At 72.9% G+C, this 44,467-nt stretch carries 32 protein-coding genes (1 of these 32 only partly in view); 21 read left to right on the top strand and 11 right to left on the bottom strand.

Annotated features, from left to right (window positions below; translation table 11 throughout):
* The coding region (locus tag AB0J53_RS39800; RefSeq protein ID WP_364182143.1) for a serine/threonine-protein kinase at window positions 1-1,191 on the bottom strand (1,191 nt) is incomplete at its 3' end.
* Window positions 1,191-2,708, bottom strand: coding sequence for a serine/threonine-protein kinase (locus AB0J53_RS39795; protein WP_364182141.1), 1,518 nt, complete (start codon window positions 2,706-2,708; stop codon window positions 1,191-1,193). The genes AB0J53_RS39795 and AB0J53_RS39800, both read right to left, overlap by 1 nt.
* 141 nt (window positions 2,709-2,849) lie before the next feature.
* On the opposite strand from AB0J53_RS39795, the gene meaB reads away from it, so the two are divergent.
* From meaB to AB0J53_RS39770, 5 genes are all read left to right on the top strand, one after another.
* Window positions 2,850-3,809 carry a methylmalonyl Co-A mutase-associated GTPase MeaB gene (gene meaB, locus AB0J53_RS39790; protein ID WP_364182138.1) on the top strand — a complete coding sequence of 320 codons (960 nt, stop codon included), beginning with the start codon at window positions 2,850-2,852 and terminating at the stop codon, window positions 3,807-3,809.
* A gap of 52 nt (window positions 3,810-3,861) precedes the next feature.
* Entirely contained in the window at window positions 3,862-4,509 is a 648-nt protein-coding gene (locus tag AB0J53_RS39785; RefSeq protein WP_219517611.1) for a TetR/AcrR family transcriptional regulator, read from the top strand.
* Window positions 4,506-4,940, top strand: a complete 435-nt coding sequence (locus AB0J53_RS39780; protein WP_364182135.1) for a thioesterase family protein — start codon at window positions 4,506-4,508, stop codon at window positions 4,938-4,940. Before AB0J53_RS39785 ends, AB0J53_RS39780 begins: the two co-directional genes overlap by 4 nt.
* A gap of 81 nt (window positions 4,941-5,021) precedes the next feature.
* Window positions 5,022-5,639 carry a helix-turn-helix domain-containing protein gene (locus AB0J53_RS39775; RefSeq protein WP_364182132.1) on the top strand — a complete coding sequence of 206 codons (618 nt, stop codon included), beginning with the start codon at window positions 5,022-5,024 and terminating at the stop codon, window positions 5,637-5,639.
* On the top strand, window positions 5,636-6,718 hold the full coding sequence (locus tag AB0J53_RS39770) for an acyltransferase family protein (RefSeq protein ID WP_364182129.1): 1,083 nt from the start codon (window positions 5,636-5,638) through the stop codon (window positions 6,716-6,718). The genes AB0J53_RS39775 and AB0J53_RS39770 overlap by 4 nt, the downstream gene beginning before the upstream one ends.
* A 7-nt stretch (window positions 6,719-6,725) precedes the next feature.
* Here the strand turns inward: AB0J53_RS39770 and AB0J53_RS39765 are convergent, their stop codons facing one another.
* On the bottom strand, window positions 6,726-8,495 hold the full coding sequence (locus AB0J53_RS39765; protein ID WP_364182127.1) for a long-chain fatty acid--CoA ligase: 1,770 nt from the start codon (window positions 8,493-8,495) through the stop codon (window positions 6,726-6,728).
* Between the two features lie 122 nt (window positions 8,496-8,617).
* Between AB0J53_RS39765 and AB0J53_RS39760 the strand changes: the two genes are divergently transcribed.
* Window positions 8,618-9,559 carry a hypothetical protein gene (locus AB0J53_RS39760; protein WP_364182125.1) on the top strand — a complete coding sequence of 314 codons (942 nt, stop codon included), beginning with the start codon at window positions 8,618-8,620 and terminating at the stop codon, window positions 9,557-9,559.
* Between the two features lie 90 nt (window positions 9,560-9,649).
* On the opposite strand, the gene AB0J53_RS39755 is transcribed toward AB0J53_RS39760, so the two are convergent.
* Both AB0J53_RS39755 and AB0J53_RS39750 read right to left on the bottom strand, forming a co-directional pair.
* The gene (locus tag AB0J53_RS39755; RefSeq protein ID WP_364182122.1) at window positions 9,650-9,928 is read right to left on the bottom strand and encodes a zf-TFIIB domain-containing protein; all 279 of its coding nucleotides are present in this window, start codon (window positions 9,926-9,928) and stop codon (window positions 9,650-9,652) included.
* 38 nt (window positions 9,929-9,966) lie between these two features.
* Window positions 9,967-10,839 (bottom strand): phosphotransferase, encoded by an 873-nt coding sequence (locus tag AB0J53_RS39750; RefSeq protein ID WP_219514112.1) that lies wholly within the window; start codon window positions 10,837-10,839, stop codon window positions 9,967-9,969.
* A gap of 152 nt (window positions 10,840-10,991) precedes the next feature.
* On the opposite strand from AB0J53_RS39750, the gene AB0J53_RS39745 reads away from it, so the two are divergent.
* A complete protein-coding gene (locus AB0J53_RS39745; protein ID WP_364182120.1) occupies window positions 10,992-11,888 on the top strand; it encodes a TIGR03619 family F420-dependent LLM class oxidoreductase in 897 nt (298 codons plus the stop codon).
* Window positions 11,889-11,915: 27 nt separating this feature from the next.
* On the opposite strand, the gene AB0J53_RS39740 is transcribed toward AB0J53_RS39745, so the two are convergent.
* From AB0J53_RS39740 to AB0J53_RS39730, 3 genes are read right to left on the bottom strand one after another with little or no spacing between them, the layout of a single operon-like run.
* The gene (locus tag AB0J53_RS39740) at window positions 11,916-12,116 is read right to left on the bottom strand and encodes a hypothetical protein (protein WP_364182118.1); all 201 of its coding nucleotides are present in this window, start codon (window positions 12,114-12,116) and stop codon (window positions 11,916-11,918) included.
* A complete protein-coding gene (locus tag AB0J53_RS39735) occupies window positions 12,113-12,340 on the bottom strand; it encodes a tetratricopeptide repeat protein (RefSeq protein WP_364182147.1) in 228 nt (75 codons plus the stop codon). The genes AB0J53_RS39740 and AB0J53_RS39735 overlap by 4 nt, the downstream gene beginning before the upstream one ends.
* Window positions 12,337-14,832, bottom strand: a complete 2,496-nt coding sequence (locus AB0J53_RS39730) for a BTAD domain-containing putative transcriptional regulator (RefSeq protein ID WP_364182115.1) — start codon at window positions 14,830-14,832, stop codon at window positions 12,337-12,339. The genes AB0J53_RS39735 and AB0J53_RS39730 overlap by 4 nt, the downstream gene beginning before the upstream one ends.
* A 175-nt stretch (window positions 14,833-15,007) precedes the next feature.
* Here AB0J53_RS39730 and AB0J53_RS39725 point away from each other — a divergent pair, with 175 nt between their 5' ends.
* Both AB0J53_RS39725 and AB0J53_RS39720 read left to right on the top strand, forming a co-directional pair.
* Window positions 15,008-15,919, top strand: coding sequence for an AfsR/SARP family transcriptional regulator (locus AB0J53_RS39725; RefSeq protein WP_364182112.1), 912 nt, complete (start codon window positions 15,008-15,010; stop codon window positions 15,917-15,919).
* Window positions 15,916-17,577 (top strand): FAD-dependent monooxygenase, encoded by a 1,662-nt coding sequence (locus AB0J53_RS39720; RefSeq protein ID WP_364182110.1) that lies wholly within the window; start codon window positions 15,916-15,918, stop codon window positions 17,575-17,577. The genes AB0J53_RS39725 and AB0J53_RS39720 overlap by 4 nt, the downstream gene beginning before the upstream one ends.
* On the opposite strand, the gene AB0J53_RS39715 is transcribed toward AB0J53_RS39720, so the two are convergent.
* Window positions 17,568-17,828 carry a phosphopantetheine-binding protein gene (locus AB0J53_RS39715; RefSeq protein ID WP_364182107.1) on the bottom strand — a complete coding sequence of 87 codons (261 nt, stop codon included), beginning with the start codon at window positions 17,826-17,828 and terminating at the stop codon, window positions 17,568-17,570. The two genes, AB0J53_RS39720 and AB0J53_RS39715, sit on opposite strands and share 10 nt — an antisense overlap.
* A gap of 154 nt (window positions 17,829-17,982) precedes the next feature.
* On the opposite strand from AB0J53_RS39715, the gene AB0J53_RS39710 reads away from it, so the two are divergent.
* The 12 genes from AB0J53_RS39710 (at window position 17,983) to AB0J53_RS39655 (ending at window position 43,714) form a co-directional block, all read left to right on the top strand.
* Window positions 17,983-19,518 carry an AMP-binding protein gene (locus tag AB0J53_RS39710; RefSeq protein ID WP_364182104.1) on the top strand — a complete coding sequence of 512 codons (1,536 nt, stop codon included), beginning with the start codon at window positions 17,983-17,985 and terminating at the stop codon, window positions 19,516-19,518.
* Window positions 19,515-20,267, top strand: coding sequence for a tryptophan 2,3-dioxygenase family protein (locus tag AB0J53_RS39705; protein ID WP_364182102.1), 753 nt, complete (start codon window positions 19,515-19,517; stop codon window positions 20,265-20,267). Before AB0J53_RS39710 ends, AB0J53_RS39705 begins: the two co-directional genes overlap by 4 nt.
* On the top strand, window positions 20,264-21,514 hold the full coding sequence (locus AB0J53_RS39700; protein ID WP_364182099.1) for an ATP-grasp domain-containing protein: 1,251 nt from the start codon (window positions 20,264-20,266) through the stop codon (window positions 21,512-21,514). The genes AB0J53_RS39705 and AB0J53_RS39700 overlap by 4 nt, the downstream gene beginning before the upstream one ends.
* 8 nt (window positions 21,515-21,522) lie before the next feature.
* On the top strand, window positions 21,523-27,228 hold the full coding sequence (locus AB0J53_RS39695) for an amino acid adenylation domain-containing protein (RefSeq protein ID WP_364182096.1): 5,706 nt from the start codon (window positions 21,523-21,525) through the stop codon (window positions 27,226-27,228).
* The gene (locus AB0J53_RS39690; protein ID WP_364182094.1) at window positions 27,225-28,481 is read left to right on the top strand and encodes an MFS transporter; all 1,257 of its coding nucleotides are present in this window, start codon (window positions 27,225-27,227) and stop codon (window positions 28,479-28,481) included. Before AB0J53_RS39695 ends, AB0J53_RS39690 begins: the two co-directional genes overlap by 4 nt.
* 79 nt (window positions 28,482-28,560) lie before the next feature.
* Window positions 28,561-35,865 carry an amino acid adenylation domain-containing protein gene (locus tag AB0J53_RS39685; RefSeq protein WP_364182091.1) on the top strand — a complete coding sequence of 2,435 codons (7,305 nt, stop codon included), beginning with the start codon at window positions 28,561-28,563 and terminating at the stop codon, window positions 35,863-35,865.
* Window positions 35,862-38,933, top strand: coding sequence for a beta-ketoacyl synthase N-terminal-like domain-containing protein (locus AB0J53_RS39680; protein ID WP_364182088.1), 3,072 nt, complete (start codon window positions 35,862-35,864; stop codon window positions 38,931-38,933). The genes AB0J53_RS39685 and AB0J53_RS39680 overlap by 4 nt, the downstream gene beginning before the upstream one ends.
* Window positions 38,934-38,973: 40 nt before the next feature.
* The gene (locus tag AB0J53_RS39675; protein ID WP_364182086.1) at window positions 38,974-39,189 is read left to right on the top strand and encodes an MbtH family NRPS accessory protein; all 216 of its coding nucleotides are present in this window, start codon (window positions 38,974-38,976) and stop codon (window positions 39,187-39,189) included.
* Window positions 39,186-39,956 carry an alpha/beta fold hydrolase gene (locus tag AB0J53_RS39670; protein ID WP_364182084.1) on the top strand — a complete coding sequence of 257 codons (771 nt, stop codon included), beginning with the start codon at window positions 39,186-39,188 and terminating at the stop codon, window positions 39,954-39,956. The genes AB0J53_RS39675 and AB0J53_RS39670 overlap by 4 nt, the downstream gene beginning before the upstream one ends.
* 6 nt (window positions 39,957-39,962) lie before the next feature.
* A complete protein-coding gene (locus tag AB0J53_RS39665) occupies window positions 39,963-41,234 on the top strand; it encodes a cytochrome P450 (protein WP_364182081.1) in 1,272 nt (423 codons plus the stop codon).
* Entirely contained in the window at window positions 41,231-42,946 is a 1,716-nt protein-coding gene (locus tag AB0J53_RS39660) for a non-ribosomal peptide synthetase (protein WP_364182078.1), read from the top strand. Before AB0J53_RS39665 ends, AB0J53_RS39660 begins: the two co-directional genes overlap by 4 nt.
* On the top strand, window positions 42,947-43,714 hold the full coding sequence (locus AB0J53_RS39655; protein ID WP_364182076.1) for an alpha/beta fold hydrolase: 768 nt from the start codon (window positions 42,947-42,949) through the stop codon (window positions 43,712-43,714).
* On the opposite strand, the gene AB0J53_RS39650 is transcribed toward AB0J53_RS39655, so the two are convergent.
* Entirely contained in the window at window positions 43,702-44,079 is a 378-nt protein-coding gene (locus AB0J53_RS39650; RefSeq protein ID WP_364182073.1) for a VOC family protein, read from the bottom strand. The two genes, AB0J53_RS39655 and AB0J53_RS39650, sit on opposite strands and share 13 nt — an antisense overlap.
* Window positions 44,080-44,195: 116 nt before the next feature.
* On the bottom strand, window positions 44,196-44,467 hold the 3' portion of the coding sequence (locus AB0J53_RS39645) for a serine hydrolase domain-containing protein (RefSeq protein WP_364182070.1). The gene runs 790 nt beyond the window's last position; only the last 272 of its 1,062 coding nucleotides appear in the window; the start codon falls outside the window, past its right edge; the stop codon is at window positions 44,196-44,198.

Genomic DNA, 44,467 nt, shown 5'->3' with positions numbered 1-44,467 from the left:
CCCGGTGGCCGCGAACACCATGGTGCCCGCCCAGCTGAACACGTCGGACGCCGGCCCGACCCGCTCCCCGGTGAACTGCTCCGGCGACATGTACGCGACCGGCCCCGGCGCCCCACCGCCCGGCCCCGACGCGCCCCCCAGAAGGCCGGGCAGCCAGAACACCGCCGCGGCCACCACCACCGCCGACCCCCCGGCGACCCCGCCCACCACCACCCGCCGACGCCGCCCCCGCCCCGCGACGCCGACAGCAGGCTCCCGCGAATCCCCGCCCGCCCCGTACGCGCCGCCGGACCCGTACGCGCCGCCGGACCCGTACGCGCCATCGGAGCCGGAGGCGCCGCCCGGTTCGGAGGCGCGGCCCCGGCCGGGCCAGGGGGCCGTGTGGCCGCTCACCGTGCCGGGCGGGGGTGGCATGGGGTGGCCGCCGATGAGGTGGAGCAGCACGTCCTGCATGGCCGGGCGCGCCGAGGGGTCCTTGGCCAGGCAGGCGCGCACGATCGAGCGCAGCGGCTCCGGCACGTCCCCCAGCCAGGGCTCGTCGTGCAGGATGCGCCGGATCACCGCCGGCACCGAGTCGTTCCCGAACGGCGGCGTCCCCGTCGCCGCGAACACGATCACCGACCCCCAGGCGAACACGTCCACCGGGGGCCCGAGCTCGGCCCCGGCGAGCTGCTCCGGCGCCATGTACGACGGCGTGCCGACGATGCCGCTGGTCACCGTGAGGGACGCGCCGGAGGCCCGCGCGATGCCGAAGTCGATCACGCGTGGCCCGTCGCGCCCCAGCAGGACGTTCGCGGGCTTGAAGTCGCGGTGCACCACTCCGGCCCGGTGGACGGCCGCCAGCGCGGTGGCCGTCGCCACCGCCAGCCGCTGCAGGTCCGCGCCCGCGTGCCGGCCCGCCTCCGACAGCGGCGGCCCCTGCACGTACTCGGTGACGATGTACGGCCGCCCGCCGAGCGAGGCGTCGAGCACCTGGGCGATGCAGAACGGCTCCACCCGCCGCGCCGCCGCGATCTCCTTGGCGAAGCCGCCGTCCCGGGGAGCGCCGTCCTGGAGCACCTTGACGGCCACCGGGGTCCCGTCGGGAGCCCGGCCCAGGTAGACGACGCCCTGGCCGCCCTCGCCCAGCCGCGCCGTCAGCCGGTACGGCCCCACCGCCGGGGGATCGCCGCGCAGCAGCGGGCCCGCCATCAGGGGGAGTCCTCCTGGCACATCTCGAACGTGACCGACTTGCGCGCCGAGACGGGGGAGGTGATGCGGAACGTCGCGTTGTGCGGGCCGGGGCCGGCGGTGAACGGGCGGGGGGCGTTGACGCGCATGGTGTCGTAGACGACCTGGCTGGTGCCGCCGCCGACGTTCCGGCCGTCGAAGTACCAGGTGTAGCGGAACGGGATGACGCCGCTGCCGGAGCGCTCGACCAGCGCGTACACGGAGACGCTGCTGCCGCCGTAGCAGCCGGGGTCGATGTGCCAGCCGCCGAGCGTCCGCACGTACAGCAGCCGGACGCCGCCGGTGGCCCGCTGCCGGGTGGCGGTGGGGCGCGAAGTGGCCGGGAGGGCCGTCGTGGGGCGGCGGGTGGTGGGGACGGCGCTCGCGCGGTCGGCCGCGGGCCGGGGGGTGCGGGTGCGCCGGGCCCGTGGCGTGCGCGACGGCTCCCCCGAGGCGGTCGCGGCCGTGTTTCCCGTGGTTCCCGTGTCTCCGGTGGCGGCCGGGGTCGTGACGGAGGCCAGGTTCCGCGCCTTCGAGGTGGGCGTGGAGGGGGTCAGCCACACGATGGCCCCGGCCAGGGCCAGCGCGGCCACCCCGGACGCCCCGGCGACGGCCAGCTTCTTGCCCGTGCGCCGCCTTGTCGCCGGCCGCGTCCCCGGTTCGTGAGCCCCGTGCGCCTGAGCCCCGTGCGCCTGCTGAGTTCCCGCAGGGTGAGGGGCGGGTCCGCCGAGCAGGCGCAGGAGCACGTCCTGCATGGCCGGGCGGCGGGCCGGGTCCTTGGCCAGGCAGTCGAGGACGACCTCGCGCAGCACCGGCGGCAGGTCGCCGGCCCGGGGCTCGTTGTGCAGGATCCGGTTGATCACCGCGGGCAGCGAGTCGTCGCCGAACGGCGGCGTCCCCGTCGCCGCGAACACGATCACCGACGCCCACGCGAACACGTCCGCCGCCGGACCCACCTGCTCCCCGGCGAGCTGTTCTGGCGCCATGTAGGCGGGCGTGCCGACGATGCTGCTCGTGGCCGTGAGGCCGGAGTCGAGCGCCCGGGCGATGCCGAAGTCGATCACGCGCGGCCCGCCCGGCCCGAGCAGCACGTTGGCGGGCTTGAAGTCGCGGTGCACGACGCCCGCCTGGTGGATGGCCGCCAGCGCGGTGGCCGTCGCGACCGCCAGCCGCTGCAGCTCGGCCCCCGTGTGCCGGCCAGCCTGCTGGAGCGAGGGCCCGTCCACGTACTCGGTGACGATGTACGGCCTGCCGCCGCCGGAGGAGGCGTCGAGCACCTGGGCGATGCAGAAGGGCTCCACGCGGCGGGCGGCGGCGATCTCGCGGGCGAAGCGGTCGTCGGCGACGCCTTCGCGGAGCACCTTGACCGCGACCGGCCCGCCGTCGCGCGCCACCCCGAGGTAGACGACCCCCTGGCCGCCCGCCCCCAGCCGCCCGGCCAGGCGGTACGGTCCCACCGCCGCCGGGTCGCCCTCGCGCAAAGGCTCTACGTTGGGCATGAGAAGAGGGACTCCAGTGACGGATGAGATCGAATCCCCAGCACCTTAGCGGCAATTGTCGGCATTCGTCGGGAGTTATGGTCAAGTGATTCGTTCGCCAGGGCCGTCAGTGGGTTCGAGGCCGGGAGACAGGAGGGCGCGGTGCGCTCGCTGGAGGACTACGTCCGGGGCGTCAAGGCGGGTTCGCGCACGTGGATCGCACGGGCGATCACGCTGGTCGAGTCCACCCGGCAGGACCACAGGGCGCTGGCCCAGCGGCTGCTGGTCGAGCTGACGCCGCTGGCGGGCCGGGCCCGCCGGGTGGGCGTGTCGGGGGTGCCGGGCGTGGGCAAGTCCACGTTCGTCGACGCGCTCGGCACGCGGCTGACCGGCGCCGGGCACCGGGTGGCGGTGCTGGCCGTGGACCCGTCCTCCACCAGGACCGGCGGCAGCATCCTGGGGGACAAGACCCGGATGGCCCGGCTGTCGGCCGATCCGGCGGCGTTCATCCGGCCCTCGCCGACCTCCGGCACGCTGGGCGGGGTCGCCAAGGCCACGCGGGAGGCGATGGTCGTGGTGGAGGCCGCCGGGTTCGACGTGGTGCTGGTGGAGACCGTGGGCGTCGGCCAGTCGGAGACGGCGGTGGCCGACATGGTCGACACGTTCCTGCTGCTGACCCTGGCCCGCACCGGCGACCAGCTCCAGGGCATCAAGAAGGGCGTGCTGGAGCTGGCCGACGTGATCGCGGTCAACAAGGCCGACGGCGAGCACGCCCTGGCGGCCCGCAAGGCGGCCCGCGAGCTGGCCGGGGCGCTGCGGATGCTGCGGTCCGGGGGCGCGCCGCCGCCGGTGCTCACGTGCAGCGGGCTCACCGGCGACGGGCTGGAGGAGCTGTGGCGGCAGGTCCTGGCCCATCAGGAGGGGCTCGACCTGGCGGCCAAGCGCCGTGAGCAGCAGGTCGGCTGGACGTGGACGCTGGTGCGCGAACGCCTGCTGGCCGAGCTGCTGGACGACCCGGACGTGACGGCGATCGCCGGGGACGTCGAGCGGGAGGTGCTGGCGGGGGAGCTGACCCCGTCGCTGGCGGCGGACCGGCTCCTGGAGGCCTTCAAACGCCGCTGACCCACTCGCCCCCAGTTACACGAACGATCGGTCGCTCATATATTGTGGGCCCATGACCGAACAGGAGACCGACGGGCGCAGGGCCCGGGGGCGGCGCAGCCGGGAGGCGATCCTGGAGCACGCCGTGTCCCTGGCCTCGGTGCACGGGCTGGGCGGGCTGAGCCTGGGGCGGCTGGCGGACGCGGCCGGCGTGAGCAAGTCTGGATTTTTCGCCCACTGGCGCGACAAGGAGGAGCTCCAGCTCGACGCCGTGGAGTGGGCGAGCCGCCAGTGGGTCGAGCGGATCGTCAAGCCCGCCCTCGAGGCCCCGCCCGGCGTCCGGCGGATCTTCGCCCTGCACGAGGCCCGGATGCGCTTCTACGCCGACGGGGTGCTGCCCGGCGGCTGCTTCTTCTTCATGGCGCAGGTCGAGTTCGACGACCAGCCCGGCCGGGTGCGCGAGCGCGTCGCCCGGGCGCTGGCCGAGTGGCTCGGCCTGATCGAACGGCTCGTGCGCGAGGCTGTGGCCCTGGGCGAGCTGCCCGGCGACGTCGACGCGGGGCAGCTCGCGTACGAGATCGAAGCGCTCGGGGAGGCCGCGGTCACGCACGCGCGGCTGCTGGACCCCGACGAGGCCCACCGGCGCAGCCGCCGTGCCGTGCTGCTGCGCCTGCGCGACCTGACCACCACCCCCGAGCTCCTTCCGGAGGACCGCACGTGAGCGTGACCCGCACCGTCCAGATCCATTTCGACGACCTCGACGCGATGGGGCTGCTGCACAACTCCCGCTACGCCCTGCTCGTCGAGCGTGCCGTCGGCGCGTTCTGGGCCGAGCAGGGATGGAACTTCGACCCCGGCGTGTCCCGGTTCCGCGACGTCTACATGGCGGTCCGCGAGTTCAAGATCACCTACAACGCGCCGATCTCGGGGGCCGGGGAGGTGGCGGTGGAGTTCTGGCTGGACCGGATGGGCCGCACCAGCGGCGTCTACGGCTTCCGGGTGCTGTCGGCCGACCGCTCGATCGTGCACGCCGAGGGCTACCGGGTCAACGTCAACCTCGACCCGGCCACGTTCCGCCCGGCCCCGTTCAGCCAGGAGCTGCGGGACGCGGCGGCGCCGCTGCTGCTGGAGGACCTGACCGCCGTGCAGTGACGCGGGGGAGGAGGGCGCCGGTCACGAGACCGGCGCCCTTTTGCGTTCCCGCGCTCTGGCCGGGTGTGTTAAATTTTGGCCATGCGGTCAGAAAATGAGCCCAGCGGCCAGAAGGGCCGGTCGTTCATCGAGGAGGCCAGGCGCGCCCAGATCATCGCCTCGGCCGTCGAGGTGATCGCCGAGCAGGGGTTCGCCCGAGCCTCCCTGGCCCGGATCGCCCAGCACGCGGGCATCAGCAAGGGCGTCATCTCCTACCACTTCGACGGCAAGGACGAGCTGATGGAGGAGGTCGTCGTCCGGGTCTACACGGCCATCAGCGAGCACGTGCTCGCCCGGATGGAGGGCCTGAGCACGGCCACCGAGCTGCTGCGCACCCAGATCCTCGGCGTCGCCGAGCACATGCGCGCCCAGCGCACCCAGCTCAGGGCCCTCGGCGAGATCTTCGCCAACCTGCGCGACGCCGACGGCAGGCTCCGCTTCGGCGTCAACGCCGGAGAGGAGATCTACCAGGCGCTGGAGCAGATCTACCGCCTCGGCCAGAAGACCGGCGAGTTCCGCGCGTTCGACGTCCGGGTGATGGCGCTCACCCAGTCCGCGGCCGTCGACGCCATGTTCGCCTACTGGATCAACAATCCCGGCCACGACCTCGACGCGCACGCCCGGGAGCTCGCCGACCTGTTCGAGAGGGCCGTCCGATGAACACCGAATTACGCGCCGCGACCCGGCTGCACGCCGTCGACAACCTGCGGGTCCTGCTGACCGTGCTGGTCGTCCTGCACCACGTCGCGCTCACGTACGGCAACATCCCGATGTGGTATTACACCGAGCCCGCCGCCGACCCCTCCGGCCTGGCCCTGGACATCCTCGTCGTGATGAACCAGGCGTTCTTCATGGGCCTGTTCTTCCTCATCTCCGGCTTCTTCACGCCCGGCTCCCATGACCGCAAGGGCGGCCGGGCGTTCGCCCGCGACCGGCTGGTCCGGCTCGGCGTGCCGCTGCTGGTGTTCCTGGTCCTGCTGCGGCCGCTCGTGACGCTGCCCGACTACCTGACCGGGGAGCCGTTCTGGCAGGTCTACCTGCGCACCTGGGACCCGGGGCCGATGTGGTTCGCCGAGGTGCTGCTCGTCCTCGGCCTGGCGTACGCGCTGTGCCGCCGCCGGGGGAGCACGGCGCAGGAGGCGCAGGCGGCGCCCACGGCGCCGAAGGCGCGCTGGATCGTGCTGTTCACCGTGGGCCTGGCGGCGGTGACCGTCCTGTGGCGGATCCCGGTCCCGGTCGGGACGTACGTGCCGGTCCTCGGGCTGCCCACGCCCTACTTCCTGCCGCAGTACGTGAGCATGTTCGCGGCCGGGCTGGTGGCGTTCCGCCGTGGCTGGTTCGAGACGCTGCCCCGCCGGGCCGGGCGGCTCGGGTTCGTCGTCGCCGGCGCGTCCACGGCCGTGTGCCTGCCGGTCATGGGCACGACCTCCGGGGCGGTGACGGACGCGATCACCGCCACCTGGGAGATCGTCTTCGCCGTCGGCATGATCCTCGGGCTGGTGGTGCTCTTCCGCGAGCGGTTCGCCGGGCAGGGGCCGCGCGGCCGGTTCCTGTCGGAGCACGCCTACACCGTCTACGTCGTCCACCCGCTGGTGGTGGTCGCCGCCGGCTACGCGCTCAGCGGGATCCAGGCGGCGGCGATCGTCAAGTTCGCGCTCGCCGCCGCCCTCTGCCTGCCGCTGTGCTGGGGCCTGGCCTACCTGGTGCGCTCGCTGCCCGGGGCCAGGAGGGTGCTGTGACCCGGGGCTACTCGGCGTAGAAGGCGTCGAGGGTGCTTCCGTGGCGCTCCTCGACGGCCTTGCGCTTGACCTTGAGGCTCGCGGTCAGCTCGCCGCCCTCGACCGTGAAGTCCTCCGCCAGGATCGCGAACTTCTTGATCGTGGCGTAGCTGGCCTGGTCGGCGTTGACCTGGTCGATGCCCTTCTGCACCTCGGCGAGCATCCGCGGGTGCCCGCGCAGCTCCTCCGGGTCCGTCGGCAGTCCCTCGGCCTCCGCCCACGGCCTGGTCACGTCCATGTCCAGGGTCACCAGGGCCGTGCAGTAATTGCGCCGGTCGCCGTGCACGAACACATGCGACAGATACGGGCAGGCCGCCTTGATCCGGCCCTCCAGGTGGGTCGGCGCGACGTACTTGCCGCCGGAGGTCTTGATCAGCTCCTTCTTGCGGTCGGTGATGCGCAGCCGGCCCGCCTCGTCCAGCTCGCCGATGTCGCCGGTGCGCAGCCAGCCGTCGTCCAGCGCCTCGGCCGTCTCCTCCGGCAGGCCGTGGTAGCCGCGCATGATGCCGCGCCCGCCGATCAGCACCTCGCCGTCGTCGGCGATGCGCACCTCGGTGCCCGGCAGCGGCAGCCCCACCGTGCCGAACCTGACGCTGTCGGGCCGGTTGAGGAAGCTGCCCGCCGACGACTCGGTCAGGCCGTAGCCCTCCAGGATCGTCAGCCCGGCCGCGTCGAAGAACTCGGCGATGTCCTGCGACAGCGGCGCCGCCCCCGAGATGAAGAAGCGGATCCGGCCGCCGAACCTGGCCCGCAGCTTGCCGAACACCAGCCGGTCGGCCAGCGCGTACTCCAGCCGGGTCGTCAGCGGGATGGACGCGCCGCGCTGGCGGGCCCGCACCACGCGGACGCCCGTCGCCTTCGCCCAGTTGAAGATCTTGAGCTTGACGCCGCCCTCGCGCTGCTGCGTCGCGGCGACCGTGTTGTGGATCTTCTCGAAGATGCGCGGGGCCGCCGCCATGAACGTCGGCCGCAGCGCGCCCAGGTTGTCGGCGATCCGGTCGAGGCGGCCGTCGATCGCGGTCGGCACGCCCTCGCCGAGCATCACCACCTCCAGCAGCTTGCCGAACGAGTGCGACAGCGGCAGCCACAGGAAGTGCAGGTCCGCGCCCGACAGCAGGTCGATCTCGCGGACCGCGCCCGCCGCGTACAGCCAGTTGTCGTGGGTGAGCACCACGCCCTTGGGCCGGCCGGTGGTGCCGGAGGTGTAGATGAGCGTGGCCACGTCCTCGGCGCCGATCGCCGCCACCATCGCGGCATAGTCGCCGTCACTTTCGCTGCCGGCGGCGCGTACGGAGTCGAGCGTGACCACCCAGCCGTCGTCGCCGGCCTCGCCGTCGATCACCACCACGTGGGTGACGTCCGGCAGCTTCTTGCGCACCGACCGGAGCTTGGCCACCTGCTCGTCGTTCTCCGCGATGACGATCGTGCTGCCGGAGTCGGTGATGACGAACGCCGACTCCGCCGCTGTGTTGGACGGGTAGATCGTCGTCGTCGCCGCGCCCGTCGACAGCACCGCCAGGTCGCACAGGATCCACTCCACCCGGGTCGAGCAGAGGATCGAGACCCGGGCGCCCGGCCCCGCGCCCAGCTTCGCCAGGCCGAGCGCCAGCTCCCGCACCCGGTCACCGGTCTGTCGCCAGGTCATCGACGTCCAGCCGTCACCCGAGGGGTAACGGTACGCCTCGGCGTCGGGGGTGGCCGCGATCCGGTCGAGCAGCAGGGCGGGGATGCTGGACATTGCCTGGACCTCCTGTGGGGGATGTGAGGCAGACTCTAGGCCGGTTGCCCCGTTCCAGTCGATAACGCAATTGACGTCCCGGGAGGAAGCGGGCGATAGTGTGGCAGGTGGCTGCCCCCCGGATGATCACGTGCGTTCTCGCGCTGGCGACCCTCACGCTCGGCGCGTGCACCTCCGCGCCCTCCCTGAGCGGCGGCTCGCCGCGGTTGAGCGGCACCGCGGGCGGCCCCGGCGGCGCCGGCTCGCCCAGCCCCAGCCTCGCCGCGCTCACCGCCGACGCCTACAAGGGCGAGCTCGGCACCCGGCACGACGCGCTGAGCGACGCGATCAAGTCCGTGGCCTCCGCGCGCGGCCTCAAGAGCCTGCGCGAGCGGGTGGGCAAGGCGGAGGAGAAGATGCTCGGCGCCGCCGAGGAGCTCGCCGCCCTCCAGCCGCCCGCCGAGGTCCGCGCCCAGCACGACGCGTACGTGACCAGCATGCGCGACCTGGCCGCCGGGCTCGGCGGCGCGACCGGGAAGGTCGGCTCCGGCCTGTGCACCTCCTCGGCCGTGCTCACCGACGTCCGCGGCGCGCTCGGCGCCCTCGACGAGGCCGGCGAGACCCTGCAGGAGGCCGGCGGCTACCCGGCGGACGTGGTGCCGGTCAAGGCCGCCGGGAAGAAGACCAGGCGGCTCGGCAACGGCCACTACCTGCGCAAGAGCGGCCTCGGCGGGCGCAGCTCGCTGCAGATCCACAACGGCACCCGGCGCGACGCCGTCGTCAACGTGCTGCGCGGCAAGTCCAAGGTCATCAGCGTCTACGTGCGCAAGAAGTCCAAGTTCAAGATCCCCGGCATGCGCGACGGCACGTACCGGATCTACTTCACGCACGGCGTCGACTGGGACGGCAAGAGCCGGGCCTTCACCCGCGACTGCAGCTTCTCGCGCTTCCAGAAGTCGGTGAAGTTCAAGACCACCTACACCTCGACGCAGATCCTCTGGCACGACTGGCGCATCACGCTGCACTCCATCTCCGGCGGCAACGCCAGGACGAGCCAGGTCGACCCCGACGACTTCCCCGGCTAGGAGCTGTTTGGGGTTCGGAACACGCGAGGGCCGCGCGCCGGAGCGCGCGGCCCTGTGCCGGCGAGGTCGCGCCGGTAAGCTGGAGGCCGGTCAGCTGGAGAACAGCATCCCCACCCAGCTGCGCTGGCGGTGGTGACCGTAGTGGCCGCCCGGGTGGCTGCCCGGGTGGCCGCCACGCGGCGGGGCGCCCCACGCGGGGCCGCCGGGCGCGGGAGGCGGGGGAGCGGCGTGGTAGGCCGACTCCATCTGCGTCAGACTCTCGAGCTCGCCGTAGTCCAGGAAGATCCCACGGCAGTTGTCGCACTGCTCGATGTGGACGCCGTTGCGCTCATATGTCCGCATGTTGCCGCGGCACTTCGGGCACTGCATCTAGTCGCTCTCCTTGGCCTCGTGGTTCTGAGCAAAACCTACCGCGCGCAACGCCCTCGCGCTGTGACGATTCTGTTGCACGACTCGACCAACGAATGCTCGACCTCATCGAGTTCCCGGCCGTCCCTGGCGGCGTTGACGACCGCCACGGCGGCCAGCTGGACGGTGACCGCGCGGGCGGGCAGGTCCAGGCGCCGCCACGGGTCCTCGCCGCCGCCCAGAGCCGGTCCGCCCGAGCCGAGGTACGCGCCCAGGAATCGATCCCAGACGACAGGATCCAGTAACCCCGCGGCATACCAGGCGGCCGGTCTGGCCAGGTCCCACGCCGGGTCGCCGACCCCCAGGTCGTCCACGTCGATGAGCAGCCAGCGGTCGCGGCGCACGAGCTGGCCCAGATGCCAGTCGCCGTGCGTCAGGAGGCCGGGCCCCGGCTCCGGCTCCGGCAGCTCCGCGAACGCCCGCCGCACCAGGCTCTCCACCGGCCCGTCGCCGGTCATCCGCCGCACCGCGCGCGCCGCCCGCGCGGGACCTCCGGCCGGCGGCAGCGCCGGCACCACCGTGAGGGGCACGGCGTGCAGCCGGGCCAGCAGCCTGGCCCCCTCCTCCCACGGGGCCGACTCCGTCTCGTCCTGGCCGATCGGCCGGCCCGCCGGCCACACCGACACCGCGCGGCCCGCCACCGTCAGCACCTCCGGCTCCAGCGGCGCCAGCATCACCCCGGTCAGCGCCGCCGACGCCGTCGCCCGCAGCCGGGGCCGCAGCGCCTCCACGTCGTCCCGCGCGGAGTGCGCCTTCACCACGACCTCACCGCGGCGTAACACCACCACGTCGGTCCGCGTCGGGTGCAGCACGGGCTCGCCCGTCCCCCCGTACGCGCCCGCGACAACCGCCAGCTCAGCCTCCAGACCCATCCGTACAGCCTAGGACCTTCCGCCCACGCCTCCCCCGGCCCGTCCGGCCGCCGGGCCCGTCCGCCTGCCCGCCCTGCAAGCCCGCCGGGCGCGGGCCTCTACGCTGCTCCGCAGGGGTTCTGATTCCTGTCCGCCCGCCTCGGAGGTCGTCCATGAGAACCGGTTTCGCAGTGCCGCAGTCCGGAGCCTGGGCCACGCCCGCGAACATGCGCCGCGTCGCCGTCCGGGCCGAGGAGCTCGGCTACCACGAGCTGTGGACGTTCCAGCGGGTGCTCTACCCGGTCGGGCACCCGATGGGCGCCACCTACCGCAGCGTCCACGACCCGCTCGTCACGCTCGCCTACCTGGCCGGGATCACCCGGACCGTCCGGCTCGGCGTCGCCGTCGTCAACGCCTTCCTGCAGCCCGTGGCGCTGGCCAAGCAGCTCGCCACCCTCCAGGCCGTCTCCGGCGGGCGGCTCACCGCGGGGCTCGGGCTCGGCTGGGTGCCGGAGGAGTTCGAGTCCGCGGGCGTCGGCTTCGAAGGGCGCGGGCGGCGCGGGGAGGAGTTCGTCGAGGTGCTGCGCAAGGCGTGGACCGACGACGTGGTGGCGCACCGGGGCGAGTTCTACCGCGTCCCGCCCTCGCACGTCGACCCCAAGCCGTCGCCCGTCCCGCCGCTGCTGCTCGGCGGCACCGCCGACGTGGCGCTGCGGCGGGCCGGGCGGCTCGCCGACGGCTGGGTCAGCTCCAGCCGGGAGAACCTGTCGGAGATCGGGTCGCGCGTGGCCGTCGTCAAGGAGGCCGCCGAGCGGGCCGGCCGCGACCCGGCCGCGCTGCGCTTCGTCTGCCGGGGCGTCACCCGGGTCCGCGCCGGGGCCGGGGCCGGCCGGCGGCTCCTCACCGGCACCTTCGAGCAGATCCGCGCCGACGTCGCCGCCCTGGAGGCCGAGGGCGTCACGGACGTCTTCCACGACCTCAACTTCGACACCGCCCACGTCGAGCTGGACGCCGGCGAGGCGATGCGGCGCGCCGAGGAGGCCCTGGAGGCGCTCGCCCCGCGCCTTTAGCAGCCGTGCCGGAGGCCCGCGTGCGGGTCAAGGCCTGCCCGCCTCGCCGAGGACCTCGGCCAGGCGGGCGGCGGCCTGCTTCTCCAGCGGCTTGGCCTTGATCTCTCTGGCGATGGCCACGGCGCTCTCCAGCTGCGAGATGGTCTCGTCGGTGTCCCCCGCCGAATGCAGGTACTCGACGAGCGCCGTCCTGGTGCGGACCTCGTTGAGCCGGCTCTTCAGGCTCACGGTGATGACCGCAACGACTCGCCCGCCTCCTCCATCAGCCCCAGCCGCAGGTTCGCCACGCCGAGCCCTTGCAGCCCGAGCGCCTCTCCCACGCGGTCCCCGATGCGGCGCGCGCTCTCCAGGGTTTCGGCGAAGGCCCGGCCCGCCTCGGCGTGCCGCTTCTCCCTCAGTTCGAGGTTGCCCACCCAGTGGAGGGTCTGGGCGAGGCCGCGTCGCGCGTTCAGCGGCTCGTAGATGGCGCGGGCGGCCTCCAGGTAGGTCCGGGCGCCTGGAACTCGTCCATGTCGAGGTGGATCTGCGCGACGGAGCGCAGGACGTGGGCCTCGGCGCCGGCGTCGCCTGCCGCCCGCAACTCCCGCAGCGCCTCCCGGTAGCGGGTCATCGCCTGGCCGGGCCGGCCCACGCATCGGTCGATCAGCGCCAGGAACGTGCGCGCGATGCCCATGCCGTGCACGTCACCGGCCTCTTCGAACAGCTTGAGCGAGTGCTGGAAGTCGGCCGTGGCCGAGTCGTAGTCGGCCTTGTCGGCATGCAGCATGCCACGCCGCTGCAGCACCGCGCCCAGCCCGCGGACGTCGCACGTCCGCTCCGCGGCCGCCTGCCCGCATTCGAGGACGGCCTGCAGGTCGTCGAGGTACTTGCGGAGGGAGAAGAAGATGGCGCCGGTGCAGGCCAGGTCCCAGGAGATGTCCTCGAAGCCCGCCAGCGACCCGAGACGCACCCCGTTGACGATGGCCAGCCGCTCGGTCTCGAACCATTCCACCGGGTCGGCGGTCAGCTCGCTCACATACGCGGCGGGGAGGCTCCAGCACTCGGACACGCCGCGGACGATCTGGAACTCACCGCCGTACAAGGTGCTGTACGCCGCCCGCGTGACCGACAGCAGGCAGCTCAGCATGCGCCGCAGGGCCTGCTCGCGCTCGCTGTCCGGGTCCTCGGCCTCGCTCACCTCGCGGGAGAACAGGCGTACCAGCTCGTGGAAGCGATATCGGGTCCGGCCGGCGGAGTCGCTCGCCACGACCTGGAGGAGCTGGGCGTCCACGAGGGTTTCCAGAAGCGCCTCCGCTTCGTCGACGCCGACGTCGAGCAGCGCGGCGGCCGTCCACGAGGCGAACGTGGTGACCCCGATGAGGCCGAGCCGCCGGAAGGCGCGGCGCTCGTCCTCCTCCAGGCTCTGGTAGCTGAACGTGAAGACGGCGCGGACGTGCAGCGGCCCGTGGGCCAGCTCGTCCAGCCTGTGCCGCTCGTCCCTGAGGTGGGCCACCAGTTTGCCGGGGGTCCAGTGCCGCTTCGCCGCGAGCCGGGCGCCGGCGATGCGCAGGGCGAGGGGAAGGCTGCCGCACAGCGAGAGCAGTTCGCGGGCCGCCTCGACGTCCCGGGTCAGCCGGTGCGCGCCGACGAGCCGCTCCAGCAACATCATGCTCTGCTCGGGGTCGAGCACGTCGAGCTCCACCTGCCGCACGCCGGGGAACGAGCTCAGAGATCTGCGGCAGGTGACGATGACGGCGCAGGACGCGCTGCCGGGGATGATCGGCACGATCTGGGCCGCGTCGGCCGCGTTGTCCAGGATGATGAGGGCGCGTCGTTCTGACATCAGCGTCCGGAACAGCTCGGCCCTCTCGTCGAGGCTCGGCGGGATGCCGTCGCCGACCACACCCAGGACGCGCAGGAACCGGGTGAGCACCTCGGCCGGTTCGACCGGCTCGGTCTGCGTGCCCGTGCCGTGCAAGTCGATGTACAGCTGGCCGTCCGGGAACTGGGCGCGCATCTCGTAGGCCAGGTGCAGGGCGAGCGCCGTCTTGCCGATGCCGCCCATTCCGGAGATGGCCGCGATCGCCACGGTGCGCCGCCTCCGGTCGCACAGGTAGTGCGTCAGCTCCAGCCGCTGCTTCTCGCGGCCGGTGTAGTCCGAGACGTCCGGAGGCAGCATGTTCGGCACCGCGGGACGCTGTTCGCGGTCACCGGGGCGCGCCGTGTCGGTCAGCAGCGCGGTGTGGGCGTCGCGGAGCTCGGGTGAAGGGTCGACGCCGAGTTCGTCCGCGAGCCTCTTCCTGGTCGTCTCGAACCAGCGCAGTGCCTGGGCGCGCCGCCCGGACGCGCCGAGGACGGTGATGAGGCGCGTGTGCAGGCGCTCGTCGTAGGGGTGCCGCTCGATCAGCGCGGCCACGTGGTGGATGGCCACGTCCGGCTGGTTCAGCGCGAGGGCGATGTCCGCCAGGTCCATGGCGCAGGTCAGCTGGGCGTTCTCCAGTCGATGGACCTCGGGGCCCGTGTGGAGGGTTTCGGGGGCGCCCAGGAGCACGGGGCCGCGCCACTCCGCCAGGGCCTGCTGGAGCAGGCGCAGGCGGCGCGCCGGGTCACGCTCGGCCACCGCCGTCTCGGTCAGCCGGACGAACCGCGCGGAGTCCAGCCGCACGCGGGCGATGTCGAGGCGGTAGCCGTTGCCGGTCAGGTCGATGACGTCGCTCAGCGATGTCTGGGCGCGCAGCCAGGTGCGGATGCGGGAGATGCCCGTGCGTAACGCGCCGAGGCTCGCCCCCGCCGATCCCCACACCCGATCGATCAGCTGATCTTCGGTCACCGGACGGCCGGCCCCCAGGGCGAGGCCGGCCAGCAGCCAGGCGCCGTTCCGTCCGGGGACCGCCACTTCGCGCCCCGCGATCTGGACCTCCAGAGGGCCGAGAACGCGGATCGCCATGGTGTCCTGCTGAGTCATGCCTACCCCCTCGTACGTGCCCGGCCAGGCTAACGAGAGCCGATATTGATCCGCTGTAAATGAACTGTAATCGGCTTTTGGCAGCATGTGTCGCAGCCTATGAAGCAGGAGGAACGACATGTTCGCATGGAAAACTTGCGACCCTTCTGGAAAGCGTTCGGGCGGGGGAGCGTGAATGGCCGGCCTGCTGACCCCGGCCAGATGCGATCGATCGCCGGACAGCCGGGAGAGCGTCTCTTTCGGCGTGCTCGGCCCGCTCCGCGTCACGGTCGATTCCCGTACGCTGGACATCCCGATGAGAATGCAGCAGATATTGGCTGTTCTTCTGTGCCATCGCGATCAGCCCATGGGGACGGCCCGGATCGCGGATCAAATCTGGGGAGAGAATCCGCCGAAAAGCGCGGCGAAGAGCGTGCATGTTGCGATCCATCATCTTCGCCGGGCGCTTTCTCATTCTGATCGGATCGTCTCGACCGCCACCGGTTACATGGTGGTGGTCCGTCCGGGGGAGCTGGACGCCGACCGCTTCGAGTGCCTGGTCGAGCGCGGCATGCGCGCGGAGGAAGCGGACCGGGCCGCCGCTTCGCTCGCCGAGGCGGCGGCGCTGTGGCGCGGCCCCGCGCTGGCGGGCCTGGAGTCCTTGCCGTCGCTGTCGGCCGAGGCGATGAGGCTTGAAGAGCTGCGGCTGGCCGCGATCGAGTCGCGTATCGACGCCGATCTCGCCCTGGCCCGCCATGCCGGACTGGTCGCGGAGCTGAAGGCCCTGGTGCGCCGCCACCCGCTGCGGGAGCGGCTGTGGGGCCAGCTGATGATCGCCCTCTACCGTTCGGGGCGTCCCGCCGAGTCCTTGAACGCCTTCACAGAGGCGCGGCGGGTCATGCTCCACGAACTCGGCATGGAGCCGGGGGCGCAGCTCGCGCGGCTCGAGACCGCGATCCTGGCCCGCGATCCGGGCCTGGACGTCCGCCCGGCCGTGCGGAGCGGCCGCGGGCCGGCCGGTGAGCTCAAGGTCCGGCGGCTGGCGCCCACCGCGGGCAGGCGATCTCACCGGCTCACCGGCCGGTCCGACCGGGGGCGGCCGGCATGACCGCACGGAGATCGCGGGTCGCCTGCGTGGGCGCCGGTCCGGCCGGGCTGCTGCTCGCGCTGCTGCTGAGCAGGGCGGGCCACGAGGTGGACGTGTTCGAGCGGAGCGCGCCGGGGGCGACCTACGGGTTCGGGGTCGTCTTCTCCGAGTTCAGCCTCGCCCGGCTCGGGATGGTGGCGCCGGACGCCGTGACGGCCGTCCTGGCCCGCGCCGCGCGCTGGGACGAGGTGAAGGTACGGCGGGGTGGCGCCGCGAGCGCGGTGTCGCACCCCTTCGCGGCGGTGGAGCGCCATGCCATGCTGGCGGCGCTGGCCAAGCTGGCGGAGGAGGCGGGCGCCCGGCTCCGGTTCCGGACCAGTGTGTCGGCCCCCGACCTGTGCGGCGGCTACGATCTCGTGGCCGCCGCCGACGGCGCGCGCAGCGCGGCCCGTGCGGCTTTCGCCGCGGAGCTGGGCGCCGTGACCCGTGAGGGGAAGGGCCGCTACATCTGGTTCGGCGTGGACCGCGCCTTCGACGCGATGACCTTTCTCTTCGCCGACAGCCCCTACGGCGTGCTGTCGGCGCACGTCTATCCGTACGCTCCGGGCCGCAGCACGTTCCTGGTGGAAGCCGGCGAGCGGACCTGGCGGGCGGCGGGCTTCACCGACGGGCGCACGCGTCCCGCCGGCTGGACCGACGAGCGGGCGATGGCCTGGTGCGCGGAGGTGTTCCGGGACGATCTCGCCGGCGCCGGACTGCTCGGCAACGGCTCGCGCTGGCTGCCCTTCACCGACGTCGAAGCCCGGCGCTGGTCGACCGGCCGGCTCGCGCTGATCGGCGACGCCGCCCACACCGCGCACTTCTCGGTCGGCTCGGGCACCACCATGGCGCTGGACGACGCCGTGGAGCTGTCGCGCTGCCTGGCCGGACACGACGACGTGGCCGGGGCGCTCACCGCCTTCGAATCGGAGCGCAGGCCGGAGGTGGCCCGGGTTCAGGCCGCCGCGTGGGCGAGCCGGCGCATGTGGGAGCACCCCGAGGAGCACGCGGGGCTGGATCCGCGAACGCTTCTCCTGCGCCTGCTGACCAGGACGGGGCAGTCGTCGGGAGACCACCTGACGTGGCTCGACCCCAGTCTCCCCGAGCGGCTCGGCCGCCCGCTGACGCCTCCGCCGGAGACCCGGATCATCACGCTGGCCGGCGCCGGCGAGGTGTCGTGCGGAGACGCCTGCGACGGGCATGCCATCCGGATGCCGGCCGAACTCGCCGCGCGGTTCGAGTCCGGGCGGTTCGAGTCCGGGCGGTTCGAGTCCGGGCGGTGCCCGCTCGTCCTCGATCTGACCGGCGAGCCGCGTGACCCGCGTGACCCGCGTGAGCTGGAGGGTGTGCTGGAGAAGATGCGTTCGCCGAAGGGAATCCTGCTGCGGCCCGGCCACGGCGGCGACAGCGAGGTGGAGGCCGCCGTGGAGCTCGTCGAACGTCTGGCCCCCGGGCTCGACTTCGCCGCGGTGTCCCGGGGCGAGGGTGAGCCGGATCTCGCCCGTATCGGACAGATGGTCCTCGGGGAACGGCTGGCCGCGCGGTTGCCCGTCGTCCTCGTCTGCGGCGAAGACGACTTGGGCTACGGCTGGGCCCACGTTCAGGCCCGGCGCGTGGCCCAGGTCTGGCTTCAGGCCTGACCGGGAACGGCGGGCGCGCGCGTCAGTGCGGCCGCCACGCCCGCCGGCGTCGGGTCGGAGAAGAAAGCGCGCAGCGAGATCTCCGCGCTCAGCTCGCTCCTGATCCGGGCCACGATCTGCGCCGCGATGAGACTGTTTCCGCCGAGGTGCAGGAAATGATCGAGCCGGCCCACTCGCGGCTGCCGGAGCAACTCCGCGAATATCGCGATGATCTCTTCCTCGAGCGGTCCGGTCTCGGTCGGATTCGTCATGGGAACTCCTTCGGAGCAAGCGCCTGAATTTTTTGGAACAGTAACGCGGCTCGCCAGTGACCGGATACCTGCAATAACCATCAGATAACCGCCGGATAACCGGAGGTCCATAGATTTGAACCACCAAGCAATCGTCTGTCGTGACGAGGGACACATGGCCGACTGGACGCTGTATGACTTTTTCCGCGATACCGCGACGAAACATGGTGAGCGGGTCGCGCTGGAGATCGGGGGAACGTCATTCACCTATCGGCGGCTGCTCGAAGCCGTCGAGCGGACGGCCGCCCTCATCGCCGGAGCCAGGAGTGGCGGCTCGCCCCGCATCGGGCTGCTGGCCAGCAGAAGCCTCGCGGGATACGCCGGGTTCCTGGCGATCCTGCGGCTCGGCCTGTGCGCGGTGCCGCTGAATCCGTACACGACCGCCGGCCGTAACGCGGACATCGCCAAGGCGGCCGGGCTCGGCCTCGTGGTAGCGGACGGCTCGGCCGGGCACGCGCCGGACGCCCTCGGGACGGAGACCCTCCTTCTGACGGACGCGCGGATACTCGGCCGCGTCCCCGTGATGGAGGCGCCGGCCCCCGAAACCGGCGAGCTCGCCTACATCGGGTTCACCTCCGGCTCGTCGGGGCGGCCGAAAGGCGTGCGGATCACGCATGCCAACGCCCGGGCGTTCGTGCGGGACGCGCTGGAGCGCTTCGCGTTCGACCGGGACAGCCGTGTCGCGCAGGTGTTCGAGCTGTCCTTCGACCCCGCGATCCACGAGATGTTCGGTGCCTGGGGAGCGGGAGGCACGCTCTGCGTCGTCCCCAGGGCGGACGTGCTGTTCCCGCGGGACTTCGTCACCGCTCTGCGGGTGACGCACCTGCTGGCCCTGCCGTCCATGATCTCTTTCGCGCTCGCCGAAGGACAGCTCACACCTGGCGGCATGCCGACGCTGCGGCACGTGCTGCTGGGCGGCGAGGCGGTGACGTACGCGCACGCGGAGGCGTTCGCCCGCGCCGCTCCCGACGCGACGCTGTACAACTGCTACGGGCCGACGGAGCTCACCGTTCTCTGCGCGGGCTACCGGTTGCCGAGGCCGCGCTCGCACTGGCCCGTCACCTCCAACGGCACGGTGCCGATCGGCGAGGTGTACGCGCACCTGGAGCACGTCCTGCTGGACGAGGACGGACGGCCGGGCGAGGCCGGGGAGTTGTGCGTACGCGGGCCGCAGCGCTTCCCCGGCTACCTCGACCCGGCGGCCGACGCCGGCCGCTTCGTGTCGATCGACGCTGGCCGGGTCCGCGAGGTCACGGGCACCCCGGCCGGCAGCGACTGGTACCGCACGGGCGACCGGGTGGTCAGGGAGAACGGGCTGCTGGTGCATGCCGGCAGGCTGGACGCGCAAATCAAGATCGACGGCTTCAGGGTGGAGCCCGGCGAGGTCGAGGCGGTGCTGCGCGCGCATCCCGGCGTCGTCGACGTGGTGGTGGTCCCGCGCCCGCACGCCGGAGGAGGGCTCGCCCTCGTCGCGCACTACACCGGCGAACCGCTGACCGCCGGCGAACTGAGCGAGTTCGCCGCCGTGCTGCCCCCGCACATGCGCCCGGTGAGCTACAACCACCGGACGGACATCCCGCTGACCCCGAACGGCAAGGCCGACCGGCGGCTCCTGGCGGAGACCGGCGAGCGGGGCGGCGGCTCACGATGACCGCACGCGTCACCTACAGCGGATATCTGCGGCTCGAAGAACTGCTCGGACTGCAGAACGGGCTCAGCGAGGGGCATCCGGACGAGCTCCACTTCATCGTGACCCACCAGGCCATGGAGCTGTGGTTCAAGATCATGATCAACGATGTGCGCCGGGCGCGCGCACATCTGGAGGACGGGGCCTGGACCAAGGCGGCCGCCGTGCTCAAGAGGCTCAACAACGTCACGGGCAACGGCATCGCCCAGATCTCGACGCTGGCCGACATGGGCCCGGCCGCCTTCAACGGCTTCCGCGACGTGCTCGGGTCGGCCAGCGGCCTCGAATCGGCGCAGTTCCGCGTGGTCGAAGTGCTCGCCGGGCTGCGCACCCCGGAATACCTCCACTCCATCCGCGCGCTGAACCGCGGCAGCCTGCCGCCCGTCGTCGGCGCCGCGCTGAAGGAGCCCGGTCTCGCCGAGGCCGCGGAACTGGCCGGCAAGAAGAGCGGCGTCGAGGACTGGGCCAAGGTCTACCGGGAGCCGGAGGACTACGGGCCCATCGCCGTCATGGCCGAGCTGCTCACCGACTTCGACGTGCTGTGGTTCCGCTGGCGGGCCGAGCACATCGTGCTCGTCGAGCGCATGATCGGCAGGCGTTTCACCGGCACCGGCGGCAAGTCGGCCGGCTACCTGGCGCGGACTCTCCAATACCGCTTCTTCCCCTTCCTCTGGGAAGCGCGAAACACCTTGTATGAGACGGGTATGAAATGAGCGATCTTCCTCTGCTCGCGGTCAACCATGAACGCGGGTCGGCCTCGCCGTACCAGATCATGGTCGCCGCCGAGGGGCTCTGCAGGCTGGTGTTCCTCGTGGACGGGACGCAGGCCCGCGACGAGGCGCTGCTCACCATGCTGCGTGACTGCGGGCCGGTGCTCCAGCTCGATCCCGATCCGGCACAGACCGCGCGGAGCCTGGAGAAACTGGGCGTCGACGCCCTCCTCACGTACAGCGACTACCGGGTGTCCTCCACCGCCCGGCTGGCCGCGCTCATGGGGCTGCCGTATCACAGTGAGGGCACCGCCCGCGCGCTGACCAGGAAGGACGTGCAGCGCACGCTCCTGCGGGAGGGCGGCGCCGACGACACGGCCTGCGTGCTCCGCACGGAGCCGCTCGAGACCTTCGGGCCGGACCTGCCCCTGCCGGCGGTGGTGAAGCCGGCCACCGGCGCCGCCAGCAGGCACACCTACCTCGCGAACACCCCGGCGGAGTGCGCGCGAGCCGTCCGCGCGGTGCTCGAGGGCGTCGCCGCGGCCGACCGGCCGGGAGCCGTGGTCGAGCAACTGCTGGTGGGCGACACGTCTGTCGCCGGTGAGGGCTGGGGGGACCACGTGTCCGTCGAGTCCATGGTCCGGGACGGGCGCGCCGAGCACTACGCGGTGATCGGCAAGTTCCCCCTCGCGCCGCCGTTCAGGGAGACCGGCCACTTCGCGCCCGCCACGATCTCCGCCGGGACCAGGTCCGCCGTCCTCGACCTGACCACCCGCGCGTTGAAGGCGCTGGACGTACGGCACGGCGCCACGCACACCGAGATCAAGCTGACCCCGGCGGGGCCCCGTGTCATCGAGGTCAACGGCAGGCTCGGCGGCTTCGTCGACAAGGTGCTGAGCGGCTGCTACGCCGTCTCCCCGCTCCGGTCCACGATCGCGGCCGCGCTCGGGCACGACGTGCGGCTCGAACCGGGCCCGCCCGCCGGAGTGTCGTTCGTCTACTCGCCGCCCGCGCCGCAGGCGCTCAGCCGCATGGACGCGCTGCACGGGCTCGACGTGATCCGCTCGCTCGACGGCGTCCGCGAGGCCTACCCGCTCGGCCTGCCCGGACGGCTGCTCGACTGGCGCGACGGGTCGGGCTCGGCACTCGCCGACGTCTGGGGAGTCGTCGAAGACCACGAGCGGCTGCGCGAGCTCGTCCTCCAGATCGAGGCGGCACTCCGGCTCGAGCACTCACCAGCAAGGGACTGAGAACACAGATGCGACAGCACGCTCATCCGCCGATGCCCGAGGACACCGCCGGAGACCGCGCGCGCCTGCTCCGGGCGCTGCGCCAGGGTACGGTGCGGCCACGCGCCGCCGGGATCCCCGTCGCCGACCGCACCGCGCCGCTTCCGCTCTCGTACGGCCAGCGGAGACTGTGGGCGCTGGAGCGGATCCACGGGGGCGGGCCGGCGTACGTGGTGTGCCTCACGGTCAAGATCCGCGGCCGCGTGGACGTGGACGCGCTGAGCCGGGCCGTCACTCTCGTCGTACGGCGGCACGAGGCGCTCCGCACCGTCTTTCCCGCCGTGGACGGCGAGCCCTCGCAGGTGATCCTCGACCCGGACAGCCTGCCCGAGATCCTCGGCGTGCGCACGGCCGGGGAACCGGAGCCGATCCTGCGCCGATGGGCCGCCGAACCGTTCGACCTGGCCCGGGGGCCCATGCTCAAGGCGCTCCTGATCGAGGGCGAGGACGAGCGGGTCCTCGGGCTCTGCGCCCACCACATCGCCGTGGACGCCTGGTCGATGGGCCTGATCCAGCAGGAGATCTCCACTGCCTACGCCGCGTACGCGGCCGGGAGGACGCCCGAGCCGCCGGCAGCCGGCCCGGACTACGCCGACTACGCCGCGTGGCAGCGCTCGCTGGATCTGGACGAGCAGGCCGGCTACTGGGTGGAGAGACTGCGCGACGCGCCCGACGTGCTGGCCCTGCCCCACGACCGGCCGAGGACGGCCTCGCCCGAGTTCTCCGGCGACGAGGTGCGCTTCCGTCTCGGCGCCGCTCTCGCCGATCGGCTGCGCCGGCTCGGCGTGGAGAGCGGCGCCACCACGTTCATGGTGCTGTTCGCCGGTTTCGCCGCGCTGCTCGGCCGCTACAGCGGCCAGTCCGACGTGATCGTGGGCGTGCCGGTCGCCGGGCGCGAGCGGGCGGACCTGGAGAAGGTCGTGGGCTTCTTCGCCAACACCCTCGCCGTGCGCGCGGAGCTGGGGGGCGAGCCCGGCTTCCGCGAGCTGCTCGCGCGGGTGCGCGCCGCCGCTCTGGAGGCGTTCGCGCACCAGTCGGTGCCGTTCGAGATGCTGGTGCAGCGGCTGGCCCCGCAGCGGGAGTTCGCCCACAACCCGCTCTTCCAGGTGATGTTCGCCTTCCAGAATGCGCCCGACCAGGAGATGACGCTGGGCGAGGCCGTCGTCGAGCCGTTCCGGATGGCCAACGACACTGCCAAGTTCGACCTGTGGCTGAGCATGAGCGACGCCCGGGACGGAGGGATCGACGGCGTCATCGAGTACGACACGGCCCTGTTCGACCGTGCCACGGTGGAACGCCTGGCCGCCGCGCTGGAGTGCCTGCTGACCTCGGCCTGTGACCGCCCCGACGCTCGGGTCACGGAGCTGGCGACGCTGCCGGCCGCGGACAGGGACGCCGTGCTCGCGCTCGGCACGGGGGAGCCGGCCGGCATCCCGCCGTTCACCGTGCCCGAGCTGATCGCCCGGCAGGGCGCGCGCCGGCCGCAGGCCGTGGCGGTGACCTTCGAGGGCGGCAGCCTGACCTACCGGGAGCTGGAGGAGCGGGCCGCCGCCCTGGCCCGCCGGCTGCGGGCCATGGGCGCGGGGCCGGAGACACGCGTGGCCGTGGTCATGCGCCGCAGCACCGAGCTGGTGGTGGCGCTGCTCGGCATCCTCAAGGCCGGCGCGGCCTACGTACCCGTCGATCCGGACTACCCGCCCGAGAGGGTGCGCTACATGCTCGCCGACGCCGCCGCGCCCATCGCCGTCACCCAGCCGGAGCTGCGGCACCTGATCGACGGCCCCGAGGTCCTGGAACTCGGCCCCGGCGCCGTCGTGGACGGCGGCGTGGACGGCGGCGGCGACGGGCCCCTGCCCGCGCCGGATCCGGACAGCCTGGCGTACGTCATCTACACCTCCGGCTCCACCGGACGGCCCAAGGGGGCCATGATCCACCACCGCGGCCTGGTCAACCGGCTGCTCTGGATGGCCGGCGCCTACCAGGTGACCGAAGACGACCGGATCCTCCAGAAGACCCCCTACAGCTTCGACGTCTCGGTGTGGGAGTTCTTCCTCCCGCTCGTCACCGGGGCGACGCTGGTGGTCGCGCCGCCCGCCGCGCACGAGGACCCCCGGCGGCTGGCCGGCCTCATGGCCGCCGAGGCCGTGAGCATCGTGCACTTCGTCCCCGCCATGCTCGGCGTGTTCCTGGACCAGCCCGGGCTGCCCCGCCTGCCGGAGCTGCGGCTGCTCGTCTGCAGCGGGGAAGCCCTGCCGAGAAGCCTGGCCGAGACGGCGCTCGCCCGGCTGGGAGCGCGCTGCGAGAACCTTTACGGGCCCACCGAGGCCTCCATCGACGTCACCGCCTACACGCCGGGCGCCTCGCCGTACGAGACCCGGTGCGCGGCGGTCCCGATCGGCCGGCCGATCGAGAACGTGCGGGCACACGTGCTCGGGCCCGGCCTCCAGCCGCAGCAGATCGGCGTCATCGGTGAGCTCTGCCTCGCCGGGGAGGGCGTCGGGCGCGGCTACCTCGGGCGGCCCGGGCTGACCGCCGAGCGCTTCGTGCCCGCGCCCTTCGGCCCGCCGGGCGGCTACCTCTACCGGACGGGGGACCTGGCGAGGCTGCTCGCCGACGGCCACATCGAGTTCCTCGGCAGGCTCGACCACCAGATGAAGGTGCACGGGTTCAGGATCGAGCCGGGCGAGATCGAGGCGGCGCTGCTGGAACACCCGGGCATCCGCTCGGCCGCGGTCACCGCGACGCCGGACGGCGGGCGGCTGGTCGCGCACGTCGTGCGCACGGGGGACGAGCCGGCGCCCGACGCCGCGGCCGTCACCCGGTGGACGGAGGTGTTCGACGCGACCTACCGCGGAGCCGAGCAGGTGAGCGGGCCCGACTACGCGGGCTGGCGCAGCAGCTTCACCGGGTCGGACTACGCCGGGGCCGACATGGCCGAGTGGGTGGACCGCACGGTCGAGGCGATCCTGGCGCTGCGCCCGCGCCGGATCCTGGAGATCGGCTGCGGCACCGGGCTGCTGGCCGAGCGGCTCATCCGGCACGTCGACTCCTATGTCGGCACCGACATCTCCGCGACCGCCATAGCGGCGCTGTCGCGCAGGCACGTAAAGTCGGACCGGGCCCGTTTCCTGCGGCGCGATGCGGAGCACGTGAGCGACTTGGGCGAGTTCGACGTGGTCGTGCTCAACTCCGTCATCCAATACTTCCCCGGACCGGACTACCTCGACCGGGTCCTCACGGAGGCGGCCCGGATCTGCGCGGGCGTGGTGTTCGTCGGCGACGTGCGGAGCCTGCCGCTGCTGGAGGCCTTCCATCTGGCGGTGCTGGCCGGCCAGGCGGGTGCGCCCATGACCAAGGGCGAGATCCTGGAACGGGTGGCGGCGGAGTGCGACAAGGACCGCGAGCTCGTCGTCGATCCGCGCTACTTCGTCCGGTTCGCGGAGAACCGGGGCCTGGTTGCCGACATCCGGCTGAAGACGGGCACGGCGCCGACGGAGATGAACGTCTTCCGCTACGACGTGTTACTTCGCCCCGGCTCGCCCGCCCTGGCCCGCCTGCGCGACCTGCCCGGCGCCGAGCTCGGCCTGCCCCATCCGGGGCAGGCGCCGTTGGTGGAGGCGTTGCGCCTGCTCGAAGAGGGACCGGCCGACGAGATCTTCCCCCTTGACGGGCTGCGTCCCGGCACCCCCGATGCCGCCCCGGCGGGCCCCGGCCTGACCTGCCACCGCAGCCCATCGCCCGGCCGCCCCGGCCGCTACGACCAGGTGGTCACACCCGCGGCGGTGGAGGGGCTGATCAGCTCGGAGGACGGCGGCGACGGACCGCTCACCAACGCGCCCGCCGCCCGGATGGGAGACGAGTGGTTCGCGGCCGAGCTCCGGGAGCGGCTGCTGGAGCGGCTGCCCGACCACATGGTCCCCACCGAGATCAACGTGCTGGCGGAGCTGCCGCTCACCCCCAGCGGCAAGGTCGACCGCACGGCCCTGCGCCCCCGGCCCGCCGTCTCGCAGGCGGCGTACGAGCCACCGCGAGGACAGGCCGAGGAACTGCTGGCGAAGCTCGCCGCCGGGCTTCTCGGCGTGCCCAGGGTGGGCAGGAACGACGACTTCTTCGCCCTGGGCGGTGAGTCCATCCTCGCCCTGCAGCTGGTCAACAAGGCACGCCAGGCGGGCGTCACCATCACCGCCCAGGCCGTCTTCCGGCACCCGACGATCCAGGGCATGGCCGAGGCGGCGGCGTCGCAGGCGGATCCGCCGCGCACCCGGCCGGCGGGCCCGAGCGGCCGGGGACGCCTGCCCGACGCCAAGCCCTGGCGGCCGGCCGACGGCGTGATCGACGTCTACCCGCTGGCGCCGATCCAGCACGAGATGCTCTCCGCGGCCCTGGAGGCGGCGGAGCCCGGCCTGCACACGGCGACGGTGGAGCTGTCCATCGACGACGCCGGTTTCGACGAGGGCGCGTTCGCCGCCGCCTGGCAGCACGTCATGGAGCGCCATCCCGTCCTGCGGACCTCGTTCCACTGGAAGGGACTGCTGCGTCCCGTGCAGGCCGTGCACGCGATCTCCACTCCGCCGATCGACAGGAGCGACCTCTCCGGACTGCCGGAGACGGAGCAGGACGAGCGGCTGGCCGCCGCCCTGGGCGAGGAGCGCCGCCGCCTGCTCCGGCTGGATCAGGCGCCGCAGTGGCGGATCAGACTGTTCAAGCTCGGCCCCGGCCGCTACCGGGCCATCATGCGCTTCAGCTACATGCTGCAGGACGGCTGGAGCTTCCAGAACATGCAGCGCGAGTTCTTCGCCGCCTACGACGCCTGCCGGGAGGGCACGGCACCGCGGCTGCCTTCGCCGCCGGCGTTCGGCGAGCACATCTCATGGTTGTCCGAGCGTGACGAGACGGCCGACGCCGCCTACTGGAGCGAGACGATGAAGCGCTTCGCCGGCCGTACTCCGCTGGTGGAGGCGCTGGGCGCCCCGAACTGGGCCGGGACCGGGACACACTACGACCGGGTCGGCCTGGAGATGCCGCCCGAGGTGGTGGCCGGGCTCGCCCGGGTGGCGCGGGAGCGCGGAGTCACCCAGTTCACTCTGCTCCAGGGTGCCTGGGCCCTCGTGCTGTCCGGCCTGACCGGACGCGAGACGGTGACGTTCGGCACCGTCTCGGCGGGCAGGCCGGAGCACCTGAGCGAGATGGCCGGCATGGTCGGCCCGTTCAACAACCTGCTGCCCGTGGTGGTGGCGGCGGACCCGGGGGAGGCGGTGACGTCCTGGCTGCGCCGGCTGCAATCCGGGCAGGCGGACATGCGCGAGCACCAGTTCGCCTCACTGGCGCAGATCCGCGAGTGGGCCGGCCTGCCCTGGCGCACGCCGCTCTTCGACAGCTACCTCGTTTACGAGAACTTCCCCATGGACGCCGCCGCGGGACGCCGCATGGAGTCGTGGAACCCGGGCGTGGGCGTCACGCAGACCGAGCACCCGATCCGGGTTCTTTTCTGGCCCGTCGGCGGCCTGCACGTCGAGATCAGCTTCTACACCAGGCTCTTCGGCGCCGCGGCGATGCGCGGGCTGCTCGCCGCCTACGAGCGGGTGATCCGAGCCGTGGTCGCGCGGGAGGACACCCCGCTGGCCGAGCTGCGAGCCCTGGTGAACCCGACCGGAGAGGCCGGTGTGAGGTCATGACCGAAGTCGCCGAGGCCCGCACGGGCCTGCTCGCGCCGTTCCGGAGCCGGGCGTTCACGCTGTACTTCGCCGGTCAGCTCATCTCCCAGCTCGGCGACGGCATCTACCTGGTGGCCCTGCCCTTCATCGTGTTCGGCTCCGGGTGGGGAGCCGACGAGCTGGGCCTGGTCCTGGCGGCGTTCGGCATCGCCAGGCTGGTGGCCTTCCCGATCGGCGGCACGCTGGCCGATCGTCACGGGGCACGCGTGATCATGCTGATCGCCGACGGGGCGCGGGTCGTGGTGCTGCTCGGCTTCGCGCTGCTGGTGTTCGCGGGCCAGCCGCCGTTGTGGCTGGTGGCCGGATCGGTGGCCCTGTTCGGCCTGTTCGAGGGGATGTTCACCCCGGCCTCGTTCGCGGTGCTGCCGGCCATCGTGCAGAAGGAGCTGCTCGGGCCGAGCAATTCGCTGGCTTCCACCATGCAGTCCATCGCGATGATCGCCGGTCCGGCGGCGGGCGGCCCGGTGGTCACGGGCCTGAAGAGCTGGGTGAGCCTGCTCGTCAACGCCGTCACCTTCGTGGTGTCCACCGTGACGCTGCTCTTCGTCCCCGTCCGCCGGGTGACGCCCGCGCCGGCCCGGGAGGCCGGGGAGGCCGGGCCGGAGGCTCCCCCGGCGGTCACGCCGGGCTGGGCCGAGGTGGGGCGGCACGTCGTGGCCAACCCGCTGCTCAGGATGTCGCTCCTGGTCACTGTGGTGGTCAACCTCGCCTACGCGGGGATGACCGACGTGGCGCTGCCTTCCTTCGCGATCAGCGGGCTCGGCGGCGGCCCCGGGACGTTCGGCACCATCATGGCCGCGTTCGGCGTGGGTTCGCTCCTGGGCGCGCTCTGCGGAGTACTGCTGCTGCGCAGTCGCCGGCGCGCGCTCGTCGCGTTGTTCCTCGGCGTGGGACAGGGCGCGGCGATCATGTGTGTGCCCCTGGGCGAGTCGCTGGTGGTCGCATCCGCCGCGATGCTCATGGCGGCCGTGTTGCAGTCCGTGCTCAACGTCTTCTACATGACCATGCTGCAGAGCCAGATTCCCGGGGAACTGCTGGGGCGCGTCATGAGCCTGCTGGTCACCTGCGCGGGACTGGCCTTCCCCCTCTCCACCGTGATCGCGGGAAGGGCCGTGGAGGCGGTGGGGGCTCCGCTGGTCATCGTGGTCGCTGGCCTCGGGGTCTCCCTGGCGTTCGTCGCCGGCTTTTTCAGCCGTGAATATCGGCGAATGTGAAGCCATAACCGGTGAATAACCGCGGGCTAACCACCTGACTCTATTTTCGATATCGACCCGTCCTGCGGAAAGGTTGACGATGACTCGTCCCGTTTCCCATGCGCAACGTCGCCTCTGGTTCCTGGATCAGCTCACGCCCGGTAACACCGCTTACCACATTCATGAATGCGCGTGGCTCGGCCCGGAGCTCGACGTGCCCGCGCTGGAGAGCGCCCTGCGCCTGCTGGTGGAGCGCCACGAGGCGCTCCGGACCCGGTTCTCGACCGCCGACGGCGAGCCCCGGCAGGTCATCGTGCCGGCGGGGCAGGCCGAGCCCGAACTGTCGATCGCCGGAGGGGACGCCGAAGCGGCGCTCGACGGCTGGCTCCGGCGGCCCATCGACCTGCGAACGGACCTGCCGATCCGCGCGCTGCTCGCCAAGGCCGCCGACGGTTGGCTCTTCTGCCTGACCCTGCATCACATCGCGGTCGACGGCTGGTCGGTCGGAATCGTGCGGCGTGAACTGGGCGAGCTTTACGCGGCGGCGAGCGCCGGCCGTGATCCGGCGCTTCCCGCGCCGGCGATGACGTACGCGGAATACGCGGACGGGCAACGCGAATGGCTCAGCGGCCCCGCGCTCGACGCGGAGCTGGATTACTGGACACGGCGTCTTGACGCCGCTCCGGAGATGCTGGCCCTGCCTCTGGACCGGCCGCGTCCCGTGACGCAGTCCTTCCGCGGGGACCAGGTGGAGGTCTCGCTGGACTCCCTGATGGAACCGTTGCGGGAGCTGGGGGCCGCGCACGGGGCGACGCCGTTCATGGTGCTGCTGGCGTCGTTCAAGGTGCTGCTGCGGGAGTACACCGGGCAGCAGGACGTCGTCGTCGGCGTGCCCGTCGCCGGCCGGTCCCGCCCCGAACTGGCAGGGACCGTCGGATTCCTGGCCAACACGCTGGCCATGCGCACCACGTTCGCCGGCCTCTCCTCCTTCGCCGACCTGCTGGCCGAGGTGCGCGACCACAGCCTGGACGCGCTCGGTCACCAGGACCTCCCCTTCGAGCTCCTGGTCGCGCGGCTGGCCCCGGCCCGGGTGCTGTCGCACAACCCGCTCGTCCAGGTGCTGTTCAGCGTGCAGAACGCCGAGGTGGAGCCGCTGCGTCTGCCCGGCGTCCGGGTCTCGCCGCGCGAGGTGCACAACGCCACCTCCAAGTTCGACCTGGCCCTGCACATCGTCGAGGACGAGGCGGGCCCGAGAGCCGTCCTGGAGTACGACACCGCGCTCTTCGACGAGGCCACCGTGCGCCGGATGGCGGGGCACTACCGCCGGTTGTGCGAGATCTTCGCCGGTGCCCCCGGAACGCGCCTCGACGCCCTCGAACTGGCCACGCCCGGGGAGACGCGGGAGATCCTCGCCGCGGCCGACGGAGCGCCCGGCGAGGAGGGCCCGGCCGTGCCGGAGTCGTTCGCCCGCTGGGCCGCCGCCACGCCGGACGCTCCCGCCGTGGTGTGCGGCGACCTCACGCTGACCTACGCCGAGGTCGATCGCGAGGCGGACGACCTGGCCGCGCGGTTGCGGTCGGCCGGGATCCCGGCCGACACGCCCGTCGCGGTTCTGCTCGGCCGGGGGGCGCGGCTGGTGCCCGCGCTCATGGGAGTGCTGAAGGCGGGCCTGCCCTACCTCCCCGTCGACCCCGCGTATCCGGCCGAGCGCGTCGCCCACATGCTGCGCCACAGCGGCACCCCCCTCGTGATCACCGATTCCGGCCTGGCGGGGACGCTGCCCGAGGGCATGCCCGCGCTGCTGGTCGACCGGCCCGTCCCGCCCGCCGCCGAGCCGCCGCCCGCGCCCCCCGTCGATCCGGAGAACCTCGCGTACGTCATCTACACCTCCGGCTCCACCGGCCGGCCCAAAGGGGTGATGATCCCCCATCGGGCCTTGAGCAACCTGATCGCCGACTTCCGGCGGGAGCTGGCCGCCGGCCCGGACCTGCGGCTGCTCGCCGTCACCACGGCCTCCTTCGACATCGCGGCACTGGAGCTGTTCGTGCCGCTGACCTCCGGCGGCACGGTCATCCTGGCCACCGGCGAGGAGTGCACCGACCCGGAGGCGCTGGCGCGCCGGATCGCGTCCGCGCGGGCGAACGTCATGCAGGCGACGCCGGCGACCTGGCGCATGCTCGCCGGGCAGGACCTGCCGCGGCTCCGCGCCGCCCTGGCCGGCGGCGAGCGGCTGCCGGAGGACGTCGCGGAACGTCTGACGTCCACGGCGGAACGCGCGCTGAACGTGTACGGCCCGACCGAGACCACGATCTGGTCCAGCCGCTGGCCGATCCAGCAGGGGCCGCCGCTGATCGGCGTCCCCGTCGCCGGAACACGCCTGCTCGTGCTCTCGCCCGCCATGCTGCCGCGCCCGGTGGGGGTGCCGGGTGAGCTGTACATCGGCGGCGTGGGAGTGGCACGCGGCTACCTGGGCTCACCGGGCATGACGGCCGAACGGTTCGTGCCCGACCCGCTGGGGCCGCCCGGATCGGTCCTCTACCGCACCGGCGACCTCGTCCGGCTGCTGCCGGGAGGGGACTTCGAATACCTGGAGCGCGTCGACGACCAGGTCAAGGTCAGGGGCTTCCGGGTCGAGCTGGGTGAGGTCGAGGCGGCGCTCAGGCAGGAGCCCGGGGTCGAGGACGCGGCGGTCGTCGTGTCGGCGGACGGGCAGTCCCTGCTGGCCTACGTGGTGGGCGGCGACGCCCCGGCAGAGACCGGGGCGGGGGAGGGCGCGGACATCGTCAGCCGCTGGGGAGCGGTCTGGGACGACGCGTACGGCACGTTCGCCGGTGACGGGCCCGACTACTCGGGCTGGCTCAGCAGCTACACCGGCGAGCGTTACTCCGACGACGACATGGCCGAATGGGTGAGCGGAGCCGTCTCCGCCATCAAGGTGCTGGAGCCCCGGAGAGTCCTCGAGATCGGGTGCGGCACCGGCCTGCTCTACCGGGGGCTCGCCGGCTCGCTCGACCGCTACGTGGGCACCGACGTCTCCGAGACCGCCGTCGCCCGGCTGAGCACCGCGCACGCCGCCGATCCCGCCGCGGAGTTCCGCGTCGGCGAGGCGGCGGACGTGGAAGCCGGTGAACGCTTCGACGTCGTCGTGCTCAACTCCGTCATCCAGTACTTCCCCGACGCCGGCTACCTCACGCGGGTGCTCGATCGATGCCGGGGATTCGCGCCCGCGATCTTCATCGGCGACGTGCGCAGCCTGCCGCTCCTGGACGCCTTCCACCACTCCCTGCCCGGGCCGGCCGCCCTGCACGCGGCCCGCGAGGACGAACTGGTCGTCCATCCGGACTTCTTCGTCCGCTTCGCGGCCGCCTACGGCCTGGTGGCCGACATCCGGCTCAAACCGGGCAGCCGCAGTACCGAGATGAACCTGTTCCGCTACGACGTCACGCTCCGTCCCGCCACCGGCGACGTCACCTCGATCGGCGCGCTGAAGCGGATCCCCTGGCGGAACGGCATGCCCGAGCTGCCCGGCACCGCCGATCCCGTGCTGCTCGCCGACATCCCCCACCCCGGGCTCACGGCGCTGGTCGGCGCGGTGAGCCCGGGAGAGGAGGCGGAGCCCGGCCCCGCGCCGTGGGAGCTGGCCGCCGCTCTCCCCGGCCGTGCCGTCGTGTGCCTCCCTTCGGCGCGGCATCCGGGGCGCTACCACGCCGTCGTCGGCGCGGGCCGCCTGTCCTGCGTGGCGGCCGTGGACTCGGGGGAGTCCGGCCCGCTCACCAACCAGCCCGCGCTGCGCGAGCACCAGCGCAGAGCGGCCGTCTCGCTGCGCGACCGGCTGCGCGACCGGCTGCCCGAATACATGGTGCCGGCCGGCGTGACGTTCCTCTCCGAGCTCCCGCGCACGTCCAACGGCAAGCTCGACCGGGCCGAGCTGGCCGCGTCCGCCACGTCCACCCCCACGGGGGTGCGCCGTTACGTGGCCCCCCGCACGCCCGCCGAGCGCACGATCGCCTCGCTGATGGGCACGCTGCTGGGAGCCGGCAGAGTGGGCGCCGAGGACGACTTCTTCCTCCTCGGAGGGCACTCACTGCTCGCCACCCAGCTGCTCTCGCGCGTGCGCCGGGCCTTCGGCACCGACATCTCGCTGCACGAGTTCTTCGCGGCGCCGACGGTGACGGCGCTGGCGGCCGCCGTCGAGGCGCGGCCCGGACGGCCCGGCGGCGTCGGGCCGGCGCCCGGACTGGCGGATCGTTCCACCCCGATCCCGGTGTCCCACGCGCAGCGGCGGCTGTGGTTCCTCGAACGGCTCGGCGTCGGCGGGCCGGCCTACCTCATGTACGCCACCGTCCGCATCACCGGCGACGTGGACGTCGAGGCGCTCAGGCGCGCGCTGCGGCTGCTCGTCGAGCGGCACGAGACGCTCCGCACCTCCTTCGGCGACGCGGACGGCGAGCCGGTTCAGATCGTGCACCCGCCCGAAGGAGACCGGGACGTCCTCGTCGTGTCCGAGGACGGCTTCGCCGAGCAGGTGCTGCGCCCGTTCGACCTTACCGCCGCGCCCTTGCTGCGGGGCGTGCTCACCCGCGCCCCCGGCGGCTGGTCGTTCGCTCTGGTCACCCATCACATCGCGGCGGACGGCTGGTCGGTGTCCATCCTCCTGCGCGAGCTGAGCGAGGCCTACCGCGCCTACAGCGCCTGCGGAGACCCCGCCCTCGCCCCCCTTCCCGTCGGCTACTCCGACTACGTGCTCTGGCAGCGGGAGCGCCTGACGGGCGAGCGATTCGAGCGGAGCCTCGCCCACTGGGAGAAGCACCTCGCCGGCGCGCCCGCCCTCCTCGCGCTGCCGCTCGACCGCCCCCGCCCGGCCGTGCAGTCCTTCCGCGGCGGCCAGGTCGAGTTCGTGATCTCACCCGAGGTCACCGCCCGGCTCACCGAACTCGGCCGCTCCAGAGGGGCGACGCTCTTCATGGTGCTGCTCGCCGCCTGCAACGCGCTGCTCGCCCGGATCAGCGGCCAGCACGATGTGGTGGTCGGCACCGGTGTGGCCGGGCGGCAGGAAGCCGAGCTGGAGCGGCTGGTCGGCTTCTTCGCCGGCACGCTGGCGATCAGGACCGACGTGTCCGGCGACCCCTCGTTCGCCGAGCTGCTCGATCGTGTGCGCGACAGCGCGCTGAAGGCGTACGAGCACCAGGACGTCCCGTTCGACCTGCTGGTGGAACGGCTGGCGCCACAGCGGGAGCTGTCCCACAACCCGATCTTCCAGGTGATGTTCGCGTTGCAGAACGTGCCCAGGGAGGAGCTGTTCATCGGCGAGGAGGCGGGGGACCTGGTTCCGGTGGAGTCCGGGGCCTCGAAGTTCGACCTCGGGTTCAACCTCGCCGAGGTCGGAGGGGGACTGGAGGGCGGCATCGAGTACGACTCCGCCCTCTTCGACCGCGAAACGGCGCAGGCGTTCGCGCGCTGGTACGCGCGCATGCTGGAGGCCGTCGCCGCCGGCGCGGACCGGCCGGTCAGCGCGCTGCCCATGCTGGCCGCCCAGGACGTCGAGCGGGCCGTGCGGCTGGGCGCCGGTCCGGTGGTGGAGGTGGACGAGCGCTGCGTGCACGAGCTCGTGGCCGAGCAGGCGGCCGCCCGGCCGGACGCGCTCGCGGTGCGCTCCGATCAGGAAGAACTCACCTACGGCGAGCTGGACCGCCGGGCCGATCGGCTGGCCGGCCGGCTGCGCGCCCTGGGAGTCGCGAGCGACCGTCCCGTCCCGGTCTACCTGCCCAGGAGCCCGGCGTTGATCGTGGCCCTGCTGGGCGTGCTCAAGGCCGGCGCGGCGTACCTGCCCGTCGACCCGGCCTACCCCGCGCAGCGCATCGGTCACATGCTGGCCGAGGCCGGCAGCCCGGTCGTGATCACCAGCTCCGGCCTGGCGGCGTCGCTGCCCGCCGGGACGGGACGGCCCCTGCTGATGGACGGGGAGGACTGGTCGCGGGGCCCGGACGAGGCGCCGCCGGCGCGGACCGCCCCCGGCAACCTCGCCTACGTCGTCTACACCTCGGGCTCCACGGGCACGCCCAAGGGCGCGATGATCACGCATGGCGGTCTGCGGAACCTGTGCCAGTGGCAGCACCGCCACTTCGGGCATGACCGGCGGGACAGGGTCACGCTGCTGGCCAGCGTCTCCTTCGACGGGCTGGCCTGGGAGATCTGGCCCCACCTGACGGAGGGCGCGAGCCTGCACGTGGTGGACGACGCCACCCGGGCCAATCCGGATGCTCTGATCGGCTTCTTCGTCCGCCACCGCATCACCCGCGCCTTCCTGCCGACCGCCCTGGCCCAGCTCATGGCCGAGCAGGACTGGCCCGCGGACTGCGACCTGCGCGTGGTCTTCTCCGGCGGGGACCGGCTGCACTGGCCGGCCCGCGAGCGGCCGTGGCGGCTGACCAACCACTACGGGCCCACGGAGACGACGATCGTCATGACCGCCGCCTCCGCCGAACCGGGCCCGGACCGCCGTGAGGCGCCCCCGATCGGCCCGCCGATCGACAACATCCGGACCCACGTCCTGGACGCCGAGATGCGACCGCAGCCGGTGGGCGTGGCGGGTGAGCTCTACATCGGCGGCGCGGGAGTGGGGCGGGGCTACTTCCGCAACGCCGGGCTCACCGCGGAGCGCTGGGTGCCCGACCCGTTCGGGCCGCCGGGCTCGGTGCTCTACCGGAGCGGGGACCTGGTGCGGCAGCTGCCCGACGGCAACCTCGACTTCCTGGCCCGCATGGACAACCAGGTCAAGGTCCGCGGCTACCGGGTCGAGCTGGGCGAGATCGAGGCGACGCTGCGCGATCATCCGCGGGTGCGTGACGCCGTCGTCGTCACCAGGCCGGAGATAGGTGGCGGACTCGCCGCCTATCTCGTCGGCGACCTGACGACGGCCGACCTCGGCGGTGCGCGGCGCTGGCTGCGGGAGCGCCTGCCCGACTACATGGTCCCCGGCCACCTGTCGATACTGGCGGCCATGCCGCTCACGGCGAACGGCAAGATCGACAGGCGGGCCCTGCCCGAGATCCGGCCGGCGGAGGTGCGGCTGCCACAAGATCCGGTGGCCCGCCGGGTGGCCGCCGTATGGGCCGAGGTCATCGGCGTCGCGGACGTGGGCATGAACGACAACTTCTTCGAGGTCGGCGGGAACTCACTGCTCGTGACCCGGCTGGCCAGGGGCCTGGAGGCGGAGTTCGGCACCCCGGTCGACCTGGTGGAGATCTTCGCCAGCCCGACCGTCGCCGCCCAGGCGGAGTTCCTGGCCACGCCCGCCGAGGAGGAGACCGCCGAGGAGGAGACCGTCGAGGAGGAGACCGTCGAGGCGGGAACGCGCCGGCTTGAGGCGCGAGCCCGCAGAGCGCGCAGGGGAGCGAGCCGATGACCAGCGACCACATCGCCGTGATCGGGATGGCCGGGCGCTTTCCCGGCGCCGCGAACGTGGACCAGTACTGGGCGAACCTCGTCGCGGGCGTGGAATCGATCCGCAGGCTGACCCCTGAGGAACTGGCGGAGGCGGGCGTGCCGGAGCGGCTGCGCGCGCACGAGCGTTACGTGCCCGCGCGCGGCGTCGTCGAGGGCGTCGACCTCTTCGACGCCGAGTACTTCGGCATGTCGCCGCGCGAGGCGCAGGTCACCGACCCGCAGCAGCGGCTCTTCCTGGAGTGCGTGGAAGAGGCGCTGCAGGACGCCGGCTACGCCCCCACGCGCCTGCGGGGGCCGGTCGGCGTGTTCGCCGGCTGCACCCAGTCGTCCTACAAGCGCTTCGCGCTCCAGTACGCCGAGGCGCTGGAGCTGGACGAGACCCAGATCCGCGTCGGCACCGAGCCGGACTTCCTCACCACGCGGGCGGCCTACAGACTCCACCTCACCGGCCCGTGCGTCACCGTCCAGACCGCCTGCTCGACCGGCCTGGTCGCCCTGCACTACGCCTGCCAGAGCCTCCTGAACGGCGAATGCGAGATGGCGGTCGCCGGTGCGGCGAGCATCCTCTATCCCGAGCACGTCGGCTACCTCTACCAGCCCGGCGCGATCGCGTCACCCGACGGGCACTGCCGGGCCTTCGACGCGGACGCGCAGGGGACGGTCGGCGGCAACGGCTGCGCGGCGGTGCTCCTCAAGCCGCTGGAGCGGGCGCTGGCCGACGGCGACCCCATCCGGGCCGTGGTCCTCGGTTCGGCCGTCAACAACGACGGCGCGCGGAAGGTCGGCTTCACCGCGCCGGGCGTGCGCGGCCAACGAGAGGTCGTCCTGGAGGCGCTGGCGGTCGCGGGAGCCGAGCCCGCCTCGATCGGCTACCTCGAAACGCACGGAACGGGCACCCACCTCGGCGACGCGGTGGAACTGGAGGCCCTGGCGCACGTCTTCGGCGACCGCGCGGACCCGCTGGTGCTCGGTGCGGTCAAGCCGAACATCGGTCACCTGGACGCCGCGGCGGGCATGGCCGGCTTCATCAAGGCCGTCCTGGTGCTCGAGAACGGCATCGTGCCTCCGACCCCGCACTTCACCCGGCCCAACCCCCGATCACATCTGGTGGACGGGCCGTTCGAGGTGCCGTCGCGGGCGCGCGCCTGGCCCGCGGCGCCGTCCCCGCGCCGGGCCGGGGTCAGTTCCTTCGGCGTCGGGGGCACCAACGCGCACGCCGTGCTCGCCGAGTTCGCCGAGCCGGCCGCGCCGGCGGACGAATCCGGCACCTGGCACATCCTGCCGATCTCGGCGCGTGACGAGGGCACCCTCCTCAGGTACGGCGGCACCGTGCAGCAGCGCCTGTCCCGCAGCCCGGACCTGCCCTTCGGGTCGGCCGCCTACACCATGCAGACCGGCCGGCGCGAGCTCGACCACAGGATCGCGGTCGTCGCCGAGCACTCCGCGCAGGCGGAGCGGGCGCTGGCCGAGATGGACGCCGGCATGATCGTGAGTGGGCGGCGGGGACATGAGCCGCCCAGAATCGCGTTCACCTTCCCCGGTCAGGGGACCGAGTTCCGCGGCATGGCCCGCGACCTCTCGGCGGGCGAGCCGACCTTCGCCCGGCATCTGGCCGACTGCCTGGAGGCACTGCCTCCGGCGACCGCCGAGCGCGTCTCCGGCTTCCTTACCGGTGACGGCCTCCTCGGCGGGGGAGCCTCCCCGATCAGCACCGACCTGGCGCAACCCGCCCTGTTCGCCTTCCAGTACGCGCTGGCGCGGACCTGGCTCTCCTGGGGGATACGGCCCACCTGCCTGCTCGGCCACTCGCTGGGCGAGCTGACCGCGGCCACCATCTCCGGAGCGCTCACCCTGCGCGGCGCCGCCATGCTGGTCACGCGGCGCGGCGAGCTGATGAGCGCGGCACCGGGCGGCGCCATGCTGGCGGTGCTCGCCGCCGCGGAGCGGGTCGAGCCGCTGCTGCAGCCCGGCGTGACGATCGCCGCGGTCAACTCTCCCCGCTCCACGGTCGTGGCCGGCCCGGCCGAGGCGGTCGCCCGCATGGCCGGCCCGCTGGCGGCGGAGGGCCTCACCGGACGTCCGCTCCGCACGGAGCATGCCTTTCACACGGCCGCCATGGACGAGGCCGCGGCGCGGTTCCGCGCGGTGGCGGCCGAGTACGGGCTGCGCCGGCCGGATCTCCCCTTCGTCTCGAACGTCACCGGCGACTGGATCACCGATGAGCAGGTCACCGATCCCGGCTACTGGGCAGGCCAGCTCCGGCATCCGGTGCGCTTCGCCGGCGGATTCCAGCGGCTGGTGGACGCGGGCGTGGACATCGTCCTCGAAGTGGGGCCGGGGCGGAGCCTGACCACGCTCGCCCGCGACCTGCTCACCGATCCCGCCGCCGGGCCCCGGCCGCTGGCGAGCCTCCCCGGCCGCGCCGGCATCTCGCCGAGGCAGGAACAGCTCGCCCGTACCGCGGCCGAGCTCTGGGTCGCGGGCGCGGAGCTCGACTGGGACGGGATGCGGGCGGGGCGTGACCGGCGCCGCGTCAGGATGCCCGCCTACCCGTTCAACCGCCGCCGCTACACACTGCGTGACACCGGCCCGCAGCCCGGCGGCGAGCAGGGTGACGAGCAGGGTGAAGAGCACGGCCGGGGAGTCACGGACGGAAGGACGCCGTCGCGGCACCGGCATCCGCGCCCCGGCCTGTCGGCTCCCTACCGCGCGCCGGCCCCCGGCCTTCAGGCCCGCCTGGCCGGGCTGTTCGAGGACGTGCTCGGGATCGCGGGAGTCGGGGCGGATGACGACTTCCTGGAGCTCGGCGGCGACTCGCTGATGGCGATCCGCCTGGTGGCCAGGGTCGGCGACCACTTCCCGGTCGAGGTCTCCGGAGCGGAGTTCTTCCGGGCGCCCACCGTGGCGGGGCTGGCCGACCACCTGGGCGGCCTGCTGGAGGCGGCCGTGGCCGGGATGGAGCCGGAAACGGTCGCCGCGCTCCTGCGGGAGCTCGAAGGCGACGCGCCCGCCGTACCGACAGAGTGACCGGCCTTACCGGCACGGAGAAGAGAGAGAAGGGACCGGCATGCCGGACGAGATCGACTACGCGGTTGTGATCAATGACGAGGAGCGCCACTCGATTTGGCCTGCGTGCGACGAGCCGCCCGCCGGCTGGCAGCGCACCGGGTTCAGCGGGGCGAAAGCGGCGTGCCTCGCGCACATCGACGAGGTCTGGACTGATATGCGGCCGAAGAGCCTGCGCGAACGCATGCGTGCGGCCGGTGCAGACGATAGCCGATGAGCGTCAGCACGCGGGGCTGGCTCCGCGAGCCGGCCGCCTCGTCCGGCCGGCTGCGTCTGGTGTGCTTTCCCCACGCCGGCGCCGGGGCCTCGGCGTACTCCGGCTGGGCGCAGTTGCTCGCGCCCGCGGTGCGGGTCGTCTCGGTGCAACTGCCCGGCCGGGAGGAGCGGATCAAGGAGCCCCGGCACGAGAGGCTGGAGCCGCTGCTCGACGCGCTCCTGCCCGAGCTGCGGCAGGAGCCGGAGGTGCCGTTCGCCTTCCTCGGCCACAGCATGGGCGCCCTCATCGCGTACGAGGCCACCCGGCGCCTGGCCGAGGCGGGCGCGGCCCTGCCCGTGCGGCTCTTCGTGTCCGGACACGGCGCGCCGCACCTGCCCTATCGCAACCCGCACATCAGCCGGCTCCCCGGGGAGCAGTTCCTCGCCGCCGTACGGGCGCTGAACGGCTTCCCCGCCGAGGTGCTGCGGGAGCCGGCGCTGGCCGCCCTGGTGGCGCCCACTCTCAGGTCCGACTTCAGCGTCTGTGAGAACTACCGCCACCGGCCCGGCGAGCCGCTCGGCTGCCCGATCTCCGTCTTCGGCGGAACCACCGACGACGTCTGGCAGGGCGATCTCGCGCAGTGGCGGAGCCTGACCTCGCGAGATTTCCGGCTGCGGATGTTCTCCGGCGACCACTTCTTCATCCATGCCGAGCGCGAGCGCGTCATTCACGCGATCGCCGAAGACCTCGGCGTCGCCGCAGGCACGGCGACGAGAAAGGAACAGTAGCCCACCATGCGTATGGACGGGCCGCCGGAGGCGCCGCTGCCTCCTCTGGAGGCGGTCGACCTCTATGATCCCGAACGCTACCGCTCGGGGACGCAGCACTCCGCCTGGGCGGCACTGCGCCGGGAGGCGCCAGTACATCGGCAGGAAACCCCCACCGGCATCCCCTTCTGGTCGCTGACCAGGTACGACGACGTCGTGGCCGTGCTCAAGAACACCCGCCGGTTCAGCTCCGAGTCCGGCACGCTGCTGTCGGTGATCGAGGGCGACGCCGCGGGCGGCCAGACGATCCTCCTGACCGACCCGCCCGAGCACACCTATCTCAAGTCGCCGATCGCCAAGCTGATGTCCCGGCACACGACCCGGGCGCACGTGGAGGCCATCGACGCCAACGTGCGGGCACTGCTCACCCCGTGCCTGGAAGGCGGCCCCCACGACTTCGCCGAGCTGATGTCGGTGCTGCCGATGGCGGCGGCGGGCAGGGCGCTGGGCATCCCCCGCGAGTACTGGCCGGACGTGGCCCGCTGGACCATGACCGGTCTGGCGCCCGAGGACCCCGCCTTCGCCACCGGAAGCCCCGCCGAGACCCTGCGCGCCGCCCATCACCAGCTCTTCCTCGTCTTCGAGGAGATCATCGAGCAGCGGCGGCGGCGACCGGCCGACGATCTGATCACGGTGCTGTCCACGCTCGACTTCGGCGGGCGGAAGCTGACGACCGACGAGATCCTGCTGAACTGCTACACGCTCGCCATGGGGACGAACTCGACCACCCCGCACGTGGCCGCCCAGATGATGCTGGCGTTCCTGGAGAACCCGCGGGCGTGGCGCGCCGTCCAGGAGGACAGGTCGCTGATCCCCACCGCTGTCGAGGAAGTGTGCAGGTGGGCGACGCCCACCAACCACCTGATGCGCCGGACGACGGCGCCGGTCGAGATCCATGGTGTGCCGATCCCGGCGGATGCCCCCGTCTGCCTCTGGATCGCCTCGGCCAACAGGGACGAGAACGTCTTCGCCGACCCCTACCGATTCCAGCCCGATCGCGCCCGGAACCCGCACATCGCCTTCGGGCTGGGCACCCACTACTGCACGGGCGCACGGGCCGCCCGGATGGTGCTCGGCGCCCTCCTGGACGAGATGGTCACGCGGTTCGACCGTTTCGATCCGGCCGGCGAGCCCCGCCACCTGTACTCGAACTTCGTCAACGGCCTCGGCAGCCTGCCCGTGATCGCTCACCCGAAGGTCCGGTCGGAGGCAGCCGTGCCCATGGGAGGACTCCGATGACCATCCATGATCTGGTGGCCGAGCAGCGGCGCCTGCGGCCCGGCGCCACGGCCGTCACCGCCGGCGGCACCCGCGTCAGCTACGCCGAGCTGGACGCCTGGGCGGACGAGGTGGCGCGGCGCGTGCTCGATCGGGGGGTCTCGCCGGGGGCGCGGGTCGCGGTCTCCGCCGAGCGCTCGGCCGCCTACGTGGCCGCCGTCCTCGGCGTCCTGAAGGCCGGTTGCGCCTATGTGCCGCTCGATCACGGCTACCCCCGGGCCAGGCAGGACTTCATCCTCGACGACTCCGGGGTAGCGCTGACGCTCGTCAGCGGCGGGCCCGCCGGTGACCGCCGGCTGGTCATCCCGCCCCCCGGCGAGAGGACGGCCGGCGGCGAGCTGCCCTGCGTCACCAGGGCGCAGGTCGCTTACCTCATGTACACCTCCGGCTCGACGGGCCGGCCGAAAGGCGTCCTGGTCGAGCACCAGCAGGTCGTCTCGCTGGTGCGCAACGACGAACGGCTGCACGTCAGGCCCGGCGACAAGGTCGCCCTGTTCGCGCCGCTGGCCTTCGACGCCTCGACGTTCGAGCTGTGGAACACCCTGTGCCGGGGCGGCGAGCTGGTCGTCTTCCAGAACGGGTGGGACTCGGTCGACGACCTCGGACGCGAGCTGCGGGCCGTGCGACCGGACTGGCTGTTCCTCACCAGCGGGCTGTTCCATCTCCTGGCCGAGCACGATCCCGCCGCGCTGGACTCGGTCGGCCGGCTGATCACCGGCGGCGACGTGCTCTCGCCGCGGCACGTCGGGGCCGTCGCCGGCCGCGGCACGGTGCGGCTCTTCGCCGCCTACGGCCCCACCGAGACCACCACCTTCGCCTCCTTGCACGAGGTCGATCCGGACCGGTCGCTGGTGACCGTGCCGATCGGGCGCCCGCTGCGCGGCGTGCGCATGTACGTCATGGACGAGGGACGCAGGCGGGAGCAGGGGGAGATCGGGGAGCTCTACATCGGCGGCTCGGGCGTGGCCCGGAGCTACCACGACGCCGACGACCTGACCGCCGCGAAGTTCCTGCCCGACCCGTGCGGCGGCCGGATGTATCGGACCGGCGACCTGGCTCGCGAACTGCCCGGCGGCGAGTTCGAGTTCCACGGCCGTGTGGACCGGCAGGTGAAGATCCGCGGTCATCGCGTCGAGCCGGGAGAGGTGGAGGCCCACCTGTCGGCGCACCCGGCCGTGGCCATGGCAGTCGTCAGCGCGCTGGAGGACCCCAGCGGGGCCAAACGCCTGGTGGCCTATCTCGTCCCGGCCGGCGGGCAGGACGTGCGGATCAAGGACGTCAGGGACTGGCTCGCCGAGCGATGCCCCGCGTACATGCTGCCGTCGTCGTTCGTCTCCATCGCAGAGCTGCCGCTGGACGCCAACGGCAAGCCCGATCGCGGAGCCCTGCCCTTCCCCTGGTCGCGGCGGGACGACACGCCGAACCTGCGGCCCTATCGGAAACCGCGCAACACGCGCGAGCGGCTCATCGCCGCGGTGTGGGCGGAGGTGCTCGGCCTGGACCACGTGGGTCTCGACGACGACTTCTACGACCTCGGCGGCGACTCGCTGCGCAGCGTGGACCTGCTGGCGCGGCTGCGCAAGGAGGGCATCACGCTCTCCGCCCTGGCCTTGTTCCGGAACCCCACGGTGGGGGATCTGGCGGCCTCCCTGGACGAGCCGGAGGTCGCGTAGATGCCGGGGTCACCGTGGCTGGTCCCCATCGCGGCCCGGGACGACGCGCCCGCCCGGCTGTTCTGCCTGCCGTACGCCGGCGGCTCGGCGGCCGGCTTCCGGGCGTGGTCGAGCCTGGCCGCCCGCCTCGACCTGGACATCCAGGCCGTGGAGCTGCCCGGTCACGGACGGCGCATCGGCGAGCCGCCCGTGCTGGACCCGGACGAGATGGCGCGGGTGGTCGGCGCCGCCGTCGACCGGCCCTACCTCGTCTTCGGGCACAGCCTCGGCGCACGGCTGGGCTTCGAGCTCTGCCGGAGGCTGCGGGTCCGGGGCCACGGGGAGCCTGAGCGGTTGTTCGTCTCGGGGACGCCGGGGCCGCGCCTGCCCCGCGTCGGGCGGGGCGATTCGCGGCTGCCGGAGCCGGAGTTCGCCGCCAGGGTGAGCGGCATGGGCGGCACGCCCGCGGCCATTCTGGCCGACCCGGAGCTGCGCGCCCTGTTCCTGCCGGTGATCAGGGCGGACTTCGCCCTGGGCGACGCGTACGAGTATGTCGGGGACGCGCCGCTGAACTGCCCGATCACCGCCTTCGCCGGGTCGGCGGATCCCGAGGCGTCCCCGGAGCAGGTGGGCGCCTGGCGGGCGGAGACGACCGGGGACTTCCGGCTGCACGTGGTCGACGGCGATCACTTCTTCGTCCACACCCGGCTGGACACGCTGCTCGGGTTGCTCGCCGACGACCTGGCCGCCGTCACCGAGCCCGGGGCTCAGATCGGTCAGCCTCCGTAGGGGACGGTGATGATCTCCAGGTTGTGGCCGTCCGGGTCGAGCCAGTAGAGGCCGCGGCCGCCGTCGTTGGTGTTGATGCGGCCCGCGTGCCGGTGGTACGGGTCGGCCCAGTAGGTGAGGCCGCGGTCCTTGATCCGGGCCCAGATCTCGTCGAACTCCGCCTCGCTCACGAGGAAGGCGTAGTGCTGCGGGTGCACGTCGCCGTCCGCCTGGATGACGTCGAGGGAGACGCCGTTGGCGAGCTCGACGACGCGGAACGGGCCGAACTCGCCGGCCGGCTCCAGTCCGAGGACGTCCACCAGGAAGCGGGCGGTGGCGTCGCGGTCGCGGGCCTCCACGATGGTGTGGTTGAGCTGTACGGGCATGGGCGCCCCTCCTTTCACCGTCCGTCCCAGGCTACGTCCGGCCCGCGACGGGCGGGCCGGGCAGCGGAGGCGGACAACGGGGGCGGACAGCAGGGCGGGTCAGCTGGCGGGGCGGGTCAGCCGGCGAGGCGGAGGGCTTCGGCGGCCACGGCGTGGCGCAGGGCGCGCAGGCCGTCCCGGCCGCGCACCGGGTGGACGGCGTTGGTGAGCAGCACCACCGTCAGCCCGTGCGGCGGCGAGACGACCAGCGAGGTGCCGGTGAACCCGGAGTGCCCGAACGCGCCCGCCAGCGGCCCGACGATGCCCGGGTCGCCGATGCGCACGCCCAGGCCGTGCCGGAACGGCGCCCCTTCCGCGCCCTGGTCGCGCAGCATCTCGGCCACGCTCT

Source organism: Nonomuraea sp. NPDC049725, assembly GCF_040674795.1.
In the GTDB taxonomy this organism is placed as follows: domain Bacteria; phylum Actinomycetota; class Actinomycetes; order Streptosporangiales; family Streptosporangiaceae; genus Nonomuraea; species Nonomuraea ceibae.
The sequence above is the reverse complement of the archived record's forward strand: the minus strand, read 5'-3'. Positions and strand labels throughout refer to the sequence as shown.

Coding starts and splice junctions, on each gene's coding strand:
- AB0J53_RS39660 (WP_364182078.1), top strand. CDS start 41,231: ATGACCATCCATGATCTGGTGGCCGAGCAGCGGCGCCTGCGGCCCGGC.
- AB0J53_RS39670 (WP_364182084.1), top strand. CDS start 39,186: ATGAGCGTCAGCACGCGGGGCTGGCTCCGCGAGCCGGCCGCCTCGTCC.
- AB0J53_RS39695 (WP_364182096.1), top strand. CDS start 21,523: ATGCGACAGCACGCTCATCCGCCGATGCCCGAGGACACCGCCGGAGAC.
- AB0J53_RS39655 (WP_364182076.1), top strand. CDS start 42,947: ATGCCGGGGTCACCGTGGCTGGTCCCCATCGCGGCCCGGGACGACGCG.
- AB0J53_RS39750 (WP_219514112.1), bottom strand. CDS start 10,839: ATGGGTCTGGAGGCTGAGCTGGCGGTTGTCGCGGGCGCGTACGGGGGG.
- AB0J53_RS39755 (WP_364182122.1), bottom strand. CDS start 9,928: ATGCAGTGCCCGAAGTGCCGCGGCAACATGCGGACATATGAGCGCAAC.
- AB0J53_RS39680 (WP_364182088.1), top strand. CDS start 35,862: ATGACCAGCGACCACATCGCCGTGATCGGGATGGCCGGGCGCTTTCCC.
- AB0J53_RS39765 (WP_364182127.1), bottom strand. CDS start 8,495: ATGTCCAGCATCCCCGCCCTGCTGCTCGACCGGATCGCGGCCACCCCC.
- AB0J53_RS39700 (WP_364182099.1), top strand. CDS start 20,264: ATGAGCGATCTTCCTCTGCTCGCGGTCAACCATGAACGCGGGTCGGCC.
- AB0J53_RS39675 (WP_364182086.1), top strand. CDS start 38,974: ATGCCGGACGAGATCGACTACGCGGTTGTGATCAATGACGAGGAGCGC.
- AB0J53_RS39720 (WP_364182110.1), top strand. CDS start 15,916: ATGACCGCACGGAGATCGCGGGTCGCCTGCGTGGGCGCCGGTCCGGCC.
- AB0J53_RS39685 (WP_364182091.1), top strand. CDS start 28,561: ATGACTCGTCCCGTTTCCCATGCGCAACGTCGCCTCTGGTTCCTGGAT.
- AB0J53_RS39705 (WP_364182102.1), top strand. CDS start 19,515: ATGACCGCACGCGTCACCTACAGCGGATATCTGCGGCTCGAAGAACTG.
- AB0J53_RS39785 (WP_219517611.1), top strand. CDS start 3,862: ATGACCGAACAGGAGACCGACGGGCGCAGGGCCCGGGGGCGGCGCAGC.
- AB0J53_RS39665 (WP_364182081.1), top strand. CDS start 39,963: ATGCGTATGGACGGGCCGCCGGAGGCGCCGCTGCCTCCTCTGGAGGCG.
- AB0J53_RS39725 (WP_364182112.1), top strand. CDS start 15,008: ATGGCCGGCCTGCTGACCCCGGCCAGATGCGATCGATCGCCGGACAGC.
- AB0J53_RS39745 (WP_364182120.1), top strand. CDS start 10,992: ATGAGAACCGGTTTCGCAGTGCCGCAGTCCGGAGCCTGGGCCACGCCC.
- AB0J53_RS39650 (WP_364182073.1), bottom strand. CDS start 44,079: ATGCCCGTACAGCTCAACCACACCATCGTGGAGGCCCGCGACCGCGAC.
- AB0J53_RS39770 (WP_364182129.1), top strand. CDS start 5,636: ATGAACACCGAATTACGCGCCGCGACCCGGCTGCACGCCGTCGACAAC.
- AB0J53_RS39690 (WP_364182094.1), top strand. CDS start 27,225: ATGACCGAAGTCGCCGAGGCCCGCACGGGCCTGCTCGCGCCGTTCCGG.
- AB0J53_RS39710 (WP_364182104.1), top strand. CDS start 17,983: ATGGCCGACTGGACGCTGTATGACTTTTTCCGCGATACCGCGACGAAA.
- AB0J53_RS39775 (WP_364182132.1), top strand. CDS start 5,022: ATGCGGTCAGAAAATGAGCCCAGCGGCCAGAAGGGCCGGTCGTTCATC.
- AB0J53_RS39715 (WP_364182107.1), bottom strand. CDS start 17,828: ATGACGAATCCGACCGAGACCGGACCGCTCGAGGAAGAGATCATCGCG.
- AB0J53_RS39760 (WP_364182125.1), top strand. CDS start 8,618: ATGATCACGTGCGTTCTCGCGCTGGCGACCCTCACGCTCGGCGCGTGC.
- AB0J53_RS39795 (WP_364182141.1), bottom strand. CDS start 2,708: ATGCCCAACGTAGAGCCTTTGCGCGAGGGCGACCCGGCGGCGGTGGGA.
- AB0J53_RS39730 (WP_364182115.1), bottom strand. CDS start 14,832: ATGACTCAGCAGGACACCATGGCGATCCGCGTTCTCGGCCCTCTGGAG.